The following is a 56431-nucleotide window of genomic DNA, read 5'->3' on the forward strand; positions in this document are numbered from 1 at the left end:
CGCGCGCTCCAACTGACGCAGAAAACGGCGACGGCGAGCGTACTCGACCACGATGCCGAGCATACCGAAGATAAAGGACACGCCAACCGTCACGACCACGATAGAAACGGGTGCGCCGGCGACCGTCAGCACAAAGCAGCTCAGCAGCACACCGCACGTCCACACGGCGACGGGAAGCAGCGCATCTTTAAAGAACTTGCCAAACGACATAGCCGGCCCCTAGACCGAATAGCCCTGGCCGCGGTGCGTTGTCAAATACCCCTTGATGCCGATTTTTTCGAGCGTGGTGCGCAGGCGGTTGATGTTGACGGTAAGCGTATTGTCGTCCACAAAGGCGTCGGAGTCCCACAGGTCCTGCATGATGGCCGAGCGCGAAACGATCTTGCCCGCGCGGCTCAGAAGCAGCGAGAGGATACGCAGCTCGTTTTTGGTGAGCTCGGTGCTGGCGCCCGTTTGCGTGTTGGTGACCATGGAGCGTGCGAGGTCGAGCTCCAGTCCCTTGTGGACGAGCGTGCTGCGCTCGCCCGCCGCCGCGGTGCGACGCAGCAAGGCATTGATGCGCGCCACGAGCACACGGGCGCTATAGGGCTTGGGAACAAAGTCGTCCGCGCCGAACGTCATGGCCATGACCTCGTCGATCTCGGTCGTGCGCGACGTGAGGACGATGATGGGAACCTCGGATTCGCGGCGAACCTCGTGGCAGATATGCTGGCCGTCCTTGACGGGAAGCGTCAGGTCGAGCAGCACCAGGTCGGGTGCGGCGGCGAGAATATCGCGCGAGACGTGCTCAAACGATTCGCAGGCCTCGATCTCAAACCCGGCGCGGGCAAGGATGTCGATAAGCTCACGACGAATGGGCTCGTCGTCCTCAACGACATAGATCAGCGCCATGTGTCCTCCCATTTCGCGTAACTTGCACCTTCCACACCATTATGCCCACGGCGTCGCGAGTACACGCCTCGCGCGGTGCCAGGTGACAGAACTGTTCGCGAGCGGGTCCGTTTTGTCCGCCTCGCACTCGCAGCGGTGGCGGGGACCAAAATGATTCTTTAATCCCCGTCCCAGAAACATCATTTAGCGGCGGGCACGGAGCTTTTCGTAGCCTTCGGCGAAGAAGGCGACCGTGGCGGCGTCGGAGTCGGCGGCGTCGGAGTCGGCGGCGTCGGAGTCGGCGGCGGCAACCACACCGTGCTCGTCACTCACCAGGAACAGGGCACCCTTGAGCTGCGCGGGAATATCTACGCGCGTGACCGGGATGCCCTTGGTCTGGGCCAGCTGCTCAATGAGCGTCGCCGTGCCGCACAGGCACTCGTCCTCCGGCGCCACAAAGGCCAGCTCACCGTCGTTGACGGCAGCGAGCAGCTCAGGCGCCACGCCGGTCTCGTCGGCCTCGGAGCGGGCCTCGGCGGAGCGGGCACGCAGCGCCTTGGCCGAGGTGTCAGCCAGCGGCTCGTACTCCCCCACCGTCATGGCGGCATTGCCGTTGACATCGATCACCAGCATGAGCACGCCGTCGTGCGCAGTGTAATCGCCCTCGGCAAGCGACCACTCAACGTGCTGCTTGGCCCAGCTGAGCATGTTATGGGTAAGCGGCTCGCCCTGCACCAGGCGCTCGGACAGTGCGCGAATGTGGCGGTTGAGCATGGGCACCTTTTTGTTGGACATGCGCCAACGGCAGACAAGCGCGGGCTTGTCGAGCGTGAACTTCTCGACCGCCTCCTGATTGGCGCAAAAGTCCTCGTACGCACGCTGATCCTCGGCATTGCCAAACAGCTCGGCATCATCAATCTGGGGCATGGTCATACCTTTCGTGTTAGTCATTCCGTCCTCTTATACCAAAAAGACGGCCCTCCAAACGGAGCGACCGTCTTTTGCGGAGATTATTTTGTCCCAAGGCGGAACTTAGTGGCGGAAGTGGCGAGCGCCCGTAAACACCATAGCAATATTGTGCTCGTTGCAAGCCTGGATGCTCTCGTCGTCGCGCTTGGAGCCGCCGGGCTGAATGATGCAGGTCACGCCGTGTGCCGCAAGCACGTCGACGTTGTCGCGGAACGGGAAGAATGCGTCGCTTGCGCAGGCAAAGCCGCCCTTCTCCACGCCCTCGCGCTCGCAGAAGTCCTCGGCGCGCTCGCAGGCAAGCAGCGCAGAGTCAACGCGGTTAGGCTGACCCGGGCCCATGCCAATGCCGGCCTTGCCCTTGGAAATCAGGATGGCGTTGGACTTAACGCCCTTGCAGACCTTCCAGGCAAACTCGAGCTCGGCCATCTCGGCGTCGGTGGGCTTGCGGTCGGTGGGGAACGTAAAGGTCGCGGGATCCTCGGTCACGTGGTCGACCTCCTGCACCAGCATGCCGCCGTCGACGGAGCGCAGCTCCACCTGGGCGCCGTGGTCCACGCCGCCGGTCGCCAACACGCGCAGGTTGGGGCGCTTTGCCATGCGCTCGAGCGCCTCGGCAGTGTAGCTCGGGGCGATGATGACCTCGACGAACTGCTTGTTCTGGTCGGCGAAGTGCTCAACCAGCTCATAGGGAACCTCGCGGTTGCAGGCGATGATGCCGCCGAAGGCGCTCTTGGGATCGCAGGCGAAGGCGCGGTCGTAGGCAGCCGTAATATCCTCGGCAACGGCGGAACCGCAGGGGTTCTGGTGCTTGAGGATCACGCAGGCCGGCTCGTCGAACTCGCGGACCAGGCTCCAGGCGGCATCGGCATCCAGATAGTTGTTGTAGCTGAGCGGCTTGCCCTGGATCTGTTCGGAGCCCACGAGCGGGAACTGCGAGCTCGCGGTGTTCTCGCAGCCCTCGGCAAAGCGATAGACCGTGGCCTTCTGCTGCGGGTTCTCGCCATAGCGCAGGTCGTCGACCTTCTCCAGCGAGATCTCGAGCTTGGCAGAGGTGTCCGCCACATCGCTTGCCTGGGCGGCGAGCCAACGGGAGATAGCCGTGTCGTAGGCAGCGGTGGTCTGGTAGACCTTCACCTGCAGGCGACGACGGGTGGAAAGCGTGGTGCAGCCACCGGTCTCGCGCATCTCGGCCAGGACAGCATCATAGTCGGCCGGGTCGGAGATAACGGTAACGCTCGCGGCGTTCTTGGCGGCAGAGCGCAGCATGGAGGGGCCACCGATGTCGATGTGCTCGATGGCGTCCGCGAAGGTGACCTCGGGGTTGGCGACGGTCTTCTCGAACTCGTACAGGTTGACGACGACCAGGTCGATCAGCTTAATGCCGTGCTGAGCAGCCTCCTGCATGTGCTGCTCGGAATCGCGGCGGGCCAGCAGCGCGCCGTGGACCTTGGGGTGCAGCGTCTTGACGCGGCCGTCCATCATCTCGGGATAGCCCGTGAACTCCTCGATGGGGGTTACGGGAACGCCCGCGTCCTCGATGGCACGAGCCGTGCCGCCCGTAGAGATGATCTCGACGCCAAAGTCGTCAACCAGCGTCCGTGCGAAATCGACGACACCCGTCTTATCGGTAACCGAGATCAACGCGCGTGCGATCTTCACATCAGATCCCATGCAGTCCTCCTGTCTGGTACGCCGCCGTGCTCTGTGAGTCGGTGATACGTCGATCTGCAGCGCTCGCGCAGCGGCATTGAAAATACTGATTCAATGTAGCGCATCGAGCGCGACGTTGCACCCCGCAACGGGCGCATGTGCAGAAAAAGTTTGCGCGCGGAGGGGATGGACACGGCACTGGGCACGGTGAGTTGATGGAACACAGGGGCACCATAATTAGATGCCAATGGCGTGGTAGAACTGTGCTCGATATGTATCCGCAATAGAAAGAGGCACCATGGTCTCGCGGGTTCTCTACCGACCGTTTGATACCGAAGATTTCGACGCCATCGCGCTGATCCTGCAGCAGCTTTGGCACAACAACTCGGATAACGATGAGTACAACCGCCTTGAGGCCGCGTGCGATCTTGCCTACTGCCTTTCTTCCTCGACGTTTTCGCAGGTTGCCGTAATCGACGGTCAGGCGCGCGGCATTGCGCTTGCACGCGCAGGACAGAGCTCCGGCGTCACTATCAACGAACATTGGATGGATACCGAACGCGCGTTGCTGTCGCAGATGCGCGAGCTGGAGCCCGAAGCTTGCGCCGAGTATCTCTCGTTTGTGCGCGCCACCATTCGAACCAACAACCGCCTGCTCGAATGCAGCCCGCTGCCGCACGACAACGAGGTCACGCTGCTTGCCGTGGATCGCGATGTCCACGGCCTGGGCGTTGGCACGGTGCTGCTCGACGCCGCAATCTCGCATCTGTCCTCGCGCGGGGCGACCAGCGCACACCTGTACACCGATTCCAACTGCTCGTGGAAGTTCTACGAGCTGCACGGCTTTAAGCGCACCGCCACGCACCGCGCCAACCGCGAGGAACGCCGCCACGCTATGCCGCGCGAAAGCTTCCTCTACGAACTCGATCTAACAGCCTAAACCCAGCAGCCATACCTAGTCATTTAGGGATGTTCCCAGTGATTAGTCGTTGGGGACAGCCTTCGTAGGTAGCGCATGAAAATGGGATGGATCCGTCGGCAGTCGCCGGAGAAGATCCATCCCAAAAATCAGAGCGCGCTAGAACGTTCCGCCGCCGCCTCCGCCGACGCCGCCGCCTCCGCCGCCCGAGAAGCCACCGCCTCCGCCGCCGCTCGAGCTGTCGGAGCTCGACGCCAGCTCACGGATACTCTCGTGATACACGTCATCGAACGTATCGAGCGGAGACTCGATACCGTAATGATGGTAGTACCACCAGTAGCAGGGATAATTGTCGTAGAAGCCGTCGGCCTCGCGCACCTCGGGCGGCACGGCCTCGGCCAGCTGTCGCAGCACTTCTTTCGAAACGCCCAGGGCAACGCCCATCACCAGCAGCTTGTTCCACAGCACCAGATCGCCGGGGACGGCTTCCTTTAGACGCGTAAAGTCCTCGAGCCAATGCTTAAGTGCCTTGCAGCGAGCCGCCACCTCGGCGCCCTCCGGCGTAAAGCGGCGGAACGTAAGGCCCACGCCGATACCCACCAGCACAATCGGCACCGAGATAATCGCGGCGATAACGTTTGCCTGCGCGCCATCGGTAAAGAAAATGGATCCAATAGGAATAAAGGCAATTAGAATGCCCAGGACCAGGCCAAACACCATTGCGACAATACCGTCCGAGGCAACGTACTCGCTATCGGCCAACTTGCCCTTAACGGTGTTCTGATAGTCCTCGAGCTTGTCGCCCACGGGCGTAGCGTGCTGCTTGACGTAGTGCTGCAGCTCGTCGAACGTGCGCGAACGATCACCGTTCTCGTCGGGCTTAGCACCGGCAAAGAAGACCTTGAGCACCATGCGGTCAATGCCCTTGGCCGACTTCCAGCCCGCATCACTCACCGTCACACGATACGTCTGCTCTTCTTTTTCACGCCCCAACAGACCCTTCTTGGCCTTGGTCACGGTCGCCTGCTCCAGCTTGATCACACGGTCGTCGGTGAGCTTCATGAGCGTGGCGATATATGCCTGATCGGGCACCTCGTTCCAGCTCATGAGGGCCGAAAGCACGGCGGGATGGTCGGCCGAGGGCACATCGCGGAAATATTCGTCCTGGAAAAGCGGCTTGGGCTTGCGCTTGCGCAGCTTGAGCATAACGATTGTGCCGGTAAAGGCCACCGCCGCAACAACACTTAGCACGACAAGTGCATTGGCAATCATGCGAGCGTGAGCGCGGCGGGCGTTAGCTTCGTCGGCCCATTCCTTCTCTTCGCTCAGGATCGTTGACATGCGCTCTTCGCCCGAGGCGGCAAGCTGCGGCACCCAGTCGCTGGGGAAGGCGATGCGTGCCTCGGCGAATTCGCCCTGATGCACGCAGGGAATGGTATAGGTGACCATGGGTTCGTCCGCATCGAGCGATACATCGCCCGTCAGCGGGCCGTGGCCCCATGCGCGGAAGTTATCGCCCTTGACGGCCGCCGTCCCGGCAGCGGCATTTGCGAAGTACACTTCCATCTCGACATCGTCGGAGTCCGCGGACCAGCCGTCGCCCACAAACTTCCAGTAGAGCTCGGCGGTATCGGCCCAGTTCATAACCGCACCGGTCATGGTATAGCTCACGTAATAGGTCGCGCTGTCGCCGCTCTCGTGAGGACTGAATACCTTAATCCTTACGCCGTCACCGGTCTGCTCGACCGTGTAGACGCCAGAGTCGCCCTTGTTCGCGCTATCGACTTTGTTAAACGCGGTGTCCTCTTCCTCGACACTCAGCACGTCGACGCCCGCCGTGCCGCCCTGCTGGTTGGTGCCCGTATTGATCTCCCAAAACACGCCGTTGATGTCGTCGTCGAAATCAAACTGGCGTCCCTCGACAACGGTTAGCGAGCCGTCGGCCTCGACCGTGGCACCGATATAGGTTTGGGTCATGGAATAACCGTCGGCGTGTGCGGCGGCGGGCAGTAGCAGCAATGCAAGCGCGACGAGTGCGCAGACGGAAGCAAATCGCGCAAACAGGCGGCGCTGCCGACAGGTTTTGGCAACGGGGTCGTTCATAGGCACATCCTTTGTCTGTGATACCAGTAGCGTCATTGTCCCACGTTTGCGGGTACGCATGACAAACATCTAGGCGACCGGAGCGCCAAACGGGATGAAAGTCACACCCGCACCCCGGCAGCTAGTCATTGGGGACGTTCTTAAATGACTAGTCATTAGGGACACCCTTGGCATAGCCCGCCCCGGCAATAGATACCACTTCACAGCTCCGTCACAGGTGTAGCGGCTTTGTGTGGGCGCGGCACGCGCTGATTGAGCCGCCAGCCGAGGGGCATAAAGCAGTTGAGCGAAAACGGTTTGCCCCTTTGCCGTTCGCTCGAGGATCATGTCCCCCTTTTCCGCGGAAACCCCGGCAGTTGCGAAGAGCTGCCGGGGTTTCTGTCGTTTGTGAGGCTAAGTCGGTACGCAGCGATCGAGACCTTGAGCCGCAAACCCACCGTGCGCAATGCGTACCGCCGCCCAACTTGTGAGCGCAGCAACGCCTTCCCTGCCAAGCCCCGCGCTATACTCGTCCGCATGGATATCAACGCACGCAACATAGCAACACACGCCGCGGACGCACCAGCAACGGCAGCGCCCACCCCCGTCGTGGGCCGCTTTGCCCCGTCGCCCTCGGGCCGCATGCACTTGGGCAACGTGTTCAGCTGCCTGTGCTCGTGGCTTTCGGCCCGCAGCCAAGGCGGCAGCATCGTGCTGCGCATCGAGGACCTGGACGATCGCTGCAAGCGCCCGGAACTTGCCACTCAATTGATTGACGACCTGGCCTGGCTGGGACTGGAGTGGGACGAAGGCCCCTACTACCAGCACGATCGCCTGGATCTGTACGAGGACGCCCTGCGTCAGCTGCAAGACGCCGGCCTCACCTATCCCTGTTTTTGCACGCGTGCCGAACTCCACGCCGCGAGCGCGCCGCACGCGAGCGACGGCACGCCCATCTACCGCGCCGCCTGCCGAGACCTTTCTGCCGAGGAGGTTGCCCGCCGCAGCGCCCTGCGCGCTCCGGCCACGCGCCTGCGCGTACCCGCCGTCGACGACCTCGCAAACGATGTGATCGAATTCGTGGACCGCACGTATGGAGCCCAATGCGAAGCACTCGCCACCGAATGCGGCGACTTTTTGGTGCGCCGCAGCGACGGCGTTTTTGCCTACCAGCTAGCCGTGGTGGTCGACGACGCTGCCATGGGCGTCACCGAGGTCGTGCGCGGATGCGATCTGCTGGGCTCCACGCCGCGCCAAATCTACCTGCAGCATTTGCTGGAACTTCCCACGCCGCACTACGCGCACATTCCGCTGCTCATGTCGCCGGATGGCCGCCGCCTTTCCAAGCGCGACCGCGACCTGGACCTGGGCGAGCTCCGCACCCGCTTTGGCGCGCCCGAGGCACTACTGGGCTGGCTCGCCGGGCAAACAGGCATCGCGCCGGACGCCACACCGCGCTCTGCCGAGCAGCTGGTCGAGCACTTTAGCTGGGATGTTATCCGCACGCATCGGGAAAACATCACTGTAACGGTCGAGTAGCCAGCCACCCCGCCCCTACGCGACATCCCAGGGCTGGAGTTCGTCGCCCAGGCGGACAATACAGTCGTAGAGCACGGTGTGGCACTCGGCTGGGTTGGCGTCACGATGAAAATGCCCGTAGTACCAGCGCTTGTAGTCCAGGTGGTCCTCCAGCTCGTCGAAAAACGTGGTGATTCGATCGACATCGGGATAATTCCAGCCAGGTGCCGGGTAAAGCGTGGGCGAAAGCATGCGCGTGGAGCAGGTATGGGTGATCGCATAGTCGACCTTCCAACCCACGCTGTCGAGCTTTGCCCGCGCCTCCTCAAAGTTGCGCTCGTCCGGCAGCTCCTGCGGCCACCAGCTGGAATACGGAATGCGGTATTCCCTGTCCACGCTCGTGGCGCCGCCCATGGTAAAGATCGTTGAGCCGTCGAGCTCAAAAACCTCACCGCGCGTCAGGCGTCGGATGGGCGAGGTGTCCGACAGACGCTGCGTCAGGCCGCCGTGCCACAGCTCCATGGGGCGCTCCGACCAGTGATCGAAACGCTCGTGGTTGCCGTCGACAAACAGCACGGTATAGGGGCGCGACTCCAGCCAGGCGATGTCGGCACATTCCTCGGCAGAGAAATCCCACGGAAAGCCAAAGTCGCCCGCGATGATGAGATAGTCGTCACTTGTCAGACCATCCCCAAGATCCCAGTCGCGAAGCTTTTGCATGTCGACGCCGCCGTGAATATCGCCCGTCACATAGACCGTCATCGGATCACCACTTCCCTGTAAGTCGCTAGCCCACATTCTGCACGATCACTAAGTCAACCGTTCCAGCCCTTCCATCCTTTGGGACCTACCCCTCGCTCTTCCATCCAAACGGGTCAAACACCCAAAAGATCAGATCGAGCACGCCGCCGGTCATCGTGGCGCCGGCAAGAGCCATGCAAACATGCAGAAAGCTGGCACTTCGGAGCACGTCGAACGGCCCCAGAACAGCCAGCAGCGCGACCGCTGCGCCGGCTACGCACAGCGCGAGGCACGGCCCCGCGTCCTTTACGCACTTCTTTGCGAGATGCTTTGCGTTGTCACTCATCGGTATCGAACTCCTTAGAGGGTCGTTGTTCAGACGCATGCCGCCGCGGCAGAGCGGGGCGGCAGGGTAAGTGTCACATGCTGTGCGGACATCAATGGAGAAACCGCCTGCTCGACCAACCTTTGACGCCGTTTTGCACCGGCACCACATCCCCCGCTATCGAGGTCTAATACTTTTCCCACCGCTACCCAAAAACTCATCCAACGTTAATCTTGGCTCAAGAATCGCTTAATCTATAACCTGCACTATAGAGTTCGACCAAGGGCGGGGCGGCGCCGCGCAACGCAGGCCGCCGAACGCAACGCTCGCGCCCGGGCAGATCGCCCGGCGTCGCGCCCATCGAACGAAAGGAACAGGTCATGGACGACCTCGAAAAAGTTGAAACCATCCGCACCAAGTGCAACGTGAGCTACACCGATGCCAAGGCCGCGCTCGACGCTGCCGACGGCAACGTCTTGGATGCCATCATTTGGCTCGAGTCGCAGGGCAAGACCCAGACCACGTCGGCGCACGCCGCCACCGAGTCCGCGCCAGTCGATGAGCCCTCAGCCGAGATGGTCGCCGCGCAGGCCGCCTACGAGAAGTCGAGCGAAAAGACCGACTTCTCCAAGAAGATGGACAGCGTGTGGGAGTACCTCAAAAAGCTCTTCCGCCTGAGCCTGGACACCAAGTTTATCGCCACGCGCCGCGACGCGATCATCCTCAACATTCCCATCCTGATCCCCATCGTCGCGCTGTTTGCCTGGGGCGCTACGATTTGGCTGATGCTGATTGGCCTGTTCTTTGGCATGCGCTACCGCATCGATAGCGACGGCGACGTGCCCGGCAGCATCAACAACCTTATGAATCACGCCGCCGATGCCGCGGACGACATCAAGCAAAATCTCAACGACGACAAGTAATCGCAGACGGGGGCACGCATGGCACGGATCCTGATCGTAGAGGACGAGGAGAAAATCGCCCGCTTTGTGACGCTCGAGCTGGAGCACGAGGGCTACCAGGTGGAGCACGCCGCCGACGGCCGCACCGCCGTGGACCTGGCGCTGGAGCGCAACTACGATCTGATTCTGCTCGATGTGCTGTTGCCGCAGCTCAACGGCATGGAGGTGCTGCGACGCGTCCGCAAGCACAAGGATGTACCGGTGATCATGGTCACCGCGCGCGATGCCGTGATGGACAAGGTGGCCGGGCTCGATGCCGGCGCCGACGATTACCTGACCAAGCCGTTTGCGATTGAGGAGCTGTTCGCACGGATCCGCGTGGCGTTGAAGCGCTCGGAGGCCGTGCGGGCGGCTTCGGGCGTTGGCGGCGTTGGGGCCGGGACGGGCGCTACGGGCGCCGCTGCGATACCCCCGGCTGGCGACTCGACCCAGGCATCCGCCTCGCCCTCCCCCGCCGCGCTCACCGTGAGTTCGGTCGCGCTCGATCCCGACCGCCGCGAAGTCACGGTCGGCGGCTCGCCCATCGCGCTCACTGCCCGCGAGTTCGACGTCCTCGCCCTGCTTATGGCGCACGCCGGCACCGTACTCACGCGCGAGCGCATCGCGCACGAGGCGCTGGGCTACGAATACGTGGGCGACACCAACAACGTCGACGTGCACATCGCGCACCTGCGCGCCAAGATCGAGGACGCCGGCGGCGCCCGCATCATCCAGACCGTGCGTGGGGTGGGCTATGTCTGCCGCGCGTAACGCCGAGGCCAAGCGCGTCACATCCATCGCCCGCGCCATCAACTGGAGCTATATGTGGCGCCGCTTGATGAGCTACGTCTGGCTCGATCTGCTGCTGATGGTGATTGCGGCGGCGATCCTCGTCTATGGATACAACCAGATGCTGCCCGACGGCGCGTTTACCGCAGGATGGATCCCCGGCGTCGCCGTTCACGGCATGTCGCTGGCGCCTGCGCGCGGCTGGGACCTGGCAACGCTCACCTATACCGTCGAGCTTGCGCGTACCACCAAGACTTTCCCCCTCGCGCAGGACCTCGTCGCGCTATGGCCTCTCTACCTTGTCGTTGTGGGTTGGCAGGTCATCAGCGTGCTCGACATGCTCGGCGGCGCCCGTCGCGTGCGCCGCACCATGGCACCGCTCAACGACCTGGCCTTGCGCGTGGACGAGCTCGGCCGTATGCAGCTCTCCGGCGGCAAGATGGAAACACTGGAGCAGGCCATCGAGCGCGCAAGCGTCGACTCGCCGAGCGTCACTACCGGCGACGCCGACCTGGCAAGCATCGAGGTTGCACTCAACCGCCTACTGCGCCAGATGCAAGAGGCCAAACTGCAGCAAATGCGCTTTGTCAACGATGCGAGCCACGAGCTGCGCACGCCCATCGCGGTGATTCAGGGCTACGTAAACATGCTCGATCGCTGGGGCAAAGACGACCCGGACGTGCTGGCAGAATCTATCGCGTCCCTCAAGGCCGAAAGCGAGCACATGCAAGAGCTTGTGGAGCAGCTGCTGTTTTTGGCACGCGGCGATGCCGGGCGCACGGTCCTGCGGCGCGCAAATACCAACCTTGCCGCACTGGTCGACGAGGTATGCGAGGAATCGCAGATGATCGATACCGAGCACACGTATCGGCTGGCCTTTGACGCTGCGCTTGTCAGCGACCCGCGCTGCGACGCGCCCGTCGACGTGGCGCTCGTGAAGCAGGCTCTGCGCGTGATCGTGCAAAACGCCGCCAAGTACTCGGATGCGGGAACGACCGTCACATTTGGCGTAGCGCCGGATGCGGGCGCGGGCACGATCGACATAAGCGTTGAGGACGAGGGCATCGGCATGAACCAGGAATCCGCAGCTCACGCGTTTGAACGGTTCTACCGCGCCGACAATGCACGCGATGCCGGCGCACAGGGCTCGGGTCTGGGGCTTGCCATTGCCAAGTGGATCGTCGATAGCCATGGCGGCGTCATTGGCGTGACCTCAGTCGAGGGCGTCGGCAGCCGCTTTACGATTCGTCTGCCGCGCTAGGAAGCCCCTCGGCATAAATAAAGGGATAGGGCCACACGGCCCTATCCCTTTTTGCTAGCTATGGCAGCTTGTGCGCTACTCGCGGCACAGATGCACGGCGAAACCGGCGAACTCGCGCTTAAAGTACACGAGCTTGGTGCTACCGTCGGGCAGCAGCGCGCGCGACTCTTCGTTGACCTCGAGCCCGCGCTCGGCAAACCACTTCTCGGCCGCATCAATGTCGTTGACGGCAAAGCCGATGTGGCCCTTGGTGCCACGACCATTCTGCTTCATGACCTCGACCAGCGAATCGTTAAAGTACGAAACCGGGGTCTCGATAACGGGCAGACCCATCATCGTCGAGAACAGCTCCGCGATCTCCAGGGCGTCTGCCGGGTCGGTGGCGTTAATGCCCACATGGGCAACGCGCATGCCAAAGAGCTCGACCGGATTGGCGTTCTGCTCACTCATGCAGTCAGCGCCTACTGAGCCATGACGTCAAGAACGGCCTTCTCGGCAGCGACGCGGTTCATGCCGGTCATGAAGGGCACGCCGCTCACGTACGGGCAGGTAAGGCCCTCGGGGGCAACGGTGGTGGCGATCAGCAGATCGGCGCCCTCGTCGCAAACGTCCTTGGCCTCGGAGATGGCGCACTGCACGATCTCGTACTTGTCGGCGTAACCGTTGGCGTCGAGCATGGTGGCGACCTTCTGGGCAACGAGCGTGGAAGTAGCAGCGCCAGCACCGCAAGCCAAAACGATCTTCTTCATAGGTAATGTCTCCCTTCATGGTTTACTTTAGGTAAGTGTACCGCAGCGAGCGATGGCGCTCGGCCTCGATGCGCTTTTATGCCAGTTTGCTTGCACGCCGCGTATAATACATCTAGCACGTGTTGTCATACCGCTCGCTTTACGAGCGACTAAGGACTCTAAAATGCCCGATTCCCGCACCCTCTGGACCGCCGTCGTTATCATCTGCATCGCCGTGTCGGTGTTCTTTAGCGTCAAAAAACGCACCACGTTCAAGCGCTTGCAGCAGCTTATGGCTGCCAAGCAGTGGGACGAGTTCGATCGTTTGCTCGACGCCAAACTCACCAGCATGCTGTACCCGCGCTATAACCGCGACTACCTGCGCCTGAACTCCTATCTGCTGCGCGAGGACCATAAGCGCGCCGACGAGATGTTCGACCTGCTGCTGGGACTCAACCTCCCCAAGATGCAGCGTGTCGACCTGGTAATTAAGGCCTTTAACTACTACGTTGGCCAGGAGGACCGCAAAAAGTCCAAGGAGCTGCTGCACGAGATCAAAGGCTTTGAGGGCGGCCAGGCCGAGGCAGTCGCACACGAATGCCAACTGATGTACGACACGATGATTCTCAAGCGCCACAACGACATTCCCGAGCTGGAGCGCATGCTCAAGGAGGCCGGTGACGACAAGGTCAAGAGCTGCCGCTTGGAGTATCTGTTGGCTCTGCAGTACAAGAACAAGGGCGACGAAGCCAAGTTCCAGGAGTTCCTGGAGAAGTCGGGGCAACACTCGATGGCCGTCAACGCGTAACGGACGGCTTGTGCTAGACTTCTAGTCTCACGGGGGCGTGGCGGAATTGGCATACGCAGGAGACTTAAAATCTCTCGCCGCAAGGATTGTGGGTTCGAGTCCCACCGCCCCTACCATATGGAGCTTTCGAGCCCGTGTCCCCAAGGGATGCGGGCTCACTTCTTTTAGATGCCGGTGGGACTCGAACCCGCGAGGGGGGGGGCGAGCGTCAAGCGGACGCGCAGCGTCCGCAGCGAGCCGGCGAGGGCGCCAGCAGGCGTCCGAAGCCGGTGCGGATTTGCGCAGCAAATGCGCGGACGTCCCACCGCCCCTACCATTTGGTTTTTACGAGCCCGCGTCCCCCAGGGATGCGGGCTCGTTTCTTTTACACGCCGGCGGGGCTCTAAGTTGCGGTGGAATAGATCCTGTTTATACCGTTTACCAGCTTATTTAGGAACTATTTCACCGCAACTCAGAGGAAGACGGTTAAAGAGCACTCAGGCTCGGGGTCCAGCCGATGGTGGGAGTCGCGCCGTCGAGGGTTTCGTTGATAGTGGCGGCCATGCCGGCGAGGAGGCTGTTCTCGCTTACGGTGAGCGCATCGTAGCCGCCGGCACGCATGAGCTCGCGGATCACCACGGCGCCGGCCAGAATCACGCCCGCGCGCTTGGGCTGCACGCCCGGCAACGCGGCAATGCCTGCAACATCCAACGCAGACATGCGCTCGATAGCGGCCGAAACCTGATCCAGCGAAAGCTCGCGCAGGTGCACAAAGCTCGAATCGTACGGTTCCAGCTCATGAACGAGCGCCACGAGTGTGGTGACGGTGCCACCCACTGCGACCAAGCGTTCGGCGCGCTCAAAATTGCTCGGCAGGCCCTCAAAATAGGCAGCGAACTGCTCGCCCGCCCACGCGGCAGCGGCAGTAAGCTCGCCGCGTGCGGGCGGCAGTGCCGAGAAAAATCGCTCCGTCACACGGCGACAACCGATGTCCAGCGAACGCGTGCCCTCCAGCGCAAAGACCCCACGCTCCGGCGCATAGACGCCCGTCGCGAGCTCCGTGGATCCGCCGCCCGAATCGGCAACAATGATGCGCTCGCCAGCAAAGTCGTGTGCCACGCCAAAAAACGTCAGGCGCGCCTCGACCTCGCCCGGAATCACCTGTGGCTCAAGCCCCAGATCGCGCAGGCCGTCCAGCAGCAGCGCGGCATTGGACGCATCGCGCGCGGCGCTCGTGCACGTGGTGCAGATGCACGCGGCCCCAAAGGCACGGGCCTCATCCGCAAACATGCGACACGCAGCGAGCACACGCTCGACAGCCGCCTCGCAAAAGCGACCCGTCGCGTCCACACCCTCGCCCAGGTCGGTAATCTCGGTATGCTTGGACGATCCCACGATCGCCCCGCCCTCGACCTGGGCCAACACCAGTCGCGACGACACCGTTCCCAGATCGATCGCCGCCACCTTATATCGTTTGCAATCTGCCATTGCGGGTTCCCCTCCGGGCGCTACTCGCCGTTGGACACGACCGTCTGGCCCTCGACACCGTTAAACCCAAACAGCATGTCGAGCGCCTGGATATACCACGGGGCGTCCTTACCGACGTCTTCGATTTCCTTGGCAACTTCGCTGGCCTTCTTGGCGTTCGACGACTTCTTGCTCGAAGACGAATCCGAATCGTCGTCCAGGCCCTGCACTTCAACCCTCTTCTCGCCGGGCATCACCAGGCCCAGATCCTCGGACGCCGCATCCTTAATGCCCTCCTCCGAGAGCAGTTTGTCGACGCTTTTTTGCAGCTCATCATTGTATTGCTGACGAATCTCGACCTGCTTGGCCAAGATATCGCTCGAACGCTTTGCCACGTACAGATCGCGCACGGGGAAATACAGGCTCACGAGCACCAGGGCAACGACAATGCCGATGAATAGCCCTCGCTGAGGACCGTGGGTAAAGTCGTAGATCGCCTTGACCACCGCGTTGTCGTTGGCGTAGTGCATAAAGTCCGAGCCCGAAAAACGGTTCGAAGGCCTGCTCGACCTATCGTGCGTTTGAGCCGACGAGCGCTGAGCATGCGACGAACGTGCCGGGCGCACCGGTCCATCTGTCGAAGTATTCACTTGAGCATTGGGGCGCGAGGTACTTGTCGGGCGCTGCATGGAGCGGTCGGCGCCGGCGTAGGCGGACCCACCGAGCTGCACCGTGCGCGCACGGCGAGGCGACGGCTCACGCGAACCGGCGGAATAGTACCTGTTGTCGTAAATCTGATCCATGTGCGCCTTGTGCGGTTGAGGTTTGTTTGCGCTAAGTATTCTAGTTATAGCACGAGCGCCCGCACCGCCTTCGCCAGCCTTTGCTCGACATAAAAAAGGCGCTGAGTCATATGGCCCAGCGCCCAATGGCGGCCATCAGAAGTGGAACGGAGCCGAGTCAGCCCCGCCCCCCCCGCGAGCGCCACTTGTTTAGCGAATGTTGTAGAACGAGGCCTTGCCGGCGTAGCGCGCACTGCCCTCGAGCTCGTCCTCGATGCGGATGAGCTGGTTGTACTTGGCGATGCGATCGCTGCGGCACGGGGCGCCCGACTTGATCTGGCCGGCGTTGACGCCCACGACCAGGTCGGCGATCGTGGAGTCCTCGGTCTCGCCGGAGCGGTGACTCACGATGCAGGCGTAGCCGGCCTCCTTGGCGGTCTCGATGGCCTCGAGCGACTCGGTGAGCGTACCGATCTGGTTGACCTTGACCAGGATCGCGTTGGCGGCACCAAGCTCGATGCCCTTCTTGAGGCGCTCGGTGTTGGTGACGAACAGGTCGTCGCCCACCAGCTGCACCTTGTTGCCAATGCGGCGGGTAAGCTCGACCCAGCCGTCCCAGTCCTCCTCGGCCATGCCGTCCTCGATGGAGATGATGGGATAGGTGTCGACGAGCTTCTCCCAGTAATCGACCATCTGGGCGCTCGTGTACTCCACGCCCTCGCCCTTGAGCTCGTACATGCCGGTCTCGGCGTTGTAGAACTCGGTGGACGCCGGGTCCATGGCGTACATGAAGTCGACGCCGGGCTTAAAGCCGGCCTTCTCGACGGCCTTGGTGATGTACTCGAACGGCTCGGCATTGGTCTTAAGGTTGGGGGCAAAGCCGCCCTCGTCGCCCACGCCGCCGCCCAGGCCGGCCTCGTGCAGCACGCCCTTGAGGGTGTGGTAGACCTCGGCGCACCAACGCAGGCCCTCGGCAAAACTCGGGGCGCCCACCGGCATGATCATAAACTCCTGGAAGTCAACGTTATTGTCGGCATGCACGCCGCCGTTGAGGATGTTCATCATGGGCGTGGGCAGCAGGTGGGCGTTGACGCCGCCCAGGTACTGGTACAGCGACAGGCCCGCCGACTCGGCAGCGGCGCGGGCGACGGCCAGCGACACACCCAGGATGGCGTTGGCACCGAGCTTGGTCTTGTTGGGGGTACCGTCCGCGGCAATCAGCGCGGCATCGACGGCGCGCTGGTCGAAGGCGTCGAGGCCCACGACGGCGTTAGCGCACTCGTTGTTGACGTGCTCGACGGCCTGCGAAACGCCCTTGCCCAGGTAGCGGCCCTTGTCGCCATCGCGTAGCTCGCAGGCCTCAAAGGCGCCGGTCGAAGCACCCGAAGGCACCATTGCGCGGCCAAAGCTGCCGTCCTCGAGCACGACCTCGACCTCGACGGTGGGATTGCCGCGGCTGTCGAGTACCTCGCGACCGTAGACGTCCAAAATATCGCTCATGTTGTCTCCCTCTCACTTGGAAACGTAGTGGATGCAAGCGACCGGCTGACCGTGCACCATCGGTGCGCCTCCGTAAGTTAGCCATGTCGCACTTTTTGCATTATGCCCTAAGTTAGCCGAAGGATACACTTGATTTTCGAAAAATTTAGCGGGAACGATGAGGCATGTCAGCCCGTCGTTCCCGCAGTCTTACTCCTCCGCCTTTGCGGCATCCCACAGGTCGTTGAGGCCGTGGGTCGAAAGCTCGGCAAGATCTACGTGGGCATCGGCCGCCATCTGCTCCATCGCGGCCCAGCGGCGGCGGAACTTTGCCGTGCTGGCACGAAGGGCGCTCTCGGCGTCAATGCCCTCCTTGCGCGCGACGTTGACCAAGGCAAAGAGCAGGTCGCCAAACTCCATTTCGCGCTCGGGCGAGCCAGGGGCCTCGGCCTCAAACTCGGCACGCTCCTCGGCGACCTCGTCCCACACATCCTGGACCGTCTCCCACTCAAAGCCCACGGCAGCTGCCTTGCGCGAGACCTTCTGAGCCTGCATCAGCGCCGGCAGATGCGTGGGCACGCCGTCGAGCAGGCCCTCGGGCGTGGCCTCACCCGCCGCCACGGCCTTGTCCTTGGCGGCTTTCTCGGCAAGCTTGACCTCGTCCCAAATCTTGAGCACCTCGTCGGAGCTGTCGGCATCCGCATCGCCAAACACGTGCGGGTGGCGACGAATGAGCTTGGCGTCGATATCGCGCGCCACGTCGGCCAGTGTAAACTCGCCGGCGTCGGCCGCAATCTGCGCATGCAGCACTACCTGCATGAGCACGTCGCCCAGCTCCTCGCGCAGATGCGTGGCATCATCGGCCTCGATGCAATCGAGCGCCTCGTAGGCTTCCTCGATCATGTTCTTGCCGATGCTCTGATGCGTCTGCTCGCGATCCCACGGGCAGCCATCGGGCTGACGCAGACGCCAGATAGTCTGCACCAGATGCTGCAGCTCGGCCGACGCGTCGACCAGCGTGGACAGGTCGCGCGAACCCTCGGCATTTTGCTGAGCCATGTGCTGCGCCATAGTTATTCCTCCTCCAGGACCACGTGACGGAACGCGCCGCCCTCGTAGATGCCGTAGCTATGCGTACCGTCCTTGGGAATGCTCACGCTGCCGGGGTTGAAGAGCCACAGGCCCAGGTGCGCGGCGCTTTCCTCGTTGACCTTGATGTGCGTATGGCCGTAGACGAGCGCGGAGCCCTCGGGCAACGCGGGCGCGTGGTCGACGCTGTTGTACATGCCGGCGCCAAAGACATGGCCGTGCGTCAGGAACAGCTCGCGGCCGGTCTCGTCGAACAGCGTGGCATAGTCGGCCATGACGGGGAAGTCGAGCACCATCTGGTCGACCTCGGCGTCGCAGTTGCCGCGCACCGCGATGATGCGGTCGGCCAGGGCGTTGAGCAGCGGGATTACGCGCTTGGGGGCGTAATCGCGCGGCAGGTCGTTGCGCGGACCGTGGTAGAGCAGGTCGCCCAGCAGCACGATGCGGTCAGGCTGCTCGGACTCGATGGCGGCGCAGAGGCGCTCGGTCCAATATGCCGAGCCGTGGATATCGGAGGCGATGAGGTATTTCATGGTGGTCCTTTCGGTGAGGTTGATGGGGTGGGTGTGGCGCGTCGCCGACCGTGTCACTCAAATTGCAGAGCCGCGGCTTGTGCTGCCTGCATCACGCGCTGGAGCGGCACACCGTGCTCGCAGGCAAGGCGGGCGCAGTCCTCGTACTCGGGCGCTGCACGCTCGCTGCCGTCGGGCAGGGTGGCCACCTTGACGGACACCTCGCCCCATGGCGTCGTCACCTGCTCAAAGCGGCGTGGCAGGCAAACGCGTTCCATGACCTGGCGACGAATGCCGTTGGTCGTGGTTTCCAAGAAGATGATCGTCTGCAGGCGCTCGATATCCCCGTAGGTGCAGATTACCTGCAGCTGCCAGCCGGGGCGGCCTTTCTTGCAATAAACGGGCAGCCAGTGCACCTCGCGCGCACCGGCCTCGCGCAGGCGGTCGGCGGCGTAGGCGAGTACCTCGGGCGACGCATCGTCGATGTCGCATTCCAGCTTGACGATGGTCTCGGGCGCATCGGTCTCGCGAGACAGCGGAGATTTGCTATCGCATGGCATACGGTCCGGCTCCTTTCCGCACGGGCTCGTTTTGTTCATCCAAACGCTAGCACATCGCGGGCGGCGCAGGGGCGGCGTCATGGGATAGGTGCGACTTTTGCTGGGCGCAAGTGCTGGCGCGCTCCAACGCCGGCCCGCTCCACTCAAACGTGTACGTCAGCCTCCAAACATGTCATTTTTTGCAGCTTTTGGAGGCTAATGTACATGTTTTGAAAGCGCAAGCGAGGCCGCACCACGCGCCGCGCACCCTTTCCAATCGATTTCGGCACCCCGCGCGTACGACGCGCCGAGGCTGCGCCATTACAATGGAGCGGATTCGCCAAATGCAAAGGAGCCGCTATGCCTATGTGCCCGCTGGTCGATTGCCATACCCACACCTCGTTTTCGGACGGCCATGCCTCATTTGAGGACAACGTCCGCGCCGCTGTCGCCGCCGGCTGCCGCGCCATGGTCTCGACCGACCATCTCACCCTACCTGCCAGCATGGATGCCAACTGCGAGGTGCAGGTCGTCGAGGGCGACCTGCCGGCACATCGTCTGGCTTTTGAGGACGCTCGCAATCTTGCCGCTCAGATTGCGCCAGAACTCACCTTTATCTACGGTTTCGAATGCGATTGGTACGAGGGCTGCGAGCCTTTGGTTGAGCGCTGGTCCCAGGGCGCCGTCGTGCGCCTGGGCAGTGTGCACTGGATTGGCAACCCAGGCGATATCATGGCCGGTGCCGCGGGTACGGCGGGAACGGAGGACGTCGCTCGTCCCGATACGCCCGATTCGCGCTGCGGCTGGATCGACGATGACACCAACCTGCACGTTTGGGAAAACCTGGGGGTACGCGGCGTGTGGGAGCGCTATGTCGATGACTGGTGCCGCGCCTGCGAGAGCCCGCTCAACTTTGATGTGATGGCTCACCCCGACCTGGTCATGCGCTTTTCGAAAGAGGGCTTTGCGCCCGACTTTGACCCCGCGCCGTTCTGGGGGCAGATGGCAGAGTGTGCACACGACACAGGCCGCCGCGTTGAGGTCTCGACCGCCGCGCCGCGCAAGGGACTCGACGACTACTATCCCGCGACCGGGTTGTTGCGTTGCTTCGCCCACGCCGAGGTGCCGATCACTTTTGGCTCGGACGCACACCGCGCCTGCGACATCTGCTGGAACATCCGCGAGGCCCAGGCCCACGCCTACGACTGCGGTTATCGAACCTTCGACATCCCCCACCTCGCCGGAGAATGGGAGCCCACGTCCCTCGCCTAAGACTAGTCATTGGGGACACTCTTCACAAATGACCCCTTGGGGACGGAGGAAAACGGATCGTTTCGCCCACCACCGACGCCCGTGCAACACCGCCCGCCAAAAAGAATGCCCGTTTACTACGATGAACCGCAAACCTCCGACCATCGGCTTAATGCGGAAAATAAAACCGCAGGTAGAAGCGTTGACGATTTGCTCAAAACCGACGTGTGGTCAGCAGATCCAGTTTCAACGTAGTAATTGGGCGTGTTTTTTGGCAGCGCCGGCAAAGACTGTCCCAAACGACTAGTCATTTAAGAACGTCCCCAATGACTACCCAATGACTAGTGGCGGCGGGCGTTGAGTTCGCCGGCCAGTTCGTCGAGGGTGATACCGTAGCGTTCGAGCGTTACGAGCAGATGGTAGACCAGGTCGCCGGCCTCGTAGCGAATGTGATCGTGATCGTTATCCTTGCAGGCCATGATGACCTCGCTCGCCTCCTCGGCAAGCTTCTTGAGCAGCTCATCCTCGACGTCGGTCAGCAGACGAGCGGTATAGCTCTCCTGCGGTGATGCGTCGCGACGGCCATGAATCACCTCGGCCAACCCCGCCAGCGTCTCACCGATATTTCCATCCTGAACATTCGCAGTGCGCACACCCATGGTTCAATCCTTTCTGGTTGGCCAAGCGCTTAGCCGAGCGCCCGCCCTACGCGAGTTTCTTAAAGAAGCAGGTACGGTTGCCGGTATGGCAGGCCGGACCCGGCGAGTCGACCTTGACCAGCAGCGTATCGCTATCGCAGTCGGCCCAGAGTTCCTTGACCTCTTGCATGTTGCCGCTCGTCGCGCCCTTGTTCCAGAGCCCCTGGCGGCTGCGGCTCCAAAACCACGTGGTACCGGTCTTGAGTGTCAGCCCCACCGATTCCTCGTTCATCCAAGCAACCATAAGCACCTCGCCAGTGTCATATTGCTGAACCACACAAGGAATCAGCCCGCGGGCGTCATATTTAAGCTTTGAAGGCTCGGTTATCTCTTCCATTTCTCTCCCCAATTTAAACCCCACAGGTCGGCGAGGGTTGTCCAGGTGCCCGAGATTCCGAGCGACAAGCCCGACGACGCGTACTTAAGTACGCGAGGAGGGTTGGAGCCGGAAGGTCGGGTGCCTGGGCAAGCCGCAGCACTAGAAGTCCAACCTCACAGGGATTCCCTGCGACGCCATATACTCCTTCACCTGGCGAATGCTGAAGGTTCCAAAGTGAAAGACGCTCGCTGCCAACACGGCATCGGCCTCGCCCTCAATCACACCCTCGGCAAAATGCTCGAGCGTGCCCACGCCGCCGCTCGCAATCACCGGAATCGGCACCGCGCGGGCCACGGCGCGGGTGAGCGCCAGGTCAAAGCCGGCCTTGGTGCCGTCGCGATCCATACTGGTCAGCAGGATCTCGCCGGCACCGCGACGAGCCGCCTCCTCGGCCCACGACACCGCGTCGATACCCGTGGCGTTACGACCGCCCGCGGTAAAGACCTCCCACTTGTCGGCACCCGGCTCTCCGGGCAAACCGACGCGCTTGGCATCGATCGCCACGACCACGGCCTGGCTGCCAAACGCCGCGGCAGCCTGGCTAATCAACGACGGGTCGCGCACGGCCGCCGAGTTGAGCGACACCTTGTCGGCACCGGCGGCAACCATGGTGCGCATGCCCGCCAGGTCGCGAAAGCCGCCGCCCACGGTATAGGGAATGGCCAGTTCCTCGGCAGCATGCGCTGCCATCTCGATAGTCGTCGCGCGGTTATCGCTCGTGGCGGTAATGTCCAAGAAGACGACCTCGTCCGCACCCTCGCGGTCGTAGGCGCGCGCCAGCTCCACCGGATCGCCCGCATCGCGCAGGCTCACAAAGTTGACGCCCTTGACCACACGGCCGTCCTTGACGTCCAGGCAGGGAATCACACGTTTGGTAAGCATGGGCTACTCCTCCCCTCGGGCGGCGGCTAGCGCCTGTACCAGCGTAAAGTTGCCCTCGTAGAGCGCACGGCCGGTAATGGCGCCCTCGATGGCATCCTCGCCCACCGCGGCAAGCGCGCGGATATCGTCGAGCGTCGAGATACCACCCGAAGCCACGACGGGAAAGCCCGCGACCTCGGCCACATGGCGATACGCCGCCACATCGATGCCCGTCTGCATGCCATCGCGCGCGATGTCGGTATACACCAGATGCTTAAAGCCCAGCTCGGAAAGCTGCGCCACGGCATCGTCGAGTGCCACGCCCGCGCCGTCGCGCCAGCCGTTCACCTTGACCTGGCCGTCGCGAGCGGCGATGTCGGCCACGAGCAGCTCGCCAAAGCCTTGGGCCGCCACCTCGGCAAAACCCGGCTCGGTCACGAGCACCGTGCCTAGTGCGATGCGGCGCGCACCGTAGCCGGCCAACTCGTCGATGCGCGCGAGCGAGCGGACGCCGCCGCCCACGTCCACGAACAGACCGTCGACGCCGCAGATGGCCTCGATCGCCGCCGAATTGGCAGCGCATGCGTCCTCGTCCTCGCCAAAGGCGGCGGACAGGTCGACGACGTGCACCCAGCTTGCGCCCTGCTCGGCAAACGAGCGGGCGACGGCCACGGGGTCATCGGAATATACCTTGCAGCGGCTGCGGTCGCCGCGCTCCAGGCGCACGACCTTGCCGCCAATCAGATCGATTGCGGGAAACAGGATCATCGGCCAGCCTCCTCGACGATGTTGACGAAGTTCTTAAGAATGCGCTGACCCAGCGCGGAGGATTTCTCAGGATGGAACTGGCAGCCCCACACGTTGCCATGGCGCACGATGCACGGGAAACTCCGCGTATAGTGCGTGCACGCCAGCACATCAGCGGCATCGGCGTCATCGGCCACCGCATAGCTGTGGGTGAAGTACATGTTGGCACCCTCGGCAAAATCGGCAAGCAGCGGATCGGCCGCACCGGCGGGCGTCATGTGCACCTGGTCCCAACCCACGTGCGGCACCTTCAGGCGGCTCGACTCCAGGCGCGTGCACGAGCCGCGCATAATACCCAGGCCATCGACCCAAGGACCGCCAGCCCGCTCGGAGGCGTTGCCGTCGGCGACCGCGCCCTCGTCCGCAGGCACGCCCTCGTTACCGCGCTCAAAAAATAGCTGAAGGCCCAGGCAGATGCCGAGCAGCGGAGTTCCGGCGGCGACGGCATCGAGCACCGCGTCCGCCTCGCCGCTCTGGCGCATAAAGGCGATCGCGTCATAGAACGCGCCCACGCCCGGGATGACCAGGCCGTCGGCGCGGCGGATCTGCTCCGGGTCGTCCGACGTACAGGCGGCGGCACCGGCGCGCGCAAGCCCGCGCGCAACGCTCGACAAGTTGCCCTTGTGGTAGTCGACCACCACGATCTTCGGTTCGTCCACGCGACCCTCCCTTTTCCCATTCAAAACCTGTCCCTTTTTGGCAGGTTACAGCGAGCCCTTGGTGCTGGGGATGCCCTGCACGCGGGGATCGAGCTCGCAGGCATGGCGCATCGTGCGGCCCACGGCCTTAAAGGCGGCCTCGATAATGTGATGCGAGTTGCCACCCGCCAGTTCGCGCACGTGCAGCGTGAGCTTGGCATCGCGTGCGAAGGCATAGAAGAACTCAACGGCCAGCTCGGTATCGAAGCTGCCCACGCGCTCGGTCGGCACGGGCAGCTCGCAGTAGGCCTGGCCGCGACCCGAAATGTCCACGGCGGCCATCACGAGCGTCTCGTCCATGGCGATCGCCGCGTCGGCAAAGCGCGTAATACCCGCCTTGTCGCCCAGCGCCTGGCAAAACGCCTCGCCCAACACAATGCCCGTGTCCTCGACGGTGTGATGCGCATCGACCTCGACGTCGCCTACCGCATGTACCGTCAAATCGAACAGGCCATGGCGACCAAAGGCGTTGAGCATGTGGTCGAAAAACGGCACGCCGGTCGAGATATCGCACATACCGGTTCCATCCAGGTCGAGCTTTACGACAATGTCGGTCTCGCCCGTCTTGCGGGTCACCTCGGCATAGCGGTCCATCTACATCTCCTCCTTCACCAGCGCGGCAAACGCGGCCAGCACCTCGTTGTTTTCCTGCGGGGTGCCCACGGTAATGCGCAGGCAGTCCGCGAGCCCCGGCGCGTAGCTAAAGTCGCGCACCAAAATTGAATACTCGTCGCGCAGGCGCTCGCGCACGTGCGTGGCATGCGGCGTGCGCACGAGCACAAAGTTCGCCGCGCTCGGCCACGCCTCCACGGGCAGACCCTCGGCAGCCATTGCGTGCAGGGCACACAGTTCGCGCTCGCGCTCGGATGCAACCTGTGCCACCACGGGTGCGTACGCATCGCGGGCACGCACGCAGGCAAGCGCGGCGGCCTGACTCAGCACGTTAACCGAGTAGATCTGACGAATCGCCGCGAACACGTCGATGACATCGGGAGCCGCGATCACGTAGCCCAGACGCGTGCCGGCGGCGCCAAACGCCTTGGACAGCGTATGCAGAATCACCAGGTTTGGATGCTCGGCGATAAGGTCTTGCGCCGTGGTGACCGCGCCAAACGAATCGTCGGCAAACTCAACGTAGGCCTCGTCGACCATGACCATGCCGGGGCACGCATCGCACAGGGCCGCGACAAAGTCGAGCGGCGTCACATCGCCCGTGGGGTTATTGGGCGAGGTCACGATCGCCAGATTGCACTCGGGCGCCGCTGCGAGCACAGCCGCTTGGTCGAGCTCAAAGGTCGCCGGGTCGCGCCACACATCGCGCACCTCGGTCTGACAAAGCGACGCAAAGAACGCATACTCACTAAAGCACGGCGGGCAGTTGAGCAGGGTCCGTCCCGCGCCGCCAAACGCCAGCAAGTAGTTATAGAGCAGCTCGTCGCCGCCGTTTCCCACGCAAATATTCTCACGTGCCACGCCATGCCAAGCGACAAGCTCGTCGCGCAGGTCGTTGGACATGGGATCGGGATAGCGGTTGAGCGGTGTGGCAGCCAAGGCCGCGTCGATCGCCTCGCGCACGCCGGCCGGCACGGGATAGGTGTTCTCGTTGGCCGAAAGGTTGATGCGCGTGGGCGTAAAGTTGGGGTCATAGGGCTCGATGCCGGCCAAGTAGGGCTGGACGAGCTCCTTCATGCGAGGCGTCAGCTCGGCCATGTTAGGCCTCCTCGCCGGTCGCGCCGGCGCCATCCGAGCCTGCAGCCGCCAGGTCCACACCCTCGGCGACCGTCGCCACAGCGTCGCCCGGCCAGGCGACCTTGGTCAGGTCGGCCGCAGCCAGCGACTCGGCACTCACGGCATCCTCACCCTGCTCCAGCACGCGACGACGCAGGGCAGCAGAGAGCGCGTGCGCCCACAGGCCCTCGGCCTCGGCCAGACGCTGTGTGGCGGGAGCGTCGGAGAGCAGGCCCTCGGGCGTATAGCAAATGACACTCGAGCGCTTAACGAACTCTTCGACCGAAAGCGGATTGGAGAACATGGCCGTGCCGCCGGTCGGCAGCGTGTGGTTGGGGCCGGCAACATAATCGCCAAGCGGTTCGGAGCTCCAAGCGCCCACAAAGATGGCGCCGGCGTTGCGAATGCCGCCGAGCAAGCCCATCGCATCCTTGCAGTGCAGCTCCAAGTGCTCGGGCGCCACGGTGTTCACGGCCTCGACGGCGGCAGCCATATCGGCGGCCACCACGATGGTTCCTTCGTTATCGAGCGAGGTGCGCGTGATCTCGGCACGCGGGGACTGCGCCACCAGGATGTCGATGCCGGCCTCGACCTCGCGCGCAAACTGCTCGTCGCAAGTCACCAGATAGCAGGCCGCCAGCGGATCGTGCTCGGCCTGGGCCATCAGGTCTGCCGCGACCACCATGGGTTTGGCCGTGGCATCGGCCAGCACGCAGACCTCGGACGGGCCGGCGACCATGTCGATTCCCACGTCGCCCGAGACAATCTGCTTGGCAGCGGCAACAAAAGCGTTACCCGGACCGGTGATCTTGTCGACACGCGGAATGGTCTCGGTACCGTACGCCAGCGCGGCCACGGCCTGAGCGCCGCCCACCATATAGATTTCGTCCACGCCGCCGAGCTTTGCCGCGGCGAGCGTGTAGGGGCTGATCAGGCCGTCCTTTTGCGGCGGCGTCACCATAACCACGCGCTTGACGCCGGCAACCTTGGCGGGAATGGCATTCATGAGCACCGTGGAGGGATATTGCGCGCGACCGCCCGGCACGTAGATGCCGGCCGCGGCAAGCGGGGTCACCTTAACGCCGAGCATCGTGCCGTCCGGGCGCGTGGTAAACCAGCTCTGCTCGACCTCGCGCTGGTGGAACTCACGAATCTGGCGCGCGGCCTTCTCGAGCGCCGCGACAAACGCGGGGTCGAGGCCTTCGAGCGCGGCATCGATCTGCTCTTGCGGCAGACGGAAGCTTTGCAGCTCAACGCCGTCAAAACGCTGACAGCAATCGCGCACCGCGGCATCGCCGTTGGCGCGCACATCGGCCACGATATCGCGGGCAGCGTCGACGATGTTTTGCGGCAGCACACCCTTGCGGTTGAGCTGGTTGGTAACGAGGCGCTCGCCGGGAGCAAGCTTGATGGTCTTCATATCGGTATCCCCTATCGGTCGAGGTTGCGTTTGAAAAAACGAGAGGCCGGGCGGCGGCGCCAATCGGCCCGCAGCCCAGACGTTGGGACGCCCGTGCGTGCTCGCGCTATTGTGCCGAGCCCGCGACGGGCTCAAAATGCTTGTCCTTCACGGCCGCGGCCAGGCGATCTGCGAGGTTGCGCACGCGCGGATCCAGGCGAGCGGCACCCGGGTTGACAAAGAAGCGGGCCGTGCAGTCCATAATGCGACCAGTAATAACCAGGTCGTTATCGCGCAGCGTGGCGCCCGTGGCGGTAATGTCCACGATGCGATCGGTCATACCGACGATGGGGCCCAGCTCGATGTTGCCGTGCAGTGAGACGATATCGGCGTTCACGCCGCGCTCGGCATACCAGGCACTCGCGATGCGCGGATACTTGGTGGCCACGCGAAGCGACCCGCGGCGGGCATAGTTGCGCTCGGCCTGGCCGGCGCGCCACGCGGGCTCTGCCTCGATAAACGTGCACAGGCCGTAGCCCAGATCGACCAGCTGCAGCAAGTTGAGGTCTGCCTCGATGAGCGAGTCCCAGCCACAGATGCCGCAATCGGCACCACCACAGCCCACAAAAGCGGGCGCGTCGCTGGGACGCACGATGACAAACTCGATATCGCCGACCGTGCCCTCGCCGGCACGCGTGTCGCGACCGCGCACAATCAGGTGACGGCCGGGGTCGCGCAGCTCAGAGACGTCCAGGCCCGCGGCCTCGAGCACGTCGAGCGTGTCGGCCTTAAGCGAGCCCTTGGGCACGGCGATGCGTAGCGGGCCTTCGGCGCCGCGGCCCACGGCGTGGTCACCATCGGAGGCGGCGTCCTCGGCAGAGGTGCACGCGGCCTCCAGACGCTCGAGCGAAAAGGCGAAGCCCGCCGCCGGCACCCCGATGCCGTCGCCGAACGCGCCGGTAAAGATAGAGTCGTAGCGACCGCCCGAGCCCACCGGATCGGGCAGGCCACCGGCATAGGCCTTAAAGACCAGGCCCGTGTAGTAATCGAAAGAATTCATAATGGAAAAGTCGAAGGACAGCACCTGAGCGTCCTCGGGCGCCAGGCCCTCGACCAGCGCGCGCAGCTCACGCGTGAGCGGCGCGACAATACCGGCAGCCGCCAGCAGCGCATCCACGCGATCGAGCACTTCGGCCCCACCATGCAGGCGCGGCAGTTCGCTGACGGCGGCCTTAACGGCATCGGTCTCGGCGCTTGCCGCCACGCGGGCATCGAGGCCCACAAAGTCGTTGGCGTGCACGCAGCGCAGAGCCTCGGCAGCCAGCTCGCGATCCTCGCACGCCGCGAGCAGCTCCTTAAACGGGCGCACGCTACCTGCGATAATGCGCGCATCGGGCAGCGCCAACTTGCGAACGGCCTCGGCCACCAGCGAGACGATCTCGACATCGCCCGCGGTATCGCCCGCGCCGATGAGCTCAAAACCCAGCTGGGTAAATTGACGCGAACCGCCGGCATTGCGTTGGCATTCGCGAACCACCGGCGCCTCATAGCGCAGGCGCAGCGGCAAGTCGGCCGCGCGCATGCGGGTCGAGACCAAACGCACGATCGGCAACGTATTGTCGGGACGAACCACCAACAAGCGGCCGTCATCGTCAAAAAGCTTAAACGGCGTGTCCGCGATACGGCCGCCCTCCTCGAGCGAGCCCTTGTCCTCGAGCAGCGGCGTCTCAACCGGCAGATAATGATGCTCCCTAAAGCAGCCCTTCACCGTCAGCGCAATCTCCTCGCGCGCCTGAGCCTCCTCGGGCAATATGTCCCGGAATCCCCACGGTGTGGCCGTCATCTGGTGAGCCTCCTCATGCTGTGTTGCATACAGAACAAACGACCGGCATAGCTCCGCCGGTCTTTTGGGTACTTTAGCATACTAGAGTGCTTGCGGGGAAAATCCTTGTCCGCAGCTCACACCGTATTCATTTGGAAACATAGGGGCAGACGCTCAGCTAAATCTGACGATTATCTAGGCCAACCAGAAACCATATCCCGTTTTTCGTCTAAAAACTGGGATGCAGTTTCCGCTGAGGACCTTTTCCGAACTGCTTCTGCAGCGGCTGTTTTGGCTCCGGGACCGCGTCAATCGCATATCTTTATGGCGCCTTTATCCTACACATGTTGTATAACTACCAAATGTGGAATATAACAAAGAGCAAAACATAGGCTGAGCGTTATGGAGGATTGAGGTTGAAAGAGAAGCTATTTCGATGGGTCGTGAAGCACCGCAAACCCATCATCGCGTTCTATGCGGTGGCAGCACTGGTATGCCTGTTCCTGCGCCAGTTTGTAGGCGTTAACTACGACATTACGAGCTATCTGCCCGACGAAGCGGCGTCGACCGTCGCTCTGAATACCATGGGTGATGAGTTTGAGGGTGACATTCCCAACTGTCGCGTTATGGTGCCCAATGTCTCGATCGCTCAGGCGCTCAAATACAAGGACAAAATCAAAAAGGTCGACGGCGTCGAGGAGGTCCTATGGCTTGACGACGCGGCAGATATCGATCAGCCGCTTGCCACGCAAGACAAAGACACCGTTGAGACCTATTACAAAAAGAACAACGCCCTGTTTACGGTGACGGTTAATTCCGAAAAGGAGATCGAGGCAACCGACGCTATTCGAGATATCGTGGGCGACGAGGGCGCCATTACGGGCTCGGCCATGTCTAACGCGCTCGCCACCACATCGACCGAGCAGCAGATCAGCATTATCACGGTCGCTGTCATAGCGATTATCTTCGTGATTCTGGTCATCACGACTACCAGCTGGGCCGAACCCATCCTGGTGCTGCTGGGCCTGGGCGTCTCGGTGTTTATCAACTGGGGCACCAACCTCATCTTTGGCGAGATTAGCTTTGTCACCAACTCTGCGGGCTCCATTTTGCAGGTTGCCATCGCGCTGGACTTCTCGGTCTTTTTGCTGCACCGCTTTAACGAGGAGCGTGGCCGCCACAGCAGCGTTGCCGAAGACATGGTGCAGTCGTGCTGCCTGTCCTCGGTCGCCGTGTTTTCGAGCGGTTGCACGGTCTGCATCGGCTTTATCGCGCTTGCCGCCATGCAGTTTAAGATCGGCCCCGACCTTGGTCTTGCCCTTGCAAAGGGTATCGCCATCAGCCTGGTATCGGTCTTTACCTTTGTTCCTTCGATGTTCGTTCAGTTCGATGGCTTTGTGCAAAAATCGCAGCACAGGCCCTTTGTCCCGCCGCTGGGTAAGTTCGCCCGTCTGGTGCTCAAGGTCTGTATCCCCGCTGCCGTCGTGATCCTCGCCGTGGTTTACCCTGCGCGTGTGGCATCGACCTCCAGCGATATCACGTACTACTACGGCACTTCGCACATTTTTGGTTCGGATACGCGGCTTGGTCAGGATATGGACAAGGTCAAGGAGGTCTTTGGCAACTCCGATACCTACGTTGTGCTCGTTCCCCGTGGAGAGGTGAGCGAGGAGCAGGCACTCTCCAATGAGCTCAAGGCGCTCCCCGAGGTCAAGTCCATCCAGAGCTATGTTGACGTTGCGAGTCCCTATATCCCCACGGGCATGGCCGAAAAGGACACGCTCGATCTGGTGGAGGGAGAGCACTACAGCCGTTTGGTGCTCACGGTTACCGCGCCCTACGAGGGTCCGAGTACATTTAAGCTGGTCAAGAAGATTCGTTGTATCGCGGACAAACATTATCCGGGTAAGGCAATGCTCGCCGGCGAGGGCGTGAGCACCACCGACCTTAAGGACACCATCACCGTCGATAAGGGCAAGGTCGACCTCATCGCCGTCGTGGCCGTGTTCGCGGTCTTGCTGCTGGCCACCAAGTCGCTGAGCCTGCCGATCATCTTGGTGCTCGTGATTGAGACCTCGATCTGGATCAACTTTGCTGCACCGCTCTACACCGGTATGCACGAGTTCTTCCTCGCCTACTTAATTGTGAGCTCCATCCAGCTGGGCGTTGCCGTCGACTACGGCATCCTGATTGCTGACCGCTATCGTGAGGACCGCGTGACCATGCATAAGCGCGAAGCGCTACTCGAGACCATGGAAGCTTGCACGATTCCTGTTTTGACCTCTGGATCGGTTCTGCTGATCAGTGGCTTCCTGATCCATGCGATCTCGAGCCACGGCGTGCTCAAGCAGATCGGCTGGTTCCTGGGCGTCGGCGTGAGCATCTCCCTAGTCGCCGTACTCTTTGCGCTGCCGGGTTTCCTGTATGTGCTCGATGGCCTCATCGGCAAGACCACGCTCAAAGCTCATTTTTTGCCCAAGGATGCCCAGGATCCGGTTTCGGATACCACCGAGGCATCGGCTGCGGACGGCTCCGCTCAGTAACGTTTTACAAAGCAGTTGGAAGGAATACCGCAATGCATACCCATACCACTGATACCGCTTCGAAAGAGCTCAAAGCCCAACGCGATCTTGTACGTCGTCCCCATAAGCGCATCGCTGCGCTCGCTCTTGCCGCCGGTCTGACCGTGGCCCTTACCGTTCCCGGTGCCGTTGTGTTCGCCGACGGCGTAGGGTCGACGAGCGCTGCCTCGGCTACGAGTGAACAGATGGCGACGGACTCCGATAACAGCACGCCGGGATATAAGAAAAACCAGGTCGTATACGTCAAAACCGATGCCGACGGCAATCGCACGGGTGTTTACGTGGTCAATAGCTTCGAGGCCAATAAGGGCGTCAAGATCGACGATGCCGGCACCTATAACAAAGTGACCAACCTATCGACGACTCAAAAACTAACGGACGACAGCGGGTCGGTTGCCGTTACGGGCCAGGGAGTGCAGGACTTTGTCTACCAGGGCGATCTGGACAAGAACACTCAGATGCCGTGGAACGTCACCGTGGCATACCAGCTCGATGGCCGCGATATCGACGCCAAGGATTTGGCGGGCAAGAGCGGCAAGCTCACCATGAAGCTCAAGGTCGAAAAGAATGACGACTATACCGGTGGCGATTATGCCGATAACTACCTGGTTCAGATTACCGGTCAGCTTAAGGATGCCGAGGCACACGATATTGAGGCTGAGGGCGCCACGGTTGCTGCCAACGGCTCCAACACGCAGCTTACCTACATGGTGATTCCCGGCAGCACCGGAGACTACACCATTACGACCGATGTTGAGGATTTTGAGTTTGATGGCTGGCAGATTGTCGGCGTGCCGCTGAATCTTGCCATCGATGTGGACTCGAGCAGCATGGATACGAGCCAGCTCGTGGAGCTCTCCAACGGTATTGCTACGGCCAATAGCGGTGCTGGCCAGGTTGCCGACGGTGTCAAGACGCTCGCGGCCTCGCTTGCCACGGCCAATACCGGTGCCGGCACGCTGTCCAGTGGCGCCGCTGCGCTCGCGGCGGGTACGAGTCAGCTCAACGCGCAGGTCCCCACGCTGGTCGAAGGCGTGAGCAACCTTAATGCCGGTGCCGAGGGGGTTAATGCCGGTGCCGTGCAGCTTAAGGGCGGTGCGTCCGATCTTTCGGCGGGCCTTTCCAAGCTGCAGGGGAGCGCACAGCAGATCTCGGGCGGCATAAGTGGAATTGCCGCTGGGTCCGATACGTACGTCGACGCGCTGACGCTGGGCAAGCAGGCTCAGGAGGCAAACCTTGCCAAGGCGCAGGCTGCGGCCAAGGCGGCCCAGGACGCCGTGACCGCTACGTCGGGCAACGCCTACAGCGCGCTGTACGGGCCGCAGGGTCTTACGGCGGCGCTCAGCGGCGAGGGGCAGTACCTTGCCGGTGCACAGCAGGCGCTCGGCGGGGCAAAGCAGGCCGCAAGCGCCATGGGCAACGATGCGGCAAAGGCTAACGCCGAGAGCGCAAAGGCTGGCGCCGAGAGCACCGTTGCATCTATTGCCGCTGCCAAGGCGGCGGTCGCCGATGCTCAGGACGCGCTGGATAACGCGGCCGATCTCGACTCCGCCAAGGCTGCGGCAGCCAAGCTAAGCGAGGCTACGGCACAGCTGGATGCCGCCACCGCAAGTGCCGGCAGTGCTGCTACCAGCGCGGGTGCCGCCGCCACGGCGGCATCGAGCGCCGATGCGACGGGTCTTACCGCGCTTCTCGATTCTGCATCCAATGCCGTTGCGGGCGCGCAGGGTCTTAACACGCAGGTGTCGCAGGGCCTTAAGGGTGCCGAGTCCATGTTTGGCACGCTTACCGATCAGGTTACGACTTTGGCCCAGGCGGCCGGCGCCCAGGGCGGCGCCCAGGGTGCCGTCACCGCGCTCGATAGCGCCATTCAGGGCTACACCACTGTCCAGGATGGCCAACAGCTGAGCCTGGCCGGAGCCATCGCCTATATGAACAGCGCGATCAACCCGGCACACCCCACGGCCGTGAACCCCGGTCTTGTCGCCGGTGTTGGCTCTGCAGCAACGGGCGCGGGTCAGCTGAGCGATGGCGCCGCGGCTCTTGCCGCGGGCACCGACCAGCTTGCTGCGGGCACACAGCAGCTCAACGGTGCCACGCCCGCGCTTGCCAACGGCGCATCACAGCTCAACAACGGTGCGGCGCAGCTCAAGACAGGTGCCGCTAGCCTTGCTAGCGGCATGAATCTTCTCTCCTCGGGTGCAGGTACGCTTGCCAGCGGCGCATCCGAGCTCGGCAACGGCATGCAGGAGCTTACCGACCGAACGAGCAATCTCGATACTCAGGTCATCGACACCGTTAAGGACAAGATCGAGGAAATGCTCAACCCCGGCTTTACGCCGACGGACTTTGTCAACGGCGAGCAGGGCGGACATATAAATCGCGTGCAGTTTATCTATATGACGGGCGCGATCAGCAAGTAGGCAGCCGCGCCCTTGTGGCGATTGGCATCGATAGCAAGTTATGAGGGGAGGGGCCGTCGGGCATTGTCTCGGCAGCCCCTCTTTGCTGTCAGCGGCCACTTCGCGTCTTTGCAGAAGCTGTACCGCAAGATTTGTGTTTGGAAGGAGACGCGCTTTCTGCAAGGGGCGGAGCGCGGAAAGCATGTCCCGGATTTGATGCTCGGAACGGGATGAGCTTTCCGGATCGGACCCCAAGCGGAAAGCGCGTCCCGTTTCGGGGCTTCAGAATGGGACGCATCCGGAAACCGCATCCCACTCTGAGCCGAAATTCCGGGATGAGATTTCCGCCGAGGACACCCTGCGCCGACGGAAACGCAAAAAGGGCGCCCGCGCGAATGCGGACGCCCTTGTGTAGGGTCGAGATATCAACCAGCCAAGATATCGGCCCTGCGGCCAGCTCTTAGTAGTCGAACTGGTGGTAGTAGCGGCGGTACTTGAGGTTGTGCTTGGTGACCAGCTCGTAGTTGCGCGAGAGGCGGTCGGTGGTCAGCACGGACAGGATCCACGGCGACACGATGACGCGGAAGTCGTCGTCCAGGCCCGGGATCGCGTACTCGGCGGTGTCGATGATGACGTAGTCCTCGTCGCCGGTCACGCCGCTGGTGAGGAAGGCGCGGACGCGCTCGTCGAGGGCGCGGCACTCGTCCTCTCCCATGAACAGGAACACCGGGACGCCGGGCTCGAGCAGCTCGAGCGTGCCGTGGAAGAAGTCGTGCGAGGTGATGTGGCGGATGCGCTTCCACTGCATCTCCTCGAGCAGGCACATGGAGTACAGGATGGTCTCGCCCCACAGCGCGCCCGAGCCGATGAACATGGTGTAGTCGGCCAGCGCGTACTTCCTGGCGAGCTCCTCGGCGCGCGGCTCGAAGCGCTTGCGGATGTCGAGCATGTCCTTCCAGACGTCCTTCGTCTGCTCGATGAACAGGTCGAACTTGGGGAAGCAGCCGCGGCGGTTGAGCAGGCGCAGGCCGAAGCAGTCGGCGAGGTAGTAGCCCTTCTCGCAGCCGCCGGCGCCGTGGTCGGAGGCCATCATGACGCAGTTCTCGGCGCCCACGGCCTGCCCGATCTTGCCCTCGGGGTTGGTCATGGCGAAGACGCGCACGCCCATCTCCCTCATCTTGCCGACGGCCTCGAGCACCTCGGGGGTGGTGCCGGACTCGGAGGCGGTCAGCACGACGGACCTGTCGGTCATGCGCTTGTGGCCCATGACGTTCCACTCGGCGGCGTGGATCAGGTAGACCTCGAGGTCGCGGTCGCCGAACTTGTTCATGAGGTACTCGAGCTGCATGAACTCGTCCCAGGTGCCGCCGACGCCCATCAGGAAGACGGCGTCGTAGCCCTCCTCGTGCACGCGGTCGGCCAGGGCGGTCATCTTCTTGCCGGCCTCGTAGACGTTCCTGCCGTCCTCGAGGTAGCCCTCCTGGTCGAAGTGCATGATCTCGATCTTCTCGGTCTCCTTCATGTGTGTCCTCCCATCACATGTGCGCAATTCTATACATCGCGCTTCTTGCTGATACCAATTATAGCCATACGATTGCTTGTTATTTAATACCAATCCAAACTCACGGAGATTTGCGGCGAACGGTCGGTTTCCTCGCCCGAGTGGTATTACAACGCCAATAGTTGTCTATTTCGAGCGCTACTGCCAACGGGTTCCCCACAACTCGCCAGCTATAAAAGCGTTGCGCCAGACCCGCCCAAGCGTTTCCGGCGCAACCGCGCAGTTTAGTTATTCGGCTTCCATCTCCGCTGTCACACGGCGATACATCTCGATAACCTGAGTCGTCGCCTTGGACGGATCCTGATAGTAGCGGCCATCACACGTCTCGGCCGAGACATAGCCCGTATAGCCGTGGCGCATGAGTGCCTCGAGGTCGGCACGCATATCACGCTCGCCGTCGCCCCAGGCAAGATGCGTCGTGCCGCCGCCCACATCTACAAAGTGGGTGTGAACGATCTTGTCGCCCAAAACCTCAAAGTAGCCGTCGATCGTGTCGCCGGCAACTTCCATGGCGCCAAAGTCGATACAGGCCTTCAGGTTGGGACGATCGACCGCCTCGAGGATGCGCGCGACATCCTGTGCGGTGTTGACCAACACGGACTCCGACGGCTGCAGGGCCTCGAGCGCGACGCGAATACCGCGCGTATCGGCGTAGTCGCACACCGAGCGCAGCATGGCAACGCTGCGGGCCCAGGCGTCCTCAGCCGGCTCGTCCAGATAGGCCCAACCACTCGTCACCAGAATCTGCGGCACGCCCAACTCAACGGCAACGTCGATCACATTCTTAAAGTACGAGAGGATGCGTTTTTGGCCCGCCTCACCGCGCACCGCGACGTTCCACGGCTTGGGGTTGTTCTGCTCGGGGCACACGCACACGATCTTGATACCGTATTGGGCGGCAAGATCGCGAATCTTATCCACCGAATCGTGCTCATGGCAATCCACATACAGGTGCATCGAGCCGGTCCACAGCTCGATATTGCGATAGCCGGCCTCACCTGCAGCCTTAAAAAACGTCTCGATGCTGTAGTAACGATGGTTGATGTTCATGAGCGAAAGCTCGGGTACGACCATAGCCCTCCCCTTTCGTACGGAGTTTTAAAAAACAGGGGGCCGCCGCAGATGCGACAAGCCCCCCAAAGATCGACGCAACCGTTAGACGCGATGGAAGCGCGATTCGAACATATTAGGCAAGCACGCCAAAGTAAGCGCCGATGATGCCCACGACCATGGTGCAGAGGATCAGGACCATCGGGTTGATCTTCTTGGAGAGCAGCCAGTAGTAGAGCCAGAAGGCGGCCATACCGAGCATACCGGGCATGATGCCGTCCAGGATGTCCTGGAGAGTTTGGGCGGAGTCGCCCTGACCAATGGCGATGGGCAACGAAGCCCAGAACATGTCCTTGCTCATGGCGCCGACGACCATAACGCCGACAATGCCGACGCAGGCCATGATCTTTTGCATCAGGCCGGTCTTCTGAGCCTCGTCGAGGAAGCCAATGCCTAGCTCATAACCCTTGATAGCGCCAAAGATACGAATCAGGAACGCCGGGATGTTGTAGACGAGCAGGAAGGCGATGGGGCCAAAGACGTTGCCGGCCTGGCACAGGCTGATGCCCACGGCAGCGGCGACGACGCGCAGGGTGGACAGGAAGAAGGAGTCACCCAGGCCGGAAAGCGGACCCATGAGGGCGGCCTTGATGTCGTTGACGCTCTCGGGCTCAACCTCGCCACGAGCGACCTTTTCTTCCATGGCCATCGCGATGCCGCCCACGAAGGGAGCGAGCTGCGGGGTGATGTTGAAGAATGCGCTGTGACGGTGCAAGGCCTCGGCGTAATCATCGGGACGGCCGGCATAGATCTTCTTGAGCATGTTGGCGACCATCAGGCAGAAGGCAATGTTCATCTGCTTGTAGTAGGTCCAGGAGAATTCCATGCCCAGGGCGCCGGTGTTCACGGCGCTCTTAATGAGGTCGGAGCGAGTAATCTGGTTCTCGGAATTAGAAGTCATCGTCCTCATCCCCTTCCACAGAAAGCTGGGACTGGGCGCCACCAAGGCCCAGCAGGTCGTACTTGTCGATGCCGATGATGATTGCGATCAGGGCGACGCCGAGGACGGGCACGTTGGCATAGGAGCACAGCAGGAAGCCCAGGAAGTAGAACGGCACGAGCTGCTTGGTAAGCACCAGACGGCCGAGCATGGCGAAGCCCATGGCAGGCAGGATGTTGGCTGCGACGCCAAAGCCATCGAGGACGAACGTCGGGATGAAGTCGAGCAGGCCCTGAACGGCGTCGGCACCCAGATAGAAGGAGACCGAGCACAGGATAAAGGCCAGGACGACAATCACGAGACCGATAATCCAGTGCATAGCGTAGATACCCTTGAGGTTACCCTTGCTGGCAAAGACGTCGGCACGGTCGACCAGAAGGGGCATACCGGCGTTGACGACGTTCTTAATGGCCAGGCACAGAGTGGCGATGGGCATCGCGAGCGCGATAGCGGCCTCGGTGCTCTGACCCAGCTGAATAGCGAAGGCGCAGGCGAGCACACCGCCAATACACTCATCGGGCGGCACGTAAGCGCCGATGGAGATTGAACCCATGAAGAGCAGCTCGAGGCTCGCACCGATGGCGAGGCCGGACTGCAGGTCCCCGAGGACTATGCCGACGAGCGGGCACAGAACGATCGGGCGGAACGCATAGAGCGTACCGAGCTGATAATCGAGCTTACCGAAGGCAGCGATAAGTCCGATGAGGATCGCTTGAACAAGCATTGTTCCTCCCTTTGATCCCTCTTGGATCCGCGCGGCGATTCCCGACTTGTCAGCGCGCCCTTTTCCATGCCGACAATCGCCTAGACAGATCCAGCTTGTACCGGTGTGCTGTTAACACCTAAACCGGTGCAAATGATTTGATACCAATTATATAGTCATGAGAAAACTATTTAATACCAATCGCTCAACGGGCGTGTACTCCCGGTGAACGGTAGATGGGGGTAACGGGTAAAGCGTTTATCCGGTACGCCCACGAATAGGGGCGGCGCCGTGCGCGCCGCCCGTGGTTCTCAATTAGAGGGCGCTTAGGGCATCGACCTTGGGGTCGTCGGCCAGAGCGCGAATCTCGACCTCGACACCGCGGCCGACGAGCTCACGAATGTCCTCTTCCTCGGCAGCAGTCACAAAGATCTGGCGGGAGATCTTACGGGCATCGGGACGCTGCTCGTCCTTGGACTTGGTGTTGCCCAGGTTGATGGAGGTAATCTGCGGACAGCCGTCGACAAGCTGCTTGGCCTCGGCGATGCTGGCGACGCAGATGATCATCTTGTACTTATCGGTAACACCGGAGTTGATGGCCTCGATGGCGTGCTCCATGTCCTTGATGACGAGCTTGACGTTGGCCGGCTTTCCCATCTTGAGCGTAGTCTTCCAGACGGGATCGTTGGCAACCTTGTCGCCAACGCAGAAGATGCAGTCAGAACCCAAGCCCTGGACCCAAGAGACGGCCACCTGGCCATGAAGCAGACGATGGTCGACGCGAAGCAGTTGAATCATGATTGACCCCCAAAGGTCTCATGCCGGAAACCCGGCCCCATTAATAGCAGGCGGCGACTAGAACTCTTCCTCGTCATCCGCATCGGTCAGCAGGTCGTTGACAAACTTGACGCGCGTGTCGTCAGCCGCGAGGATCTCGCGGATAACCTGATCGGCGGGAGCCTCCTGGTCCGAAAAGAGCAGCTGGATCAGCAGCGGCAGATTCATGTTGGCAACCAGGTAGGTGTTGGGGCGCGTCTGGACGATCTTGGTGAACTCGTTGTTGACGCTGCCGCCAAACAGGTCGGTGCACACGATTACGTCGTCGGCGGGGTCGAAGGTCGCCAGGAGCTTGGCGGCCTCCTCGGCGACATCGGTGCGGCCGTCGACAAACATCGACAGGTCGTGGACGTTATCGCGCGCGCCCGAGAGCAGCTCGGTACTCTCCTTGATGCCGGTCGCAAAATGCGCGTGGCTGGCGAAGATGTATTGCCTCATTGCGGTTTCCCCCAAATGAAATTAGTAGTCGAACTGGTGGTAGTAGCGGCGGTACTTGAGGTTGTGCTTGGTGACCAGCTCGTAGTTGCGCGCGAGGCGGTCGGTGGTCAGCACGGACAGGATCCACGGCGACACGATGACGCGGAAGTCGTCGTCCAGGCCCGGGATCGCGTACTCGGCGGTGTCGATGATGACGTAGTCCTCGTCGCCGGTCACGCCGCTGGTGAGGAAGGCGCGGACGCGCTCGTCGAGGGCGCGGCACTCGTCCTCTCCCATGAACAGGAACACCGGGACGCCGGGCTCGAGCAGCTCGAGCGTGCCGTGGAAGAAGTCGTGCGAGGTGATGTGGCGGATGCGCTTCCACTGCATCTCCTCGAGCAGGCACATGGAGTACAGGATGGTCTCGCCCCACAGCGCGCCCGAGCCGATGAACATGGTGTAGTCGGCCAGCGCGTACTTCCTGGCGAGCTCCTCGGCGCGCGGCTCGAAGCGCTTGCGGATGTCGAGCATGTCCTTCCAGACGTCCTTCGTCTGCTCGATGAACAGGTCGAACTTGGGGAAGCAGCCGCGGCGGTTGAGCAGGCGCAGGCCGAAGCAGTCGGCGAGGTAGTAGCCCTTCTCGCAGCCGCCGGCGCCGTGGTCGGAGGCCATCATGACGCAGTTCTCGGCGCCCACGGCCTGCCCGATCTTGCCCTCGGGGTTGGTCATGGCGAAGACGCGCACGCCCATCTCCCTCATCTTGCCGACGGCCTCGAGCACCTCGGGGGTGGTGCCGGACTCGGAGGCGGTCAGCACGACGGACCTGTCGGTCATGCGCTTGTGGCCCATGACGTTCCACTCGGCGGCGTGGATCAGGTAGACCTCGAGGTCGCGGTCGCCGAACTTGTTCATGAGGTACTCGAGCTGCATGAACTCGTCCCAGGTGCCGCCGACGCCCATCAGGAAGACGGCGTCGTAGCCCTCCTCGTGCACGCGGTCGGCCAGGGCGGTCATCTTCTTGCCGGCCTCGTAGACGTTCCTGCCGTCCTCGAGGTAGCCCTCCTGGTCGAAGTGCATGATCTCGATCTTCTCGGTCTCCTTCATTCCCGCTCCTTTCACGAGCAGTTTGAATTGTCGCACGGAATGAACGGGCTTGCCGCCCCGTCGCACCGCTTAACCTTGTGGACATCTTGGCCCCAAGCTCAACAATTCAAAGGTTCTTAATACCAGTGAACGATTACAGGTTAGCCGTTTTTAATACCGATTTTATGATTTCATCCTCCCCTCTCGGTAGACGGTCAGTTTTTGCCGCTCATCGGTCAAGCGACATATATCCGTAAAAACGAGCGCCCCCGCCATGCGCAGGGACGCTCTAGACGCTAATAGTTGTAGGTATATCCGCCGGCGTCGCCGCGGGTAAAAGACTTGGCATGCTCGATTGCCTGCCCACTCGAGTCATAGGTCAGGCCTTCCAGCACGAGCGCCAGATCGCCCGGCTCAAGATTGAGCAAACTCGCATCGCGTGCGCCCAGCGCCTCGATATCGAGTTTCTCTACCGACTGATCTGGCTTGCGTCCCAACATATCGTAGGTCTCGAACAGGCTGAAGACCGAAATGTCCACGTCTTCGATGCCCGGAAACAGCAGGCACGGAATCAGTGTCATCTCGATCGATACGGGCTCACCATCGATGCAGTTGAGGCGGCGCACCGAGTAAAGCAGATCGTCCTCGGCGATGCCAAACAAGTCGGCATAATACGGGCCGGCGTAGCGTTTGGAGCGCGCCAGGATGCGCACCGACGGCGTCGCGCCCGATGCCAAAACCGACTGGCGGAAGCCGCCCTTGCGTTCGTGCTCGTCAAACCACTTGTGTCCCACAAAGGCGCCTTTGCCCTGCACGCGACGAATCTGGCCACTTTTGACCAGCTCGTCCATGGCGCTTCGGATTGTCAGGCGTGTCGTGCCAAACTCCTCGGCCAGCTCGTTTTCGGACGGAATCATCGAGCCCGTCGGGTAGTCGCCGCGCTCGATTCGCTCCGCAATGCAGCGGCGAATTTGTTTGTAAACCGGCAAGTCTTCTACTGCATCAGCCATTCGACACCCACCTTCGTCGCAACGCCGTCTGCCTCGCCGTTATCGGCAAAACGATACTTGGTCGGCAGAATCACGGACTTGCAATACTCGACAAAGCCATCGGTCTCGTCGCGCTCGTGCGAAGCCTTGTAAAACACCGGCGTGCCCTCCTGAGCATTCAGCAACTTGGCCTCGTCGGCGTTCAGACGGCTGATGGAAATATGCTCCTTGCCGTGCGTCACATGGACATTCCCCTCCTTGAGCAAAACGTCGTAGAGGCTTTCCTGCTCAAAATCGTGATCGGGAAGCGAGGGGCACAAAGACAGATTGACGTAAGCCGTCTCGATCGATGCCGGGGAACCGTTGACCACACGCACGCGCCGAATGCAGAAGAGCGGCATGCCCAGGTCGATCTGGGCTTTTTGGGCAAGATCGATATCGGCATACACGACCTTGGACCAAACCAGGCGCGCGGTCGACTTTGAGCCAACCCTCTCCACCGCCTGCGTATAGTTCCATGTTTCCTGAAAGATGTTCAGCGGTTTGGGAGGACACACATAGGTGCCCGAACCGCGGCGGCTTTCCAAAGTTCCGCACGAAATAAGGCGCGTGATCGCAGCACGCAACGCCGTGCGCGACACGCCCAGCTCTTCACAGAGCACACGCTCGGCGGGCAGCCGGTCGCCACTCTGCAGGTCATAATGTTTGATATACCAAAGAATGCCCTCAAAGGCGCGGTCTTTGGGCGGAATCGCATATGGTTCACTCGACATGGGCAAGACTCCTCAACTGCTTGATGCTGCAGGAATCATTGCTCCGGACGCCTCATGGCGTCGAAGGCTTCTTTGATCTGCTCCGCAACGTTCCGATACGACCGATATAGGCCGGAGTCTCGCTTGACTTCGCCCGCGGTCACCGGAATCTCAAGCTTCGAAATCTCATCCTTGCCGGTTTGCACGACAACGATGACACCCATACCAAGGCACATATTACGCTTGGCAGCGTTGTTTTTGGTAGCCTGAGCTGGATTAATCAAAATCTGCTGAGCCAGTTCGCGTTTGCTGAGCTCCGGCACATCCTCGGGATTTCCGGTCTCGGCAATCTCGCACTGCAGCACATCCGCATAGTCAAAAATCTTCGGCTCGCCGCCGCGCTGATGCACGGCCCACTTGCGGCGCGTGGCATCCTGGTAGATAGCCGGCAAAAACGTAAACCGCGGTGGGTCCAAAATCGTATCCGTGATGGTAAACACATCGGGATCAAAGGCATCCTGCGGGTTTTTCTTCTTGAACAGCCCCATATCACCCTCCCGTACTAGCATTAAACAACTCAAGCTGAATATAGCACCAATTTCAAGCCGCCACTTTACCGTATCGGTACGCGGCGTCTATGGCTCGCCCAGCGGAAGAGTTTACGGACGAGGGCCGGGGTGCCTGCCTTGTTTTGAGAAGTTCGCGGAGCCCACTTTTCAAAACAAGGCAGGCACCCCGGCCCCGCCGGCAAATAGCGGACACTCCGCATGCAATCTATGCAAACAAACAAGTACGCTTAGCTACATTCGGTAAGCTCGAGCACGCTGCCCTTAACGATAAGCGCCGGCTCCAGGACGACCTCTTCGGCACGCCTGCCGCCCCTACCGGCAAGACGCTTGGACATGCAGCCAAAAGCATGCTCCGCAAGGACACCAGGATCCTGCTCAATCGCGGTCAGCGCCGGCTCAAAGAGAACGTCGGCCGCCGAGTTGTCATAGCTCACCACCGAGATATCGCCCGGGATGCTCTTCCCCATCTCGTGCAAGCGCTTGAGCAGACCGAGGGCGATGTTATCCGAACTTGCGAACACAGCGGTGGCATCAGTTGCGAGCACCGCCTCCGAGGCCTCATAGGCACTCGGAATGTAGTACTCGCTCTCAAACTCCAAACGTGCGTCGATAGGCAGGCCAACCTCGCGCAGCGCGCGCTCATAGCCGGCAAGTCGCTTACGCCCCGTATTGGAACGGCGCGCGTTAACCAAGCAGGCAATGCGACGGTGGCCCTGCTCGATCAGATAGCGAGTGGCCATGTAGCCACCCATCTCGTGGTCGAACATCACCTTGTCGCACTCGAGCCCCTCAATGGCACGGTCGACCATCACGGCAGGGATAGGCAGATGGCTGACTTCTTCGCGCAGGGCGCGGTCGTCGGAGAACTCGTCGCCTACGACCAGGAAGACGCCATCAACGCCGCGCGTCACCAGCTGGCGCAGCAGCTCCAGATCGTCATCGGCGCTTCCGCCCGAGCTGGTAATGAAGAGCGCATAGCCGTCCTCGCGGCAGCGCTTTTCCAGGCTACCGGCGAGCGAGGCAAAAAAGCGGCTCTCGATGTTAGGGACGATAAGGCCCAGGGTGCGCGACTCGCGCATGACCAGGCTGCGCGCGATCTGGTTGGGAACATAGTGGTTGCGCGCCGCGACCTCTTTGATGAGCTTGCGGTTTTCTTCCGAGATGCGACAGGGCCGATTATTGAGCACAAGCGAGACCGACGAGGGGGAAAGCCCCACCTCCTGGGCGATCTGCTTGAGGGTGACTTTGTTGGCCATCTCGCTCCTTCCGGGTTTACGCGCAATCTCTTGAAAGTATAGCGACTACCCCTCTACCTCGGTGATAAACACTTTACCAATCCGGTAGACGGCTGTTTTATCGCCGCCAGCGCACCAAATCCGTCCGGGTGGGGTATATTGCAATCGATTGATGACAACGACCACCAAAAGGCGGCTATTAGTATGCACGAAAACGATTTTTTTAACGAGGACCTGCTGTGCGCGCTTGCTGGCGTTGCCGGCGAGGACAACGTACTGATGAGCGAGCCCATGCGCGAGCACACCACGTTTAAGATCGGCGGCCCGGCCGACGTCTTTGTTACGCCCGATACCGAGCAGGGCCTCGTCGCCACGCTCGATACCTGCTATCGCTGCGATCTACCCCTCACCATCGTGGGCAACGGCTCCGACCTGCTCGTCGGCGACAAGGGCATCCGCGGCGTCGTTGTGGCGCTGGGCGAAGGTCTCTCCAACATCACCGTCGACGGCACGCACGTCACGGCGGCAGCCGGCGCGCTGCTTTCCGATGTCGCCGCGGCGGCAGCCGAGGCCGGCCTCACCGGCATGGAGCCCATCTCGGGCATCCCCGGATCGGTCGGCGGCGCCTGCTACATGAACGCCGGTGCCTACGGTGCCTGCATGGCCGATGTGCTGGAGTCCGTGCGCGTCTACAAACCCGCTCGCCAGCTCGACGACGGCACCCGCGGCAGCGGCAATATCATTGAGTTCGATGTCGATGAGCTCAACCTGGGCTATCGCAAGAGCCGCATTGCCGACGACGGCTTCATCGTGCTTTCGGCCACCTTCAATCTCGCTCCGGGCAACGCCGCGATGATCAAGGCCGACATGGACGACTACCGCCAGCGCCGCGAGGACAAGCAGCCGCTCGACATGCCGAGTGCCGGCTCCACTTTCAAGCGCCCCGAGGGTTACTTTGCCGGCAAACTCATCATGGATGCCGGCCTGCGAGGACACGCCGTTGGCGGCGCGCAGGTGAGCGAGAAGCACTGCGGCTTCATCGTCAACGCCGACCACGCCACCGCCGCCGATGTCGACGAACTCATCCGCCACATCCAGGCAACCGTCAAAGACCAATTCAACGTAGACCTAGAACCCGAAGTCCACCGAGTCGGCGAATTTTTATAAAAAGAAGGCCCCGAAAGGGGCCTTCGCCATTTTTATTCAGATAACCCAGTCCGGCGTGTGACGTATTGGACCCGAGAGGTCCGTGGCTGCCCGAAAGGCATTAGGTTGATCGCGAGTTCCGCACGAGCCGGAGAGCACTTAATGTGCTCTCCGTGCGAGCAGGACTGTCCGAGCAGGCAACCTAATGCCTTTCGGGCAGCCACGGACCAACTTACTTCAAACCACCGTTACGACAGCGCAATACCGCCGAGCCAGCCCCAACGCACGCCAGAGCCAGTGCCATAGAAGCTAATAAACGAATCGAGCGACTTAGACGTAATGGCACCCTCGTTGCTCATAACGATGCCGCCGCCAACGTAGATACCCACATGACCGTAGATAAGGCCCGGAGCACCCGTGCCGCTGTGCGAGGAATCGGCCACGATCATGCCCACCTGCAGCGCCGAGCGGTCGGAGCTATAGCACCAGGCGTTAAACATGTCGCACGCATTGCCTCCAAAGTAGCCAACGCCGGCGTTACGGAAGACATTGGTGACCCACGCCGCGCACCAGTTCTGACCCGGCGAAGGCGTGGAGTAGCACGCGTTGACGACAGCCTGCTGCTTGCCCGAGCCGGCATTCTGCTGCGGAGTTCCGGGCGCGTACGATCCACCACCCGAGCTCGAACCACCCGAGTAGGAATTGTTCTTGTTCGCGGCAGCCGCGGCAGCGGCAGCCTTCCTAGCGGCCTCCTCAGCCTGGGCAGCAGCGAGGATCTCGGAATCGCGCTGAGCCATGAGCTCCTTGACGTCGTCGGAAAGACCGTTCAGCACGGTCTGGACTTCTTGCTGCTTGGCCTGCATGTCCTGCATCTGGGCAGTCTGCTGGTCCTTGAGCTTCTCTAAGTCGGCCTTCTGCGACTCGAGCTCGGTCTTTTGCGCATCGAGCTCTTCCTGGATGGTCTGAATGTCCTCGATGGCGTCGCGGTCGCTCTTGTTGATCTTCTCAACGTAATGCGCGTTGGCGACGAGTTCCTCAAACGAGCCAGAGGCCAGCAGCAGCGACAGGATGTTCGTGCCGCCGGACTTGTAGCTGGCGGCCACGCGATCGGAAAGGTCGTTGCGCTTCTTCTTGAGCTCGGCCTTCTTTTCATCGATCTGGGCCTGCGTGTCGTCAATCTTGCCCTGGACATTCTCGATGTCGTTGAGGGTCTGGGCATTCTTGTTGGCCAGCGCCGCATACTCATTTGCGATGCTGTCGAGCTGGGCCTGAACCTCGTCGAGCTGGGCCTGGGCGGCATTCAGTTTATCGGTGGTTTCTTTGGAAGCCTCCGCCGCATGGGCGCGAGCGGGCAGGCCAAAAAGAACTGCCGCAGAAGCGGCGCCGAACAGGGCCTTGAGGGCAGTGCGGCGCGAGAGCTCCTGGGAAAGGATGGAATCGCTGTTTGGTGACATATGTACTCCGTTACATGCTTATTTATATGTCGCTCAACTCATACATATTAGCGTACATATGGCGCGTCCCAACGATTTCCACGAACGGCAGGAAACTGCAAGGTCAGCGGCTCGTAAGCAAATGCCAAAGATCAGGTTATGCGTACGCAAGCTCTTCTATGAGTACGTTAGCACAATCCTCTGCTTTTCCTACAGCGCACGATTTGGGCGTCCCTGCCTGCGCTATACTCCCCTGAAGAAGTGTTCCTGATTCGATAGGAGACTACATGTCCAAAGCACTCGACCCCAAAGACACCTGTGTCCTCGTTACCGGTGGCGCCGGCTTTATCGGCTCGCACACCGTCGTTCAGCTGCTCGAGGGTGGCTACCAGGTCGTCATCGTCGATGATCTCTCCAACTCCAGCGCCGTCGCCGTCGACCGCGTCAAGACCATCGTGGGCGACGAGGCCGCCAAGAACCTCACCTTCTACGAGGCCAACGTGCTCGACCGCGATGCGATGAACAAGATCTTCGATACCCATCAGATCGACCGCGTCATCCACTTTGCCGGCTTTAAGGCCGTCGGCGAGTCGGTGAGCAAGCCCGTCGAGTACTACCACAACAACATCGAGAACACCCTGGTGCTCATCGACGTCATGCGCAACCATGGCTGCAAGTCCATCATCTTCTCGAGCTCCTCGACCGTCTACGGCGACCCGGACAACCCGCCCGTCACCGAGGAGGATCCTAAGAAGCCCGCGACCAACCCCTATGGTTGGACCAAGTGGATGATCGAGCAGATCCTTATGGACGTCCACACCGCCGACCCCGAGTGGGACGTCGTGCTACTCCGTTATTTCAATCCCATCGGCGCCCATCCGTCGGGCCTGATCGGCGAGGATCCCAAGGGCATCCCCAACAACCTGGTGCCCTATGTCGCCCAGGTCGCCGTGGGCAAGCTCGAGGCCGTTCAGGTCTTTGGCAACGACTACCCCACCCCCGACGGCACCGGCGTGCGCGATTACATCCACGTGTGCGATCTGGCATCTGGTCACGTGGCCGCCCTCAACTGGATGAACGGCAAGACCGGCGTCGAGATCTTTAACTTGGGCACCGGCACCGGCACCTCGGTACTCGAGGTCGTCGCCGCCTTCTCCAAGGCTTGTGGCAAGGAGCTGCCCTACGTGATCCGCGAGCGCCGCGCCGGCGACATCGCTGCCAACTGGTGCGATGCCTCCAAGGCCGAGCGCATGATGGGCTGGAAGGCCCAGTACGACATCGCGGACATGTGCCGCGATAGCTGGAACTGGCAGAGCCACAACCCCAACGGCTTCGCCGACGCCGAGTAGCAAAACCTACATACCGCTCTTGCCCCGATCTCACGTTGTGAGGTCGGGGCTTTTTCATGGCATGTAACCATTCGCCGAAAATCGAGCAACTTTTTTATCTTGCCTGTACATGTTTAAACAACATGTTTTACAATAGGCGTATCGAATCAGAACATCGGAGGCGGACTGCACACCCATCGGCAGGCCGACCCCACAACAAGAAGGTTGGTGAGCGCATTCATGGAGCGTGCAAGCGGCGTCCTCATGCCCGTCTCATCTCTGCCCGGACCATACGGAATCGGCGGCTTTGGCTGGAATGCCTACGACTTCGTCGATTTTCTCGCCTCGTGCAAACAACATTACTGGCAGATTCTGCCCCTTACGACGACCAGCTATGGCGATTCGCCCTATCAGTCGTTCTCGGCCCGCGCAGGCAACCCCAACTTTATCGACTTTGCCGAGCTTATCGAGGCAGGGTATCTGGAGCAGCGCGATATCGATGGCGTGTATCTGGGATCCGACCCCAGCAATGTCGACTACGGTGCCATCTTTGGCGGCCGCCGTCAGATTCTCGACCGCGCCGCTGAGCGCTTTGCTGCCGACAAGCCGGCCGATTTCGATGACTTTATCCAGGCCAACGAGGACTGGCTCATCCCCTACTGTGAGTTCATGACCGTCAAAGAGGAGTGCGGTCTCAAGGCGTTTTGGGAGTGGCCCGCGGAGCTCCGTACCCGCGGCGAGGCTTCCGCCAAGGTCTGCGCCGACCATCCGGCGCGTATGCTCTACCACCAGATGACGCAGTACTTCTTCGATCGCCAGTGGAGCCGCCTCAAGGCCTATGCCAACGAGCGCGACATTCTCATCATCGGCGACCTGCCCATCTATGTCTCGCGTGACTCCGTCGAGATGTGGGCGACGCCTGAGCTCTTTAAGATCGACGCCGCCGGCAATCCTGTGAGCGTCGCCGGCACGCCGCCCGACCAGTTCTCGGCCACCGGCCAGTACTGGGGCAACCCCATCTACGACTGGGACGCTATGGAGTCCGATGGCTTCTCCTGGTGGGAGGGCCGCATTCGCGCCGCCCTCGACATGTACGACGTCATCCGCCTGGATCACTTCCGCGGCTTCGAGGCCTATTGGGAGGTGCCGTTCTCCTCGCCCGATTCGTCCTACGGTTCGTGGACGCAGGGTCCCGGCCTCAAGTTCTTCAAGACGCTCGAGGAAAAGCTCGGCACGCTGCCCATCATCGCCGAGGACCTGGGCTTCCTCACCCCCGGCGTCATCGACATGCGCGACAACTCGGGCTTCCCCGGCATGAAGATCCTGCAGTTTGCCTTTGAGGGCACCAACTCGTACTACCTGCCGCATAACTACATCGCCAACACCGTCGCCTATGTGGGCACCCACGACAACGAGACGGCGCGCGGTTGGTTTGAGGGAACGGCCACCCCGCGTCAGCGCGAGCAGGCAGCCCTGTACACCCATCAGCAAGCCGGCGAACCCATGGCAGATGCACTCAACCGCACCATCGCCGCCAGCGTAAGCGACACGTGCATCTACACCATGCAGGACCTGCTCAACTTGGGCAACGAGGCGCGCATCAACACCCCTGCCACGCTGGGCGGCAACTGGACCTGGCGCATGCTCGACGGCGCCATCACCCGCGAGCTCGAGCACAAACTCACCGACTGGACCGAGACCTACTTCCGCATCCCGTCGGAAGCCGAAATCGAGCTTCCTCAATAGGAGCCACCGCGCCCGACCCCTCCCCACCGTGCGGACGCGCTTGCTTTTCCCGTGCGAGGCCACCCCAATCCCCTCGCGCGGGCTTCTTATGAATTGCAGACATGAAACAACCCATCACAGGAGAAAACATGCCCCGAATTAACCTCATGGAACTCGCCGAGCAGTCTTTTGGCACCTCGCTCGAGCAGCTCGACGACCGTCGTATTTACAAGCTGCTGGTCAAACTCGTGCAGGAGCGCTCCGCCGCCCGCCCGCTCAACAACGGCAAGAAAAAGCTCTATTACATTTCCGCCGAATTTTTGATCGGCAAGCTGCTCATCAACAATATGATCGACCTCGGCATCTACGACGAGGTTAAGGACCAGCTCACCGCCGCAGGCCACGACCTCAACAAGATCGAGGAGTTCGAGGTCGAGCCGTCACTCGGCAACGGCGGCCTGGGCCGCTTGGCCGCATGCTTCCTGGATTCCATCGCCACGCTGGGCTTGACCGGCGATGGCGTGGGCCTCAACTATCACTACGGTCTGTTCCGTCAGCGCTTTGTCGACAACCAGCAGAAGGCCGTCCCCGACGAGTGGCTCGGTGAGCAGGACATCCTAGTCGACGATGACCGCTCCTACACCGTCGAGTTCGGCGATTTTGCCGTTACTTCCAAGCTCGTCAACATCGATGTGCCCGGTTACGGCCAGCCCACCAAGAACCGCCTGCGCCTGTTCGACCTGGCGAGCGTCGACGACGGCCTGGTCCCCGGCAGCTCCATCGACTTCGACAAGACCGAGATCGCCAAGAACCTCACCTTGTTCCTCTACCCCGACGATTCCGACGAGCAGGGCCGCCTACTTCGCATCTATCAGGAGTACTTCATGGTGAGCAACGCCGCCCAGCTCCTGATCGACGAGGCCGTCGAGCGCGGCAGCAACCTGCACGATCTGGCCGACTATGCCGTGGTCCAAATTAACGACACGCACCCCACCATGGTCATCCCCGAGCTCATTCGCTTGCTCACCACCGAGCATGGCATCGAGTTTGACGAGGCCGTGACCATCGTACGCTCCATGGTCGCCTACACTAACCACACGATTCTTGCCGAGGCGCTCGAGAAGTGGCCGCTCGCCAGCCTGCAGAAGGTCTCCCCTGCCATCGCCGACATTATCGTCAAGCTCGATGAGATCGCGAAGGCCGAGCACGATGACCCGCGCGTCGCCATCATCGACGAGCACGACACCGTCCACATGGCCCACATGGACATCCACTTTGGCTTCTCCATCAACGGCGTAGCCGCCCTCCACACCAAGATCCTGGAGGACACCGAGCTTCATCCGTTCTACGAGATCTATCCCAAGAAGTTCTCCAACAAGACCAACGGCATCACCTTCCGCCGCTGGATCCATGGGGCCAACCCCGCGCTCGCCAGCCTGCTCGACGATGTGATCGGCACCGACTGGCGCAGCACCGGCGATCTGAGCAAACTCGCCAAGTTCGCCGACGACAAGGACGTTCTTGAGCGCCTGGCCGCCACCAAGGTCGAAGCCAAGGCCATCATGCGCCAGTTCATGGCGCTCGAGCAGGGCGTGACCATTCCCTCCAACGCCATCATCGACGTCCAGGTCAAGCGCATCCACGAGTACAAGCGTCAGCAGATGCTCGCGCTCTACATCATCTGGAAGTACCTCGATATCAAGAACGGCAACAGACCTAAGCACCCCGTCACCATCATCTTTGGCGGCAAAGCGGCGCCTGCCTACACTATCGCGCAGGACATCATCCATCTGATCCTGACGCTATCGCAGTGGATTGCAAACGACCCCGACGTGGCCCCCTACCTGCAGGTTGTCATGATCGAGAACTACAACGTCACCGCTGCTGAGCGTGTGATCCCCGCCGCCGATATCTCCGAGCAGATCAGCTTGGCCTCCAAGGAGGCGAGCGGCACCTCTAACATGAAGTTCATGCTCAACGGCGCTTTGACCCTGTGCACACTCGACGGCGCCAACGTGGAGATTGCCGAGCTCGTGGGCGACGAGAACATCTACACCTTTGGTGCCTCTTCCAAGCAGGTCGAGCAGCTCTACGCCAATGGCAGCTATAACGCCGGCGCGCTCTATCGCAAGCCCGGCATCAAGCTGCTGGTGGACTTCATCACCAACCCCGCCTTTATGGCGACCGGCAACGCCGAGCGCCTGCAGCGTCTGCACGACGACATCAAAGGCAAGGACTGGTTTATGGCCCTGCTCGACATTGAGGAGTACATCCAGACCAAGGAGCGCGTGCTGGCAGACTACGAGGACCAGGACGCTTGGATGCGCAAGGCGCTGATCAACATCGCCAACGCCGGCACCTTCTCGTCTGACCGCACGATCTCCCAGTACAACGACGAGATTTGGCACCTGAGCTAATTTCGTTTCCTTTACCCATCCTCTTGAAAGCGGAGTCGCGGCAACGCGGCTCCGCTTTTTGTGCCGATACGCCGGCCCGTGATTTGTCTCGACCAAACAATCTCGTTCTGTAACAGGTAGCTGCCGAAATCAGCCTCCCGTGTTACAGATCGAGATGAAAGGATAGGCAGCTCGATGCTGTCTCAATCTGTAACATCTAGACCCAATTTGGCCCTCCTCCTGTTACAGATTGAGACAAACTGACAGACGAACGGTCCCAACACAAAGAAAGGCTCCCCTCTCGCCCAGTGGACGGGAGGGGAGTCTTATATGTGACCGCGGCAAAAGGATGGCAATACCGCAGTCGCCCAAAGGGAGGGCCTGGATGCACCGGGCCTAGATAAGGTTCTTGCCAGACACCTTATCGAAGAGATGGGTCGCGTTCTTCTCGAACTTGAACCAGATGGAGTCGCCCGCCTTGAGCGCACCCTTGGCCTCAAGGTCGACAACGGGAATGATCAGGACGAACTGGCCATCGGGAGCGGTCACGTGGACATGCTCGGTCGAACCCATGAGCTCGGTGACCTCGATGGTGCCCTGAAGCGCACCCTCCTCGCCCTTTTCGGCAAGCAGAATCTGCTCGGGACGTACGCCGGCCGTGATCTCCTTCACGTCGCCGCCGTCCCAATTAAGGGCGAGCTGAGCGCAGGTCTCGGGGGCCAGCGCGACATTCATGTCGTCGGTCTTGACGGTAAAGCCGTCGCCCGAGCGCACCAGCTGGGCAGCGAAGAAGTTCATCTGCGGCACGCCGATGAAGCCGGCGACGAAGATGTTCGCGGGATGGTTGAAGACCTCCTGCGGCGTGGCGATCTGCTGGACAACGCCGTCCTTCATGACCACGATACGGTCGCCGAGAGTCATGGCCTCGGTCTGGTCGTGAGTAACATAGATGAACGTACCCTTGATCTCGTGGCGCAGCTTGATGAGCTCGGCACGCATCTGGTTACGAAGCTTGGCATCCAGGTTGGACAGCGGCTCGTCCATCAGGAAGACCTTGGGGTCACGCACGATGGCGCGGCCGATGGCGACGCGCTGGCGCTGGCCGCCCGAGAGCGCCTTAGGCTTGCGGTCGAGGTACTCGGTGATACCCAAGATCTCGGCAGCGGAGCGAACCTTGCGGTCGATCTCGTCTTTGGGGACCTTCTTGAGCTCAAGCGTAAACGCCATGTTCTCGTACACCGTCATGTTGGGGTACAGAGCGTAGCTCTGGAACACCATGGCGATGTCGCGGTCCTTGGGCGCCACGTCGTTGACGCGCTTGCCGTCGATGAGCACATCGCCCGAGGTAATGTCCTCCAGGCCGGCAACCATGCGCATCGTCGTGGACTTACCGCAGCCAGAGGGACCAACGAGAACGACGAACTCCTGGTCGTGAACGGTGAGGTTGAAGTCCTCTACAGCGAGCACGCCATCCTCGGTAACCTTAAGGTTATGCTTCTTCTCCTCGGTCTTCTTCTTTTTGCCAAAGAAGCCCTTCTTTTTGGACTCGGTGTTGGGATACACCTTCTGAACATGTTTGAGAACGATCTCGGCCATGTCTTTACCTTTCGATATGCGGCACCATGTTGAGGGCGCCGCAGAAACTTGCAAAACAGTTACGGCATCAGCCCTTGACGGCACCTGCCACCACGCCGTCGATGATGTACTTCTGGCAGAGGATGTACATGACGACGATGGGGATAACAACCATCATGATGCAGGCCATCATGGGACCGAGCTCGACGTGGCCATAGCCGCCGCGGAAGTACTGGATCAAGATAGGAATGGTCTTGTACTTGGTGGAGTCGAGCGTAAGGTAGGGCAGCAGATAGTCGTTCCAGACCCACATGGTCTCGAGGATGCCGACCGAAAGATAGGTGGGCTTCATGATGGGAAGGACGATCTTAAAGAACACCTGGACCGGGTTGCAGCCATCAATCATGGCCGCCTCCTCGATCTCGAGCGGGATGTTCTTTACAAAACCGGCGAACATAAAGACCGCCAGGCCCGCGCCAAAGCCCAGATAGATAAAGCAGATGTTGAACGGCGTGTTAAAGCCGATGCGGTCCGCCAAATTGGACAGCGTGAACATGAGCATCTGGAACGGCACGACCATCGAGAACACGAACAGGTAATAGAAGAAGTTCGAGATCTTGTTGTTGACACGAACCACGTACCAAGCGCACATGGAGCAGCACACCAAGATCAGCACGACCGACGTGACCGTGATGATGAGCGAGTACATAAATGCCGAGGCAAAGCCCTGCTCGTTAAGGGCGTGCATGTAGTTTGCGAGGCCGTTGAACGTCTCGGGCGTGAGCAGATCGAATGCCGTGGTGGTGCTGATTGCGGTCGCTTTCTTAAAAGAATTAAGCGCAATCATGAACACGGGGTAGATCCACGCGAGCGACAGGATCGTAAAGAAAATCGAGAGCGCGCGGTTGATAACCTTATCGCGTTTCATTACTGCTGCACCTCCTTGGACCTCGTGGCCTTAAGCTGGATCATGGAGATGGCCACGACCAGGATGCAGAAGATAACCGCCTTGGCCTGACCAATGCCCTGCCATGCGATACCGGCACGCGAATAGAACGTGTTGTAGATGTTCAGGGCGAGCATCTCGGTGGAGTGCGCGGGGGCGCCGCCGGTAAGGGCGAGGTTCTGGTCGAACAGCTTAAAGCCGTTGGTGATGGACAGGAACAGGCAGATGGTGATGGTCGGCATCAGGTTAGGGATCTTAACCTTCCAAAACGTCTGCCATGCCGTAGCGCCGTCGACCTTGGCGGCCTCGATGTAGTCGGACGGAATGGACTGCAGACCAGCGATGTAGATGATCATCATGTAGCCGACCTGCTGCCACAGGGTCAGGATGATAAGGCCCCAGAAGCCAGCAGCAGAGTTAAGAGCGATGAGCTGGGCGCCCACGTTAGAGAGCAGGCAGTTGATCAGAATCTGCCAAATGTAGCCCAGCACGATGCCGCCGATCAGGTTAGGCATAAAGAAGATCGTACGGAAGATGTTGGTGCCCTTGAGCGCCTTGCGGGTGAGTGCCTGCGCGATGGCCAGGGCGATCACGTTGATGAGCACCGTCGACAGGAAGGCAAACGCCACCGTAAAGAAGAACGACGTGGCAAACTGCGGATCGGACAGCGCGCGCACGTAGTTCTCGATACCGACAAAGTGCGCGTTACTAATGATAATAAACTGGCAGAACGAGAGATAGAAGCCCTGGATAAAAGGGATCACGAACCCGATCATAAACGCCAGGCACGTGGGCAGCATAAAGAGCGGCCACCAGCGCTTGAGTGCTTTGCCCATAAAAGGGTCCTTTCAATATGCAGGGGGCGGGCAAACCTACGTCTGCCCGCCCCCTGTCGCTAATCAGATAGCTTGGGCAGCAACTGCTTACTCGGAAGCAGCCTTCTCGGTCTTCCAGCCATCGACGAAGGCGTTCTTGACGCCGTCCCACTTGCTGTTATCGGCAGCGTAGGCAATCAGAGCCTGCTTGAGGTTCTTCTTCCACTCCTCGGAGGGAATGTAGACGAAGTCCCAAGCGACGGTCTTCTTGCCGTCCTTGGCCATGGCAACGGCCTGCTGCGAGAAGACGTTGGTGGTCTCCTTGGCGCTCTTGAACGGAGCGGTCAGACCCATCTTGTCGGCGATGATGCTGGTCGGGGTGTCAGCGGTGACGCACCAATACATGAAGTCCTCGGTGGCCTTCTGGGCATCCTCGGAAGCCTGGGAACTGACGCACCAGTAGTTCTCGCCGCCGGAGCACAGGCCCTGGTTCTCCTCGCCGTCAACACCGATGTAGATGGGCATCATGCCAATCTGATCGTCGGTCATGCCGGCCTTGACGAGGTCAGAGTAGGCCCAAGAGCCGTTCTGGTAGAAGACGGCCTTGCCGGTTGCGAACTCGTTGGTGGCGTCGTCGCCGGTCTTGGAAGCAAGCTGCGAAGGATCGCAGGTGGAGTCGGTGATGTACAGGTCGAAGATCTGCTTGTAGTTGTCGAGGAACTCACCCTTGATCTCGTCGTCCTCCTGGTTGTGCTCCTTCTCAAACTCGTAGTAGAGCGGCATGTTGGCAAGGTGG

At 61.3% G+C, this 56431-nt stretch carries 53 protein-coding genes and 1 tRNA gene (2 of these 54 cut by a window edge); 14 read left to right on the plus strand and 40 right to left on the minus strand.

Going from position 1 to position 56431, the window contains the following annotated elements; translation table 11 throughout:
- From AB5Z25_RS02150 to purH, 4 genes are all read right to left on the minus strand, one after another.
- On the minus strand, nucleotides 1-210 hold the 5' end (the start) of the coding sequence (locus AB5Z25_RS02150; protein ID WP_368134679.1) for a sensor histidine kinase. The gene continues 834 nt to the left of window position 1, outside the view; 210 of the gene's 1044 nt are visible here — the first part of the coding sequence; it begins with the start codon at nucleotides 208-210; its stop codon lies beyond the left edge, outside the window.
- A gap of 9 nt (nucleotides 211-219) precedes the next feature.
- Nucleotides 220-891 (minus strand): response regulator transcription factor, encoded by a 672-nt coding sequence (locus AB5Z25_RS02155; RefSeq protein ID WP_368134680.1) that lies wholly within the window; start codon nucleotides 889-891, stop codon nucleotides 220-222.
- A 183-nt stretch (nucleotides 892-1074) separates the two neighbouring features.
- Nucleotides 1075-1821 (minus strand): hypothetical protein, encoded by a 747-nt coding sequence (locus AB5Z25_RS02160; RefSeq protein ID WP_368134681.1) that lies wholly within the window; start codon nucleotides 1819-1821, stop codon nucleotides 1075-1077.
- Nucleotides 1822-1902: 81 nt separating this feature from the next.
- The gene (gene purH, locus AB5Z25_RS02165; protein ID WP_368134682.1) at nucleotides 1903-3510 is read right to left on the minus strand and encodes a bifunctional phosphoribosylaminoimidazolecarboxamide formyltransferase/IMP cyclohydrolase; all 1608 of its coding nucleotides are present in this window, start codon (nucleotides 3508-3510) and stop codon (nucleotides 1903-1905) included.
- 277 nt (nucleotides 3511-3787) lie between these two features.
- Between purH and AB5Z25_RS02170 the strand changes: the two genes are divergently transcribed.
- Nucleotides 3788-4429 (plus strand): GNAT family N-acetyltransferase, encoded by a 642-nt coding sequence (locus AB5Z25_RS02170; protein WP_368134683.1) that lies wholly within the window; start codon nucleotides 3788-3790, stop codon nucleotides 4427-4429.
- Between the two features lie 138 nt (nucleotides 4430-4567).
- Here the strand turns inward: AB5Z25_RS02170 and AB5Z25_RS02175 are convergent, their stop codons facing one another.
- Nucleotides 4568-6511 carry a DUF2207 family protein gene (locus tag AB5Z25_RS02175; protein WP_368134684.1) on the minus strand — a complete coding sequence of 648 codons (1944 nt, stop codon included), beginning with the start codon at nucleotides 6509-6511 and terminating at the stop codon, nucleotides 4568-4570.
- A gap of 516 nt (nucleotides 6512-7027) precedes the next feature.
- On the opposite strand from AB5Z25_RS02175, the gene gluQRS reads away from it, so the two are divergent.
- The gene (gene gluQRS / locus AB5Z25_RS02180) at nucleotides 7028-8029 is read left to right on the plus strand and encodes a tRNA glutamyl-Q(34) synthetase GluQRS (RefSeq protein WP_117847874.1); all 1002 of its coding nucleotides are present in this window, start codon (nucleotides 7028-7030) and stop codon (nucleotides 8027-8029) included.
- Between the two features lie 15 nt (nucleotides 8030-8044).
- Here the strand turns inward: gluQRS and AB5Z25_RS02185 are convergent, their stop codons facing one another.
- On the minus strand, nucleotides 8045-8770 hold the full coding sequence (locus AB5Z25_RS02185) for a metallophosphoesterase (RefSeq protein WP_368134685.1): 726 nt from the start codon (nucleotides 8768-8770) through the stop codon (nucleotides 8045-8047).
- Nucleotides 8771-8855: 85 nt separating this feature from the next.
- On the minus strand, nucleotides 8856-9095 hold the full coding sequence (locus tag AB5Z25_RS02190; protein WP_117847870.1) for a hypothetical protein: 240 nt from the start codon (nucleotides 9093-9095) through the stop codon (nucleotides 8856-8858).
- 359 nt (nucleotides 9096-9454) lie between these two features.
- Between AB5Z25_RS02190 and AB5Z25_RS02195 the strand changes: the two genes are divergently transcribed.
- From AB5Z25_RS02195 to AB5Z25_RS02205, 3 genes are read left to right on the plus strand one after another with little or no spacing between them, the layout of a single operon-like run.
- Complete coding sequence (locus tag AB5Z25_RS02195; RefSeq protein WP_022093856.1) at nucleotides 9455-9997, plus strand: UBA domain-containing protein; 543 nt, start codon at nucleotides 9455-9457, stop codon at nucleotides 9995-9997.
- A gap of 18 nt (nucleotides 9998-10015) precedes the next feature.
- Nucleotides 10016-10786: a response regulator transcription factor gene (locus AB5Z25_RS02200; RefSeq protein ID WP_195232729.1), complete on the plus strand. Its 771-nt coding sequence runs from the start codon at nucleotides 10016-10018 to the stop codon at nucleotides 10784-10786.
- Nucleotides 10770-12065, plus strand: a complete 1296-nt coding sequence (locus AB5Z25_RS02205) for a sensor histidine kinase (RefSeq protein WP_195232720.1) — start codon at nucleotides 10770-10772, stop codon at nucleotides 12063-12065. The genes AB5Z25_RS02200 and AB5Z25_RS02205 overlap by 17 nt, the downstream gene beginning before the upstream one ends.
- Before the next feature lie 75 nt (nucleotides 12066-12140).
- On the opposite strand, the gene AB5Z25_RS02210 is transcribed toward AB5Z25_RS02205, so the two are convergent.
- The gene (locus AB5Z25_RS02210) at nucleotides 12141-12515 is read right to left on the minus strand and encodes a VOC family protein (protein WP_117802785.1); all 375 of its coding nucleotides are present in this window, start codon (nucleotides 12513-12515) and stop codon (nucleotides 12141-12143) included.
- Nucleotides 12516-12526: 11 nt separating this feature from the next.
- Entirely contained in the window at nucleotides 12527-12814 is a 288-nt protein-coding gene (locus AB5Z25_RS02215; RefSeq protein ID WP_148332642.1) for a PTS sugar transporter subunit IIB, read from the minus strand.
- 163 nt (nucleotides 12815-12977) lie between these two features.
- On the opposite strand from AB5Z25_RS02215, the gene AB5Z25_RS02220 reads away from it, so the two are divergent.
- On the plus strand, nucleotides 12978-13601 hold the full coding sequence (locus tag AB5Z25_RS02220; RefSeq protein ID WP_349070502.1) for a hypothetical protein: 624 nt from the start codon (nucleotides 12978-12980) through the stop codon (nucleotides 13599-13601).
- Between the two features lie 31 nt (nucleotides 13602-13632).
- A tRNA-Leu gene (locus tag AB5Z25_RS02225) sits at nucleotides 13633-13717 on the plus strand.
- A gap of 349 nt (nucleotides 13718-14066) precedes the next feature.
- On the opposite strand, the gene AB5Z25_RS02230 is transcribed toward AB5Z25_RS02225, so the two are convergent.
- The 6 genes from AB5Z25_RS02230 to larC2 form a co-directional block, all read right to left on the minus strand.
- Entirely contained in the window at nucleotides 14067-15068 is a 1002-nt protein-coding gene (locus AB5Z25_RS02230; RefSeq protein WP_368134686.1) for a Ppx/GppA phosphatase family protein, read from the minus strand.
- A 20-nt stretch (nucleotides 15069-15088) separates the two neighbouring features.
- The gene (locus AB5Z25_RS02235; protein ID WP_368134687.1) at nucleotides 15089-15850 is read right to left on the minus strand and encodes a hypothetical protein; all 762 of its coding nucleotides are present in this window, start codon (nucleotides 15848-15850) and stop codon (nucleotides 15089-15091) included.
- A gap of 189 nt (nucleotides 15851-16039) precedes the next feature.
- Nucleotides 16040-17329, minus strand: coding sequence for a phosphopyruvate hydratase (eno, locus tag AB5Z25_RS02240; RefSeq protein ID WP_368134688.1), 1290 nt, complete (start codon nucleotides 17327-17329; stop codon nucleotides 16040-16042).
- Between the two features lie 189 nt (nucleotides 17330-17518).
- Nucleotides 17519-18379 (minus strand): nucleoside triphosphate pyrophosphohydrolase, encoded by an 861-nt coding sequence (gene mazG / locus AB5Z25_RS02245; RefSeq protein ID WP_368134689.1) that lies wholly within the window; start codon nucleotides 18377-18379, stop codon nucleotides 17519-17521.
- Between the two features lie 2 nt (nucleotides 18380-18381).
- Nucleotides 18382-18930, minus strand: coding sequence for a phosphodiesterase (yfcE, locus tag AB5Z25_RS02250; protein ID WP_368134690.1), 549 nt, complete (start codon nucleotides 18928-18930; stop codon nucleotides 18382-18384).
- A 53-nt stretch (nucleotides 18931-18983) separates the two neighbouring features.
- Complete coding sequence (gene larC2 / locus AB5Z25_RS02255; protein ID WP_229042063.1) at nucleotides 18984-19469, minus strand: nickel pincer cofactor biosynthesis protein LarC2; 486 nt, start codon at nucleotides 19467-19469, stop codon at nucleotides 18984-18986.
- Between the two features lie 339 nt (nucleotides 19470-19808).
- On the opposite strand from larC2, the gene AB5Z25_RS02260 reads away from it, so the two are divergent.
- Complete coding sequence (locus AB5Z25_RS02260) at nucleotides 19809-20720, plus strand: PHP domain-containing protein (RefSeq protein ID WP_368134691.1); 912 nt, start codon at nucleotides 19809-19811, stop codon at nucleotides 20718-20720.
- Nucleotides 20721-21040: 320 nt separating this feature from the next.
- Here the strand turns inward: AB5Z25_RS02260 and hisE are convergent, their stop codons facing one another.
- The 9 genes from hisE to hisG all read right to left on the minus strand — a co-directional run bounded on the left by hisE (nucleotide 21041) and on the right by hisG (nucleotide 29112).
- Nucleotides 21041-21358, minus strand: a complete 318-nt coding sequence (hisE, locus tag AB5Z25_RS02265; protein ID WP_368134692.1) for a phosphoribosyl-ATP diphosphatase — start codon at nucleotides 21356-21358, stop codon at nucleotides 21041-21043.
- 46 nt (nucleotides 21359-21404) lie between these two features.
- On the minus strand, nucleotides 21405-21734 hold the full coding sequence (gene hisI, locus AB5Z25_RS02270; RefSeq protein WP_368134693.1) for a phosphoribosyl-AMP cyclohydrolase: 330 nt from the start codon (nucleotides 21732-21734) through the stop codon (nucleotides 21405-21407).
- A gap of 141 nt (nucleotides 21735-21875) precedes the next feature.
- Nucleotides 21876-22658, minus strand: a complete 783-nt coding sequence (gene hisF, locus AB5Z25_RS02275; protein ID WP_368134694.1) for an imidazole glycerol phosphate synthase subunit HisF — start codon at nucleotides 22656-22658, stop codon at nucleotides 21876-21878.
- 3 nt (nucleotides 22659-22661) lie between these two features.
- The gene (locus AB5Z25_RS02280; protein WP_368134695.1) at nucleotides 22662-23405 is read right to left on the minus strand and encodes a 1-(5-phosphoribosyl)-5-[(5-phosphoribosylamino)methylideneamino]imidazole-4-carboxamide isomerase; all 744 of its coding nucleotides are present in this window, start codon (nucleotides 23403-23405) and stop codon (nucleotides 22662-22664) included.
- A complete protein-coding gene (locus tag AB5Z25_RS02285; RefSeq protein WP_368134696.1) occupies nucleotides 23402-24103 on the minus strand; it encodes an imidazole glycerol phosphate synthase subunit HisH in 702 nt (233 codons plus the stop codon). The genes AB5Z25_RS02280 and AB5Z25_RS02285 overlap by 4 nt, the downstream gene beginning before the upstream one ends.
- Nucleotides 24104-24148: 45 nt before the next feature.
- The gene (gene hisB / locus AB5Z25_RS02290) at nucleotides 24149-24736 is read right to left on the minus strand and encodes an imidazoleglycerol-phosphate dehydratase HisB (protein ID WP_195363448.1); all 588 of its coding nucleotides are present in this window, start codon (nucleotides 24734-24736) and stop codon (nucleotides 24149-24151) included.
- Nucleotides 24737-25852: a histidinol-phosphate transaminase gene (gene hisC, locus AB5Z25_RS02295; RefSeq protein ID WP_195363449.1), complete on the minus strand. Its 1116-nt coding sequence runs from the start codon at nucleotides 25850-25852 to the stop codon at nucleotides 24737-24739.
- Between the two features lies 1 nt (nucleotide 25853).
- Entirely contained in the window at nucleotides 25854-27290 is a 1437-nt protein-coding gene (gene hisD / locus AB5Z25_RS02300) for a histidinol dehydrogenase (protein WP_368134697.1), read from the minus strand.
- Between the two features lie 106 nt (nucleotides 27291-27396).
- Nucleotides 27397-29112: an ATP phosphoribosyltransferase gene (hisG, locus tag AB5Z25_RS02305; RefSeq protein WP_368134698.1), complete on the minus strand. Its 1716-nt coding sequence runs from the start codon at nucleotides 29110-29112 to the stop codon at nucleotides 27397-27399.
- Between the two features lie 395 nt (nucleotides 29113-29507).
- Here hisG and AB5Z25_RS02310 point away from each other — a divergent pair, with 395 nt between their 5' ends.
- Nucleotides 29508-31634 carry an efflux RND transporter permease subunit gene (locus AB5Z25_RS02310; protein WP_368134699.1) on the plus strand — a complete coding sequence of 709 codons (2127 nt, stop codon included), beginning with the start codon at nucleotides 29508-29510 and terminating at the stop codon, nucleotides 31632-31634.
- Nucleotides 31635-31666: 32 nt separating this feature from the next.
- A complete protein-coding gene (locus AB5Z25_RS02315) occupies nucleotides 31667-34096 on the plus strand; it encodes a hypothetical protein (RefSeq protein WP_368134700.1) in 2430 nt (809 codons plus the stop codon).
- Nucleotides 34097-34535: 439 nt separating this feature from the next.
- Here the strand turns inward: AB5Z25_RS02315 and AB5Z25_RS02320 are convergent, their stop codons facing one another.
- The 11 genes from AB5Z25_RS02320 to AB5Z25_RS02370 form a co-directional block, all read right to left on the minus strand.
- Nucleotides 34536-35597, minus strand: a complete 1062-nt coding sequence (locus AB5Z25_RS02320) for an SIS domain-containing protein (protein ID WP_161144580.1) — start codon at nucleotides 35595-35597, stop codon at nucleotides 34536-34538.
- Between the two features lie 267 nt (nucleotides 35598-35864).
- Complete coding sequence (locus AB5Z25_RS02325) at nucleotides 35865-36710, minus strand: sugar phosphate isomerase/epimerase family protein (protein ID WP_117770651.1); 846 nt, start codon at nucleotides 36708-36710, stop codon at nucleotides 35865-35867.
- Nucleotides 36711-36822: 112 nt separating this feature from the next.
- Nucleotides 36823-37656 carry a PTS system mannose/fructose/sorbose family transporter subunit IID gene (locus tag AB5Z25_RS02330; RefSeq protein WP_006235883.1) on the minus strand — a complete coding sequence of 278 codons (834 nt, stop codon included), beginning with the start codon at nucleotides 37654-37656 and terminating at the stop codon, nucleotides 36823-36825.
- Nucleotides 37637-38410 carry a PTS mannose/fructose/sorbose/N-acetylgalactosamine transporter subunit IIC gene (locus AB5Z25_RS02335; protein ID WP_006235882.1) on the minus strand — a complete coding sequence of 258 codons (774 nt, stop codon included), beginning with the start codon at nucleotides 38408-38410 and terminating at the stop codon, nucleotides 37637-37639. The genes AB5Z25_RS02330 and AB5Z25_RS02335 overlap by 20 nt, the downstream gene beginning before the upstream one ends.
- A gap of 294 nt (nucleotides 38411-38704) precedes the next feature.
- Complete coding sequence (locus AB5Z25_RS02340) at nucleotides 38705-39187, minus strand: PTS sugar transporter subunit IIB (RefSeq protein ID WP_055252644.1); 483 nt, start codon at nucleotides 39185-39187, stop codon at nucleotides 38705-38707.
- A gap of 57 nt (nucleotides 39188-39244) precedes the next feature.
- Nucleotides 39245-39664, minus strand: coding sequence for a PTS sugar transporter subunit IIA (locus AB5Z25_RS02345; protein WP_006235880.1), 420 nt, complete (start codon nucleotides 39662-39664; stop codon nucleotides 39245-39247).
- Between the two features lie 21 nt (nucleotides 39665-39685).
- Complete coding sequence (locus AB5Z25_RS02350; protein WP_117770657.1) at nucleotides 39686-40747, minus strand: SIS domain-containing protein; 1062 nt, start codon at nucleotides 40745-40747, stop codon at nucleotides 39686-39688.
- A 275-nt stretch (nucleotides 40748-41022) separates the two neighbouring features.
- On the minus strand, nucleotides 41023-41736 hold the full coding sequence (locus tag AB5Z25_RS02355; RefSeq protein WP_006235877.1) for a GntR family transcriptional regulator: 714 nt from the start codon (nucleotides 41734-41736) through the stop codon (nucleotides 41023-41025).
- Nucleotides 41721-42488, minus strand: coding sequence for a GntR family transcriptional regulator (locus AB5Z25_RS02360; RefSeq protein WP_117770537.1), 768 nt, complete (start codon nucleotides 42486-42488; stop codon nucleotides 41721-41723). Before AB5Z25_RS02360 ends, AB5Z25_RS02355 begins: the two co-directional genes overlap by 16 nt.
- A gap of 35 nt (nucleotides 42489-42523) precedes the next feature.
- The gene (locus tag AB5Z25_RS02365) at nucleotides 42524-43015 is read right to left on the minus strand and encodes a hypothetical protein (RefSeq protein ID WP_117770536.1); all 492 of its coding nucleotides are present in this window, start codon (nucleotides 43013-43015) and stop codon (nucleotides 42524-42526) included.
- Nucleotides 43016-43263: 248 nt separating this feature from the next.
- Nucleotides 43264-44292, minus strand: a complete 1029-nt coding sequence (locus AB5Z25_RS02370) for a LacI family DNA-binding transcriptional regulator (RefSeq protein WP_006235873.1) — start codon at nucleotides 44290-44292, stop codon at nucleotides 43264-43266.
- Nucleotides 44293-44475: 183 nt separating this feature from the next.
- Between AB5Z25_RS02370 and murB the strand changes: the two genes are divergently transcribed.
- Nucleotides 44476-45438, plus strand: coding sequence for a UDP-N-acetylmuramate dehydrogenase (gene murB / locus AB5Z25_RS02375; protein WP_368134701.1), 963 nt, complete (start codon nucleotides 44476-44478; stop codon nucleotides 45436-45438).
- Between the two features lie 227 nt (nucleotides 45439-45665).
- Here the strand turns inward: murB and AB5Z25_RS02380 are convergent, their stop codons facing one another.
- Nucleotides 45666-46871 carry a coiled-coil domain-containing protein gene (locus AB5Z25_RS02380; protein ID WP_006235871.1) on the minus strand — a complete coding sequence of 402 codons (1206 nt, stop codon included), beginning with the start codon at nucleotides 46869-46871 and terminating at the stop codon, nucleotides 45666-45668.
- Between the two features lie 266 nt (nucleotides 46872-47137).
- On the opposite strand from AB5Z25_RS02380, the gene galE reads away from it, so the two are divergent.
- The 3 genes from galE to glgP all read left to right on the plus strand — a co-directional run bounded on the left by galE (nucleotide 47138) and on the right by glgP (nucleotide 52320).
- A complete protein-coding gene (galE, locus tag AB5Z25_RS02385) occupies nucleotides 47138-48199 on the plus strand; it encodes a UDP-glucose 4-epimerase GalE (protein ID WP_006235870.1) in 1062 nt (353 codons plus the stop codon).
- A 219-nt stretch (nucleotides 48200-48418) separates the two neighbouring features.
- The gene (gene malQ / locus AB5Z25_RS02390) at nucleotides 48419-49924 is read left to right on the plus strand and encodes a 4-alpha-glucanotransferase (protein WP_270253519.1); all 1506 of its coding nucleotides are present in this window, start codon (nucleotides 48419-48421) and stop codon (nucleotides 49922-49924) included.
- A 128-nt stretch (nucleotides 49925-50052) separates the two neighbouring features.
- Nucleotides 50053-52320 carry a glycogen/starch/alpha-glucan family phosphorylase gene (glgP, locus tag AB5Z25_RS02395; protein ID WP_368134702.1) on the plus strand — a complete coding sequence of 756 codons (2268 nt, stop codon included), beginning with the start codon at nucleotides 50053-50055 and terminating at the stop codon, nucleotides 52318-52320.
- A 375-nt stretch (nucleotides 52321-52695) separates the two neighbouring features.
- Here the strand turns inward: glgP and AB5Z25_RS02400 are convergent, their stop codons facing one another.
- From AB5Z25_RS02400 to AB5Z25_RS02415, 4 genes are all read right to left on the minus strand, one after another.
- A complete protein-coding gene (locus AB5Z25_RS02400; RefSeq protein WP_368134703.1) occupies nucleotides 52696-53895 on the minus strand; it encodes an ABC transporter ATP-binding protein in 1200 nt (399 codons plus the stop codon).
- Nucleotides 53896-53962: 67 nt separating this feature from the next.
- Nucleotides 53963-54802, minus strand: a complete 840-nt coding sequence (locus AB5Z25_RS02405) for a carbohydrate ABC transporter permease (RefSeq protein WP_368134704.1) — start codon at nucleotides 54800-54802, stop codon at nucleotides 53963-53965.
- Nucleotides 54802-55656 carry a carbohydrate ABC transporter permease gene (locus AB5Z25_RS02410; protein WP_195240871.1) on the minus strand — a complete coding sequence of 285 codons (855 nt, stop codon included), beginning with the start codon at nucleotides 55654-55656 and terminating at the stop codon, nucleotides 54802-54804. Before AB5Z25_RS02410 ends, AB5Z25_RS02405 begins: the two co-directional genes overlap by 1 nt.
- Before the next feature lie 87 nt (nucleotides 55657-55743).
- Nucleotides 55744-56431, minus strand: the 3' portion of a protein-coding gene (locus tag AB5Z25_RS02415; RefSeq protein ID WP_006235863.1) for an ABC transporter substrate-binding protein. It continues 629 nt past the right edge of the window; the window shows 688 of its 1317 coding nt (coding positions 630-1317); its start codon lies off the right edge, out of view; the stop codon is at nucleotides 55744-55746.

The sequence above is a fragment of the Collinsella aerofaciens genome (assembly GCF_040910325.1).
Taxonomy (GTDB): domain Bacteria; phylum Actinomycetota; class Coriobacteriia; order Coriobacteriales; family Coriobacteriaceae; genus Collinsella; species Collinsella aerofaciens_BL.

Excerpts from the sequence above, each read along its gene's own strand:
- AB5Z25_RS02155 (WP_368134680.1), bottom strand. The coding sequence starts at position 891 with ATGGCGCTGATCTATGTCGTTGAGGACGACGAGCCCATTCGTCGTGAG.
- AB5Z25_RS02160 (WP_368134681.1), bottom strand. The coding sequence starts at position 1,821 with ATGACTAACACGAAAGGTATGACCATGCCCCAGATTGATGATGCCGAG.
- purH (WP_368134682.1), bottom strand. The coding sequence starts at position 3,510 with ATGGGATCTGATGTGAAGATCGCACGCGCGTTGATCTCGGTTACCGAT.
- AB5Z25_RS02170 (WP_368134683.1), top strand. The coding sequence starts at position 3,788 with ATGGTCTCGCGGGTTCTCTACCGACCGTTTGATACCGAAGATTTCGAC.
- AB5Z25_RS02175 (WP_368134684.1), bottom strand. The coding sequence starts at position 6,511 with ATGAACGACCCCGTTGCCAAAACCTGTCGGCAGCGCCGCCTGTTTGCG.
- gluQRS (WP_117847874.1), top strand. The coding sequence starts at position 7,028 with ATGGATATCAACGCACGCAACATAGCAACACACGCCGCGGACGCACCA.
- AB5Z25_RS02185 (WP_368134685.1), bottom strand. The coding sequence starts at position 8,770 with ATGACGGTCTATGTGACGGGCGATATTCACGGCGGCGTCGACATGCAA.
- AB5Z25_RS02190 (WP_117847870.1), bottom strand. The coding sequence starts at position 9,095 with ATGAGTGACAACGCAAAGCATCTCGCAAAGAAGTGCGTAAAGGACGCG.
- AB5Z25_RS02195 (WP_022093856.1), top strand. The coding sequence starts at position 9,455 with ATGGACGACCTCGAAAAAGTTGAAACCATCCGCACCAAGTGCAACGTG.
- AB5Z25_RS02200 (WP_195232729.1), top strand. The coding sequence starts at position 10,016 with ATGGCACGGATCCTGATCGTAGAGGACGAGGAGAAAATCGCCCGCTTT.
- AB5Z25_RS02205 (WP_195232720.1), top strand. The coding sequence starts at position 10,770 with ATGTCTGCCGCGCGTAACGCCGAGGCCAAGCGCGTCACATCCATCGCC.
- AB5Z25_RS02210 (WP_117802785.1), bottom strand. The coding sequence starts at position 12,515 with ATGAGTGAGCAGAACGCCAATCCGGTCGAGCTCTTTGGCATGCGCGTT.
- AB5Z25_RS02215 (WP_148332642.1), bottom strand. The coding sequence starts at position 12,814 with ATGAAGAAGATCGTTTTGGCTTGCGGTGCTGGCGCTGCTACTTCCACG.
- AB5Z25_RS02220 (WP_349070502.1), top strand. The coding sequence starts at position 12,978 with ATGCCCGATTCCCGCACCCTCTGGACCGCCGTCGTTATCATCTGCATC.
- AB5Z25_RS02230 (WP_368134686.1), bottom strand. The coding sequence starts at position 15,068 with ATGGCAGATTGCAAACGATATAAGGTGGCGGCGATCGATCTGGGAACG.
- AB5Z25_RS02235 (WP_368134687.1), bottom strand. The coding sequence starts at position 15,850 with ATGGATCAGATTTACGACAACAGGTACTATTCCGCCGGTTCGCGTGAG.
- eno (WP_368134688.1), bottom strand. The coding sequence starts at position 17,329 with ATGAGCGATATTTTGGACGTCTACGGTCGCGAGGTACTCGACAGCCGC.
- mazG (WP_368134689.1), bottom strand. The coding sequence starts at position 18,379 with ATGGCGCAGCACATGGCTCAGCAAAATGCCGAGGGTTCGCGCGACCTG.
- yfcE (WP_368134690.1), bottom strand. The coding sequence starts at position 18,930 with ATGAAATACCTCATCGCCTCCGATATCCACGGCTCGGCATATTGGACC.
- larC2 (WP_229042063.1), bottom strand. The coding sequence starts at position 19,469 with ATGCCATGCGATAGCAAATCTCCGCTGTCTCGCGAGACCGATGCGCCC.
- AB5Z25_RS02260 (WP_368134691.1), top strand. The coding sequence starts at position 19,809 with ATGCCTATGTGCCCGCTGGTCGATTGCCATACCCACACCTCGTTTTCG.
- hisE (WP_368134692.1), bottom strand. The coding sequence starts at position 21,358 with ATGGGTGTGCGCACTGCGAATGTTCAGGATGGAAATATCGGTGAGACG.
- hisI (WP_368134693.1), bottom strand. The coding sequence starts at position 21,734 with ATGGAAGAGATAACCGAGCCTTCAAAGCTTAAATATGACGCCCGCGGG.
- hisF (WP_368134694.1), bottom strand. The coding sequence starts at position 22,658 with ATGCTTACCAAACGTGTGATTCCCTGCCTGGACGTCAAGGACGGCCGT.
- AB5Z25_RS02280 (WP_368134695.1), bottom strand. The coding sequence starts at position 23,405 with ATGATCCTGTTTCCCGCAATCGATCTGATTGGCGGCAAGGTCGTGCGC.
- hisB (WP_195363448.1), bottom strand. The coding sequence starts at position 24,736 with ATGGACCGCTATGCCGAGGTGACCCGCAAGACGGGCGAGACCGACATT.
- hisC (WP_195363449.1), bottom strand. The coding sequence starts at position 25,852 with ATGGCCGAGCTGACGCCTCGCATGAAGGAGCTCGTCCAGCCCTACTTG.
- hisD (WP_368134697.1), bottom strand. The coding sequence starts at position 27,290 with ATGAAGACCATCAAGCTTGCTCCCGGCGAGCGCCTCGTTACCAACCAG.
- hisG (WP_368134698.1), bottom strand. The coding sequence starts at position 29,112 with ATGACGGCCACACCGTGGGGATTCCGGGACATATTGCCCGAGGAGGCT.
- AB5Z25_RS02315 (WP_368134700.1), top strand. The coding sequence starts at position 31,667 with ATGCATACCCATACCACTGATACCGCTTCGAAAGAGCTCAAAGCCCAA.
- AB5Z25_RS02320 (WP_161144580.1), bottom strand. The coding sequence starts at position 35,597 with ATGAAGGAGACCGAGAAGATCGAGATCATGCACTTCGACCAGGAGGGC.
- AB5Z25_RS02325 (WP_117770651.1), bottom strand. The coding sequence starts at position 36,710 with ATGGTCGTACCCGAGCTTTCGCTCATGAACATCAACCATCGTTACTAC.
- AB5Z25_RS02330 (WP_006235883.1), bottom strand. The coding sequence starts at position 37,656 with ATGAGGACGATGACTTCTAATTCCGAGAACCAGATTACTCGCTCCGAC.
- AB5Z25_RS02335 (WP_006235882.1), bottom strand. The coding sequence starts at position 38,410 with ATGCTTGTTCAAGCGATCCTCATCGGACTTATCGCTGCCTTCGGTAAG.
- AB5Z25_RS02340 (WP_055252644.1), bottom strand. The coding sequence starts at position 39,187 with ATGATTCAACTGCTTCGCGTCGACCATCGTCTGCTTCATGGCCAGGTG.
- AB5Z25_RS02345 (WP_006235880.1), bottom strand. The coding sequence starts at position 39,664 with ATGAGGCAATACATCTTCGCCAGCCACGCGCATTTTGCGACCGGCATC.
- AB5Z25_RS02350 (WP_117770657.1), bottom strand. The coding sequence starts at position 40,747 with ATGAAGGAGACCGAGAAGATCGAGATCATGCACTTCGACCAGGAGGGC.
- AB5Z25_RS02355 (WP_006235877.1), bottom strand. The coding sequence starts at position 41,736 with ATGGCTGATGCAGTAGAAGACTTGCCGGTTTACAAACAAATTCGCCGC.
- AB5Z25_RS02360 (WP_117770537.1), bottom strand. The coding sequence starts at position 42,488 with ATGTCGAGTGAACCATATGCGATTCCGCCCAAAGACCGCGCCTTTGAG.
- AB5Z25_RS02365 (WP_117770536.1), bottom strand. The coding sequence starts at position 43,015 with ATGGGGCTGTTCAAGAAGAAAAACCCGCAGGATGCCTTTGATCCCGAT.
- AB5Z25_RS02370 (WP_006235873.1), bottom strand. The coding sequence starts at position 44,292 with ATGGCCAACAAAGTCACCCTCAAGCAGATCGCCCAGGAGGTGGGGCTT.
- murB (WP_368134701.1), top strand. The coding sequence starts at position 44,476 with ATGCACGAAAACGATTTTTTTAACGAGGACCTGCTGTGCGCGCTTGCT.
- AB5Z25_RS02380 (WP_006235871.1), bottom strand. The coding sequence starts at position 46,871 with ATGTCACCAAACAGCGATTCCATCCTTTCCCAGGAGCTCTCGCGCCGC.
- galE (WP_006235870.1), top strand. The coding sequence starts at position 47,138 with ATGTCCAAAGCACTCGACCCCAAAGACACCTGTGTCCTCGTTACCGGT.
- malQ (WP_270253519.1), top strand. The coding sequence starts at position 48,419 with ATGGAGCGTGCAAGCGGCGTCCTCATGCCCGTCTCATCTCTGCCCGGA.
- glgP (WP_368134702.1), top strand. The coding sequence starts at position 50,053 with ATGCCCCGAATTAACCTCATGGAACTCGCCGAGCAGTCTTTTGGCACC.
- AB5Z25_RS02400 (WP_368134703.1), bottom strand. The coding sequence starts at position 53,895 with ATGGCCGAGATCGTTCTCAAACATGTTCAGAAGGTGTATCCCAACACC.
- AB5Z25_RS02405 (WP_368134704.1), bottom strand. The coding sequence starts at position 54,802 with ATGAAACGCGATAAGGTTATCAACCGCGCGCTCTCGATTTTCTTTACG.
- AB5Z25_RS02410 (WP_195240871.1), bottom strand. The coding sequence starts at position 55,656 with ATGGGCAAAGCACTCAAGCGCTGGTGGCCGCTCTTTATGCTGCCCACG.